The organism is Microbacterium sp. JAI119, assembly GCF_013410135.1.
GTDB lineage: Bacteria > Actinomycetota > Actinomycetes > Actinomycetales > Microbacteriaceae > Microbacterium > Microbacterium oxydans.
Map to the genome: position 1 here is coordinate 1 of NZ_JACCCK010000007.1, position 56,657 is coordinate 56,657.

51 protein-coding genes and 5 tRNA genes are annotated in these 56,657 nt (G+C 68.1%); 21 read left to right on the forward strand and 35 right to left on the reverse strand.

What is annotated here, in order from left to right; genetic code table 11:
- Positions 1-277: 277 nt before the first annotated feature.
- Both HDC31_RS18880 and HDC31_RS18885 read left to right on the forward strand, forming a co-directional pair.
- On the forward strand, positions 278-916 hold the full coding sequence (locus HDC31_RS18880; protein ID WP_113680707.1) for a hypothetical protein: 639 nt from the start codon (positions 278-280) through the stop codon (positions 914-916).
- Positions 917-927: 11 nt separating this feature from the next.
- Positions 928-1,461 (forward strand): RNA polymerase sigma factor, encoded by a 534-nt coding sequence (locus HDC31_RS18885; RefSeq protein WP_113680708.1) that lies wholly within the window; start codon positions 928-930, stop codon positions 1,459-1,461.
- A 398-nt stretch (positions 1,462-1,859) separates the two neighbouring features.
- Here the strand turns inward: HDC31_RS18885 and mobF are convergent, their stop codons facing one another.
- A complete protein-coding gene (mobF, locus tag HDC31_RS18890; RefSeq protein WP_257022362.1) occupies positions 1,860-5,444 on the reverse strand; it encodes a MobF family relaxase in 3,585 nt (1,194 codons plus the stop codon).
- A 675-nt stretch (positions 5,445-6,119) separates the two neighbouring features.
- Here mobF and HDC31_RS18895 point away from each other — a divergent pair.
- Both HDC31_RS18895 and HDC31_RS18900 read left to right on the forward strand, forming a co-directional pair.
- A complete protein-coding gene (locus HDC31_RS18895; RefSeq protein WP_113680709.1) occupies positions 6,120-6,320 on the forward strand; it encodes a helix-turn-helix domain-containing protein in 201 nt (66 codons plus the stop codon).
- Between the two features lie 248 nt (positions 6,321-6,568).
- Entirely contained in the window at positions 6,569-7,441 is an 873-nt protein-coding gene (locus tag HDC31_RS18900; RefSeq protein ID WP_179516416.1) for a tyrosine-type recombinase/integrase, read from the forward strand.
- A 266-nt stretch (positions 7,442-7,707) separates the two neighbouring features.
- On the opposite strand, the gene HDC31_RS18905 is transcribed toward HDC31_RS18900, so the two are convergent.
- Positions 7,708-7,796: transfer RNA gene (locus HDC31_RS18905), tRNA-Ser, on the reverse strand.
- 159 nt (positions 7,797-7,955) lie between these two features.
- Between HDC31_RS18905 and HDC31_RS18910 the strand changes: the two genes are divergently transcribed.
- Both HDC31_RS18910 and HDC31_RS18915 read left to right on the forward strand, forming a co-directional pair.
- Positions 7,956-8,663: a potassium channel family protein gene (locus HDC31_RS18910; RefSeq protein WP_058631517.1), complete on the forward strand. Its 708-nt coding sequence runs from the start codon at positions 7,956-7,958 to the stop codon at positions 8,661-8,663.
- Positions 8,664-8,715: 52 nt separating this feature from the next.
- Positions 8,716-11,322, forward strand: coding sequence for an alpha-L-rhamnosidase (locus HDC31_RS18915; RefSeq protein ID WP_179516417.1), 2,607 nt, complete (start codon positions 8,716-8,718; stop codon positions 11,320-11,322).
- 98 nt (positions 11,323-11,420) lie between these two features.
- On the opposite strand, the gene HDC31_RS18920 is transcribed toward HDC31_RS18915, so the two are convergent.
- A complete protein-coding gene (locus HDC31_RS18920) occupies positions 11,421-13,706 on the reverse strand; it encodes a glycoside hydrolase family 3 C-terminal domain-containing protein (protein WP_113680712.1) in 2,286 nt (761 codons plus the stop codon).
- A gap of 94 nt (positions 13,707-13,800) precedes the next feature.
- Here HDC31_RS18920 and HDC31_RS18925 point away from each other — a divergent pair, with 94 nt between their 5' ends.
- Positions 13,801-14,379, forward strand: coding sequence for a TetR/AcrR family transcriptional regulator (locus HDC31_RS18925; protein ID WP_046746725.1), 579 nt, complete (start codon positions 13,801-13,803; stop codon positions 14,377-14,379).
- A gap of 90 nt (positions 14,380-14,469) precedes the next feature.
- Here HDC31_RS18925 and HDC31_RS18930 read toward each other — a convergent pair whose 3' ends face one another.
- The 9 genes from HDC31_RS18930 to serS all read right to left on the reverse strand — a co-directional run bounded on the left by HDC31_RS18930 (position 14,470) and on the right by serS (position 24,254).
- Complete coding sequence (locus HDC31_RS18930; protein WP_046746726.1) at positions 14,470-15,417, reverse strand: carbohydrate ABC transporter permease; 948 nt, start codon at positions 15,415-15,417, stop codon at positions 14,470-14,472.
- Positions 15,414-16,379, reverse strand: a complete 966-nt coding sequence (locus tag HDC31_RS18935) for a carbohydrate ABC transporter permease (protein ID WP_171010978.1) — start codon at positions 16,377-16,379, stop codon at positions 15,414-15,416. Before HDC31_RS18935 ends, HDC31_RS18930 begins: the two co-directional genes overlap by 4 nt.
- A 6-nt stretch (positions 16,380-16,385) precedes the next feature.
- On the reverse strand, positions 16,386-17,756 hold the full coding sequence (locus HDC31_RS18940) for an ABC transporter substrate-binding protein (protein ID WP_179516418.1): 1,371 nt from the start codon (positions 17,754-17,756) through the stop codon (positions 16,386-16,388).
- 52 nt (positions 17,757-17,808) lie between these two features.
- Positions 17,809-19,440, reverse strand: coding sequence for a glycoside hydrolase family 13 protein (locus HDC31_RS18945; RefSeq protein ID WP_113680721.1), 1,632 nt, complete (start codon positions 19,438-19,440; stop codon positions 17,809-17,811).
- 179 nt (positions 19,441-19,619) lie between these two features.
- Positions 19,620-20,627 carry a LacI family DNA-binding transcriptional regulator gene (locus HDC31_RS18950; RefSeq protein WP_141370503.1) on the reverse strand — a complete coding sequence of 336 codons (1,008 nt, stop codon included), beginning with the start codon at positions 20,625-20,627 and terminating at the stop codon, positions 19,620-19,622.
- Between the two features lie 63 nt (positions 20,628-20,690).
- Positions 20,691-21,941 (reverse strand): LCP family protein, encoded by a 1,251-nt coding sequence (locus HDC31_RS18955; protein ID WP_061018215.1) that lies wholly within the window; start codon positions 21,939-21,941, stop codon positions 20,691-20,693.
- A 51-nt stretch (positions 21,942-21,992) separates the two neighbouring features.
- Positions 21,993-22,077 (reverse strand) — tRNA-Ser (locus HDC31_RS18960).
- A 42-nt stretch (positions 22,078-22,119) separates the two neighbouring features.
- On the reverse strand, positions 22,120-22,941 hold the full coding sequence (locus tag HDC31_RS18965; RefSeq protein ID WP_113680714.1) for an HAD family hydrolase: 822 nt from the start codon (positions 22,939-22,941) through the stop codon (positions 22,120-22,122).
- Positions 22,938-24,254, reverse strand: a complete 1,317-nt coding sequence (serS, locus tag HDC31_RS18970) for a serine--tRNA ligase (RefSeq protein WP_113680715.1) — start codon at positions 24,252-24,254, stop codon at positions 22,938-22,940. The genes HDC31_RS18965 and serS overlap by 4 nt, the downstream gene beginning before the upstream one ends.
- Before the next feature lie 110 nt (positions 24,255-24,364).
- Here serS and HDC31_RS18975 point away from each other — a divergent pair, with 110 nt between their 5' ends.
- Positions 24,365-24,745 carry a nuclear transport factor 2 family protein gene (locus tag HDC31_RS18975; RefSeq protein WP_058631524.1) on the forward strand — a complete coding sequence of 127 codons (381 nt, stop codon included), beginning with the start codon at positions 24,365-24,367 and terminating at the stop codon, positions 24,743-24,745.
- Between the two features lie 34 nt (positions 24,746-24,779).
- On the opposite strand, the gene HDC31_RS18980 is transcribed toward HDC31_RS18975, so the two are convergent.
- A complete protein-coding gene (locus HDC31_RS18980) occupies positions 24,780-25,307 on the reverse strand; it encodes an RNA polymerase sigma factor (RefSeq protein ID WP_113680716.1) in 528 nt (175 codons plus the stop codon).
- Positions 25,308-25,383: 76 nt separating this feature from the next.
- Between HDC31_RS18980 and HDC31_RS18985 the strand changes: the two genes are divergently transcribed.
- Positions 25,384-26,382 (forward strand): diacylglycerol kinase family protein, encoded by a 999-nt coding sequence (locus HDC31_RS18985; RefSeq protein WP_113680717.1) that lies wholly within the window; start codon positions 25,384-25,386, stop codon positions 26,380-26,382.
- Between the two features lie 19 nt (positions 26,383-26,401).
- On the opposite strand, the gene HDC31_RS18990 is transcribed toward HDC31_RS18985, so the two are convergent.
- The 3 genes from HDC31_RS18990 to HDC31_RS19000 form a co-directional block, all read right to left on the reverse strand.
- Positions 26,402-27,130, reverse strand: a complete 729-nt coding sequence (locus tag HDC31_RS18990; RefSeq protein ID WP_113680718.1) for a hypothetical protein — start codon at positions 27,128-27,130, stop codon at positions 26,402-26,404.
- A 45-nt stretch (positions 27,131-27,175) separates the two neighbouring features.
- Positions 27,176-28,636 (reverse strand): cardiolipin synthase, encoded by a 1,461-nt coding sequence (cls, locus tag HDC31_RS18995; RefSeq protein WP_113680719.1) that lies wholly within the window; start codon positions 28,634-28,636, stop codon positions 27,176-27,178.
- 86 nt (positions 28,637-28,722) lie between these two features.
- Positions 28,723-28,896 (reverse strand): hypothetical protein, encoded by a 174-nt coding sequence (locus HDC31_RS19000; RefSeq protein ID WP_164734077.1) that lies wholly within the window; start codon positions 28,894-28,896, stop codon positions 28,723-28,725.
- Between the two features lie 112 nt (positions 28,897-29,008).
- On the opposite strand from HDC31_RS19000, the gene HDC31_RS19005 reads away from it, so the two are divergent.
- Positions 29,009-30,127 (forward strand): DUF4192 family protein, encoded by a 1,119-nt coding sequence (locus HDC31_RS19005; RefSeq protein WP_179516419.1) that lies wholly within the window; start codon positions 29,009-29,011, stop codon positions 30,125-30,127.
- Positions 30,128-30,140: 13 nt separating this feature from the next.
- Here HDC31_RS19005 and lysS read toward each other — a convergent pair whose 3' ends face one another.
- Complete coding sequence (gene lysS, locus HDC31_RS19010; protein ID WP_179516420.1) at positions 30,141-31,673, reverse strand: lysine--tRNA ligase; 1,533 nt, start codon at positions 31,671-31,673, stop codon at positions 30,141-30,143.
- A gap of 80 nt (positions 31,674-31,753) precedes the next feature.
- Between lysS and HDC31_RS19015 the strand changes: the two genes are divergently transcribed.
- The gene (locus HDC31_RS19015) at positions 31,754-33,631 is read left to right on the forward strand and encodes a DUF2207 family protein (protein WP_113680720.1); all 1,878 of its coding nucleotides are present in this window, start codon (positions 31,754-31,756) and stop codon (positions 33,629-33,631) included.
- A 45-nt stretch (positions 33,632-33,676) separates the two neighbouring features.
- Here the strand turns inward: HDC31_RS19015 and HDC31_RS19020 are convergent, their stop codons facing one another.
- From HDC31_RS19020 to hpt, 10 genes are all read right to left on the reverse strand, one after another.
- The gene (locus tag HDC31_RS19020) at positions 33,677-34,369 is read right to left on the reverse strand and encodes a DUF2520 domain-containing protein (protein WP_046746738.1); all 693 of its coding nucleotides are present in this window, start codon (positions 34,367-34,369) and stop codon (positions 33,677-33,679) included.
- A complete protein-coding gene (locus HDC31_RS19025) occupies positions 34,359-36,404 on the reverse strand; it encodes a PH domain-containing protein (protein ID WP_179516421.1) in 2,046 nt (681 codons plus the stop codon). Before HDC31_RS19025 ends, HDC31_RS19020 begins: the two co-directional genes overlap by 11 nt.
- A complete protein-coding gene (locus tag HDC31_RS19030; protein WP_046746740.1) occupies positions 36,401-36,982 on the reverse strand; it encodes a PH domain-containing protein in 582 nt (193 codons plus the stop codon). Before HDC31_RS19030 ends, HDC31_RS19025 begins: the two co-directional genes overlap by 4 nt.
- Positions 36,933-37,415, reverse strand: a complete 483-nt coding sequence (locus tag HDC31_RS19035) for a DUF3180 domain-containing protein (protein WP_046746741.1) — start codon at positions 37,413-37,415, stop codon at positions 36,933-36,935. Before HDC31_RS19035 ends, HDC31_RS19030 begins: the two co-directional genes overlap by 50 nt.
- Complete coding sequence (folK, locus tag HDC31_RS19040; protein WP_046746742.1) at positions 37,412-37,951, reverse strand: 2-amino-4-hydroxy-6-hydroxymethyldihydropteridine diphosphokinase; 540 nt, start codon at positions 37,949-37,951, stop codon at positions 37,412-37,414. Before folK ends, HDC31_RS19035 begins: the two co-directional genes overlap by 4 nt.
- On the reverse strand, positions 37,948-38,343 hold the full coding sequence (gene folB / locus HDC31_RS19045; protein WP_061015364.1) for a dihydroneopterin aldolase: 396 nt from the start codon (positions 38,341-38,343) through the stop codon (positions 37,948-37,950). The genes folK and folB overlap by 4 nt, the downstream gene beginning before the upstream one ends.
- A gap of 34 nt (positions 38,344-38,377) precedes the next feature.
- Positions 38,378-39,187: a dihydropteroate synthase gene (folP, locus tag HDC31_RS19050; protein ID WP_061015363.1), complete on the reverse strand. Its 810-nt coding sequence runs from the start codon at positions 39,185-39,187 to the stop codon at positions 38,378-38,380.
- The gene (folE, locus tag HDC31_RS19055; RefSeq protein ID WP_061015362.1) at positions 39,184-39,789 is read right to left on the reverse strand and encodes a GTP cyclohydrolase I; all 606 of its coding nucleotides are present in this window, start codon (positions 39,787-39,789) and stop codon (positions 39,184-39,186) included. Before folE ends, folP begins: the two co-directional genes overlap by 4 nt.
- Position 39,790: 1 nt before the next feature.
- Positions 39,791-41,791 (reverse strand): ATP-dependent zinc metalloprotease FtsH, encoded by a 2,001-nt coding sequence (gene ftsH / locus HDC31_RS19060; RefSeq protein WP_046746746.1) that lies wholly within the window; start codon positions 41,789-41,791, stop codon positions 39,791-39,793.
- 112 nt (positions 41,792-41,903) lie between these two features.
- On the reverse strand, positions 41,904-42,455 hold the full coding sequence (hpt, locus tag HDC31_RS19065) for a hypoxanthine phosphoribosyltransferase (protein WP_113681720.1): 552 nt from the start codon (positions 42,453-42,455) through the stop codon (positions 41,904-41,906).
- 132 nt (positions 42,456-42,587) lie between these two features.
- Here hpt and HDC31_RS19070 point away from each other — a divergent pair, with 132 nt between their 5' ends.
- Positions 42,588-43,184, forward strand: coding sequence for a DUF937 domain-containing protein (locus tag HDC31_RS19070; RefSeq protein WP_113681721.1), 597 nt, complete (start codon positions 42,588-42,590; stop codon positions 43,182-43,184).
- A 41-nt stretch (positions 43,185-43,225) separates the two neighbouring features.
- On the opposite strand, the gene tilS is transcribed toward HDC31_RS19070, so the two are convergent.
- The gene (tilS, locus tag HDC31_RS19075) at positions 43,226-44,218 is read right to left on the reverse strand and encodes a tRNA lysidine(34) synthetase TilS (RefSeq protein WP_179516422.1); all 993 of its coding nucleotides are present in this window, start codon (positions 44,216-44,218) and stop codon (positions 43,226-43,228) included.
- Between the two features lie 83 nt (positions 44,219-44,301).
- Between tilS and HDC31_RS19080 the strand changes: the two genes are divergently transcribed.
- Together HDC31_RS19080 and HDC31_RS19085 are read left to right on the forward strand one after the other, a co-directional pair.
- Positions 44,302-44,967, forward strand: a complete 666-nt coding sequence (locus HDC31_RS19080) for a TMEM175 family protein (RefSeq protein ID WP_113680978.1) — start codon at positions 44,302-44,304, stop codon at positions 44,965-44,967.
- A gap of 83 nt (positions 44,968-45,050) precedes the next feature.
- A complete protein-coding gene (locus HDC31_RS19085) occupies positions 45,051-45,542 on the forward strand; it encodes an inorganic diphosphatase (protein ID WP_017204665.1) in 492 nt (163 codons plus the stop codon).
- Positions 45,543-45,614: 72 nt separating this feature from the next.
- On the opposite strand, the gene HDC31_RS19090 is transcribed toward HDC31_RS19085, so the two are convergent.
- A complete protein-coding gene (locus tag HDC31_RS19090; RefSeq protein ID WP_179516423.1) occupies positions 45,615-46,991 on the reverse strand; it encodes a M23 family metallopeptidase in 1,377 nt (458 codons plus the stop codon).
- Between the two features lie 209 nt (positions 46,992-47,200).
- Here HDC31_RS19090 and HDC31_RS19095 point away from each other — a divergent pair.
- The 4 genes from HDC31_RS19095 to HDC31_RS19110 all read left to right on the forward strand — a co-directional run bounded on the left by HDC31_RS19095 (position 47,201) and on the right by HDC31_RS19110 (position 48,567).
- Positions 47,201-47,273, forward strand: a tRNA-Glu gene (locus HDC31_RS19095).
- A gap of 27 nt (positions 47,274-47,300) precedes the next feature.
- A tRNA-Asp gene (locus HDC31_RS19100) sits at positions 47,301-47,374 on the forward strand.
- 69 nt (positions 47,375-47,443) lie between these two features.
- Positions 47,444-47,516, forward strand: a tRNA-Phe gene (locus HDC31_RS19105).
- 115 nt (positions 47,517-47,631) lie between these two features.
- Positions 47,632-48,567, forward strand: a complete 936-nt coding sequence (locus tag HDC31_RS19110; protein WP_113680616.1) for an aminoglycoside phosphotransferase family protein — start codon at positions 47,632-47,634, stop codon at positions 48,565-48,567.
- Positions 48,568-48,625: 58 nt separating this feature from the next.
- Here HDC31_RS19110 and HDC31_RS19115 read toward each other — a convergent pair whose 3' ends face one another.
- Together HDC31_RS19115 and HDC31_RS19120 are read right to left on the reverse strand one after the other, a co-directional pair.
- Complete coding sequence (locus HDC31_RS19115; protein ID WP_179516424.1) at positions 48,626-49,468, reverse strand: transposase; 843 nt, start codon at positions 49,466-49,468, stop codon at positions 48,626-48,628.
- Positions 49,469-49,530: 62 nt separating this feature from the next.
- Entirely contained in the window at positions 49,531-49,794 is a 264-nt protein-coding gene (locus HDC31_RS19120; RefSeq protein ID WP_218867944.1) for a hypothetical protein, read from the reverse strand.
- A 133-nt stretch (positions 49,795-49,927) separates the two neighbouring features.
- Here HDC31_RS19120 and HDC31_RS19125 point away from each other — a divergent pair, with 133 nt between their 5' ends.
- The 3 genes from HDC31_RS19125 to HDC31_RS19135 all read left to right on the forward strand — a co-directional run bounded on the left by HDC31_RS19125 (position 49,928) and on the right by HDC31_RS19135 (position 52,412).
- The gene (locus HDC31_RS19125; protein WP_046746757.1) at positions 49,928-50,233 is read left to right on the forward strand and encodes a hypothetical protein; all 306 of its coding nucleotides are present in this window, start codon (positions 49,928-49,930) and stop codon (positions 50,231-50,233) included.
- 49 nt (positions 50,234-50,282) lie between these two features.
- Entirely contained in the window at positions 50,283-50,807 is a 525-nt protein-coding gene (locus HDC31_RS19130; RefSeq protein WP_231728855.1) for a hypothetical protein, read from the forward strand.
- Positions 50,808-51,020: 213 nt separating this feature from the next.
- Positions 51,021-52,412 carry a hypothetical protein gene (locus HDC31_RS19135; protein ID WP_046746759.1) on the forward strand — a complete coding sequence of 464 codons (1,392 nt, stop codon included), beginning with the start codon at positions 51,021-51,023 and terminating at the stop codon, positions 52,410-52,412.
- 84 nt (positions 52,413-52,496) lie between these two features.
- On the opposite strand, the gene HDC31_RS19140 is transcribed toward HDC31_RS19135, so the two are convergent.
- From HDC31_RS19140 to HDC31_RS19155, 4 genes are all read right to left on the reverse strand, one after another.
- Positions 52,497-53,615, reverse strand: a complete 1,119-nt coding sequence (locus HDC31_RS19140; RefSeq protein ID WP_307723518.1) for an acyl-CoA desaturase — start codon at positions 53,613-53,615, stop codon at positions 52,497-52,499.
- Between the two features lie 155 nt (positions 53,616-53,770).
- On the reverse strand, positions 53,771-54,055 hold the full coding sequence (locus HDC31_RS19145) for a hypothetical protein (RefSeq protein ID WP_127011755.1): 285 nt from the start codon (positions 54,053-54,055) through the stop codon (positions 53,771-53,773).
- A gap of 201 nt (positions 54,056-54,256) precedes the next feature.
- Complete coding sequence (locus HDC31_RS19150; protein WP_061018778.1) at positions 54,257-55,210, reverse strand: intradiol ring-cleavage dioxygenase; 954 nt, start codon at positions 55,208-55,210, stop codon at positions 54,257-54,259.
- Between the two features lie 77 nt (positions 55,211-55,287).
- Entirely contained in the window at positions 55,288-56,430 is a 1,143-nt protein-coding gene (locus HDC31_RS19155; protein WP_061018789.1) for a low temperature requirement protein A, read from the reverse strand.
- Positions 56,431-56,657: the final 227 nt, after the last annotated feature.

Sequence of the window (56,657 nt, forward strand, 5' to 3'; positions counted from 1 at the left end):
CACCAGCATCGAGGAAGGCCCGCCTCATGCGGCGGAGCGACCCAGAGTGGGGAATTTCGATGAGCAGAACCGAGGAATTTCAGTGAGCGCCGTCACCGTCAGCCCAATCGTCGTCGAAGTGAGCTACGAGGACTGGTCGGAGACGGAATCTCTCACGCTCGACTAGCTCCAACCCCTTTATCGCCCCGTGTCTCACAGCATCGGTCCACGCGGGGACAGACGTTTCGGGACCTGCTGGACATGTACATGTTGAAGGCTTCTTTGAGGAAGGACTGACATGGACACCACAGATCAGGATGAGCTCGACCAAGTATTGCGGCGGCTCGCGTCTCCGACGACGCAGATCACCCCGGCGGTGGAGGACGAGCTGGCGTCGATGACGATCGCCACGCGGGGGGCAGCGCGTCCGATCGTACGCAAGCGCGCCTGGCGGCTCTCGCTAACCGCAGGGATTCCGGTCGTCGCGGTGTTCGGCATCGGTGCGGCCGCGATGGCAACGGGTCTGTGGGAGCCATGGGCGCAAACACCCGACGGAACGTTCACGTACACGTTGCCCAGCGGTATGACGTGCGAGCAACGCGTCGGCGACCTCCATTCCGAGAACCCCGACATTCAGCGTGCTGTCCAAGAGATCTTCGCCACGACGGACGTCGTCGCTGAGTCGGATGTCGCCGCGCGGTACGAGCGGCTACTCACTGAGGACTCGGCCCTCGAGTACGCCCAGGCCACGGTTGACAATAGTAGCGGTTTGCCCGGATACAGCACGATCGAGGACGTGATCTACGGGATGGCAGTGCGCACAGCCGTGAACAACACCGTGAATGAAGAACTCGTCGATCGAGGATTGCTCCAGTCCGATGAGCAATATTCGATGTCGCTCCGAGGTCAGTCTCTGTGTGGAGAGGACGCACCGTGAGTCGTCGACGCATGAACGAACGTCAGTCCCGCGGTGTCGACAACATCTCGACGAACGCCGCGGATCTCCTCGCATACTTCGAGTACCGGGCTCGCGGCGCCGAGGCGGCCGATCTGCTGTCAGAGACGATGGCAACAGCATGGCGCCGTATCGATGCCATGCCCGACGAGCCCACTGAGGCGAGGATGTGGCTGTTCGGGATCGCACGAAATACCCTCGCGAACGCGGAACGGGCGGCACAGCGACGATGGAAGCTCGCAGACAAGCTCCGTGCCCATCTCACCACCTCCACGCCAGTCGACGATGACCAGCGCACGATCGAGGTACGCGACGCCGTGAGCCGGCTGACGCCGGACCTGCGCGAACTAATCGGCCTCATCCACTGGGACGGATTCAGCATCACCGACGCAGCCGGCATCATCGGCATCCCCGCATCGACCGCACGAACCCGATATCAGACTGCTCGGCACCAGCTCGCGCGATCTCTAGACCCGATTGGCCCCTCAACTGACGCAGGTGTCTCACCTACCTGCGGTGTCTCATAGCCCATGGGATATGAGACGGCTTCCCCGCCACGTGGGATCGGCTGACGCGCACGAGTGTTGAGGACTTCGGACAGAAGTGCCGACGACTTCGGACATCGACATCCCTGGTGTGCAACACGCCGACGTTTGATCCGCCGAAACCCCCTGCCGAAACAAAACCGCGCCGGAACATCGGTATTACCGTTTTCGGCGCGGTGCGAGCGACACCACCGCCGACGCTTTCACGCGCTATGTCCCGACTGCTACATCGAGGGGGCACCGTGGACACGACGGCGACCGATGTTGGCTCGTGCGGGCATGTTCACGATCTCGCCTACGGCTGCGTGAACCAAGGGCGACGTCTCGAACGTGCAGACGATCTAGCCTCCGGATCGGACGGACAAGTCGAAACGAAGCAGCTACAGCGACGGCCCGAACCGCTGCACTTCGTTGCGGCGGGTTCGTTCCTGCTCAGGGTGGTGGGCCTGGGCGAGGTTCTGCGACCGGTGGAGGGCGGCACGAGCGCGAGTCGCGTCGATCTTCTGCGCCTTCGCCTCGGCCGGTGCCCCGAGCGGTGACGATCCGGTGATCCCGTAGCGGTCCCGGTAGGCGGCGATGGTGCGGGCACCGTAGCGCCATGTCTGGGCAGCACGAAGCTGCTTCGGTTGCGTGCCGAGCTTCGTGACCCACTCGAGTTTCTCTGTGAGCGCGGTGTCGAGGAGCGCATCGGCGCGGTTCTCGATGAGTTTGCGCCGCTCGGCCAGCGCCCGCCGCATATCTGCAGTCATCACGCCGTTGGCCTCGGGGATGAGACCAACGATCAGGCGCGACGCCTTGCGAGCACGGCCGACGCCCGCCGGGCGGGAGGTCGCTTTGGCGACGCGGTCGTGCAGGACAGCGGCGATGTCATCGACGTCTCCGAACCCGCGCGCTCTGACCAGGTGTGGCAGCAGGATCTCGATGTCGTGCTGGTTCGCCTCTGCGCGCCGAAGCTCGGCGGTCAGCGCGCCGAAGACGGGTGAGGCGATCGCGTCCTCGGCATCGTTATCGCCGAGCCCGGAGGATCGGATGAGTGCGGCCCAGCGATCGTGTTGTGCGGCGGCTGCCAGGGTCTCGTACTCGGCGGCGAGCTGACCGATCGAAGGCCAGGTGTCCTGCTCGACAGCGATCGCCTCACGCGCGGACCGTTCAGCGCCGACGTGCTGCAACACACCGAGCAACACGCTTCGGGCGGTTGCTTCGGCGTTGTCGCCGGGGTGCGGGCCGTCGTGGGCGAGGTCGGGTTTGTCGACAGCGACGTAGGCGATGTTCTCTTCGCGGCCGCGGGTCATGGCGACGTAGAACGTCTCCCTGGTCATCGACGCATCCGCCAGCACGTGCGAAGAGTCCACGGTGATGCCCTGCGCCCGGTAAGAAGTGACGGCGTAGCCGAGGTCGAGGTGCTCTGCCGCGTACGCGGCCGGGACCACCACCGACCCGCCCCACCTACGTCCGGCGCGGCGCAGGGTGAGGGCACCATGGTGGTGGACCTGGGTGATCATCCACCGGTCGCCGTTGCGGACCCAGGATCGCCCGGCGCGCAGGCAACGGTTGTTGCGGCGGGTGATGACGGTGTCTCCGGCCGTAGCTCTCGTGCCGTCGTGCAGTTCGACCTCGCGCCGGGCGTTGACGGTGCCGTCGAGGATGAGATCGGCACGCGCTCTGTTGTTGAGGGCTTGGACGGATTCGTTGGAGTCGGACACGAGGACACTGGCCCGGCCCGCGAGAGTATCGGAGCGCCATGCGGTGTAGGCGGCATCGATCATCTCCTCGGTCTCCCCGCCGATCACACGGCCGTGTTTGGCGTAGGTGTCAATGGCCTCGGTGCGCCCGTGCCGCAGGCCGAGGGATGCGGTCTTCTCCCATGAGTTGACGAACCTGTGCACGTCGACCAGCTCCGCAACGTCGTCGCGATCATGAACGAGCAGCGAGAACGCGCCGCCCGCGTCGACGGGCTGGAGCTGCGCGTGGTCCCCGACCAGCAGCACCTTCGCCCCGACCTCCGCCGCCAAGATGGTTATGCGGTCGAGGGAGATAGTGCCCGCCAGCGACGCCTCATCAACGATGACGAGCTGCCCCTTGAGGAACGTCTTGCCGGTGCGGTCGTGGGTGTCGAGCCACTTGGCCGTGTTCTCGGTCTGAATGCCGAGGTCATCGGCCAGGACCTGCGCGGCGACCGCGGACGGCGCGAGCCCGACCACGCTGCTGCGCCCGTGTTCGTGCTCCCACGCCCGCCGCAACGCCGACATCGCGGTAGTCTTCCCCGCCCCGGCCGGGCCCACCAGCACATCGACCACCCGGCCCGAGAGCGCGATCTTCGTCAGCGCGGCCGCCTGGTCGTCGCCGAGCATCCGCCCCTTGCTGTCAGGACGCTTCGCGATCCGTTCGAGGGTCGTCAACGGCAGAGTCGGGGCGGTGGTGGTCCGGGCGCGCTCAAGGAGCCGATCTTCGGCCGCCAGGAGTACCTCGGACGTGAACAGCGCGGAGTGCTTCGGACGGAACACCGATGTCCCATCCGGCCGGCGGAACGCGGCCGGGCTGGACGCGAGTTCGGGCGGGGTCAGGCGTAGCGACGCGGCTTCGGCGGCGTCCACGACCAGTCCGAGGACGGCTTCTCGGTCCTCGGTCGATGCGAACCGGTAGCGCATCGTCTGCCGCGCCGCCTCCGCGGTGAGGTTCCAGCGGTGCCAGGTGGAGCGCTTCTCACCGACCGCGATCACCACGTCCTGCCCGAGCGAGGCGATCACATGCAACGGCATGTCGTCGGCGCGCAGCAGGAGCGGTTTCTCGTTCACCGTGACGGTGCGCGCCCACGCGGTTGTATCCGACCCGAGCACCCGCCCGGCGCGCTCCCGCCAGGATGCGGTGAGGTCGGCCAACGACCGCACCTTCTTCTCGGGCCGGGTGGAAAGCGTAGCCTGGGCGCGGAGCTTCATGATCGTCGCCGCTGACGGCCGCCCGCCATGCGCCTCCACGTACCGGCCGATGAGGCGATCGGTCTCGGAGTCGATGTGCCGGGCGCGGGTGGAGAACTCCGTGATCAGCGCTTCCGGCACCGCGGCGATTGCCCATGCCGGGTTCCGGTCGCGGCCCCTGTCTCGCGCCTCCCACGAGACACCGAGCATCCGGGTTAGGTGGTCAGCGAAGACTGCCTCGTGCAGTTCGGAGAGGGCGACCACGGCGGCGTGCATCGGTCGCCCGTCCAACGACCGCCACTTGTTGTCGAGGACGGTCTGCACCTTGTTGCTGATAACGACGTGCGTGTGCAGGTGCGGATCGCCCGCCCGCGAGTCGTAATGATCGAACGCCGTCGCAGTCAGACCGCGGACGTCGACCTGCGCAACCGCACCGTCACGACCGGTTGCACCGGTGCGGGTGGCCGCAACCTCCCGCTCCATGAACGCAACGACCTCCGCAACCGTCGCATGGTGCGCGTCCGCGATCAACGCCTGCGTCCCCGCATCCGCGACCGCCCACAACACGCTCGCGGACTTCGGGATCGAGAACGTGAAGTCGAACCCCGCCACCGCCCGCCGCGTCCCGCGGTCCGCCTCCTCCGCTTCAATCGCGACGACGGCTTCGGCGAGAGACGCCGGCCCGAGAGCGGGATCGAGTGCCGCGGTGCGCGCCTCGACCCGCTCGGCCACGCTCTGGTATTCGGGATACGCACGGCCGAGCGGTTCACCGGTGATGGGGTCGCGGCCCATGCCGACCAGGAGCTGGAGCTGAGCTTCGGAGACCTGATCACCTACGCCGATCCTCCCGCCACCGAGCACGGTCACCCCGGCCCCAAGCCAGCGACCCGGCGGGGTGCCCTCAGCGTTGTAGTAGCGCGTCAACGGGGTTGAGAGCGAGCGGTCGCCGTCGCCGGCCGCGACGGTGCGCAGCAGGTACTTGTACCCGTCGCCCGCGCTCATCACCCGCATCGACACCGTCACCCCGTCCGCCCTTCTCCTCCTGCTCATCAGGTGAGCAACAGCCCGCAGAAACCGGGCTCACCCTCGATCTGCAAGAGGCGTGGCAGCTGTGCGCGGTACCGTGGCAGGTCGCGGATTCAGCAATATCCGCTAGCCAAGATGGGCTGCGTTGTGAAGGACGTGCGCCTGGGTGCCAACTGAGCTCGAGCACGCGTACGATCAGTTCCTCGGCAACCGTGCTCCGACAACGAATCAGGGCGTGGAAGTGCTTCATATGACGAGCTGATCGTCCGAGACCAGGTTGCCCGTATCCAAGAGGCTCTTTCTACGCGTTCTTACTGCGGTCACTGGAGTACGAAGCTCGCGTGATCGTCTAGGACCTCACCGCAGGGGTGGCTGAGGTCGCGGGCCTCGCTGGGGCGCTCGAAGAGGCCGATGTATACCAGTAGCGGCTTGCGAACGATCGTGTACGAGCGATGACGGTGCCGCAAAATTTGCGGCACCGTCATCATTGCGTGAAGGCCAGCGGCCTTTTCCCTTTAAGGTACGCCGCCGTCCCCGGGAGTCAAGGGCGGCATCGGGCACGCGGTCTCGTCAGATTCAGCCGTTGGACGCGTGGGAGCTATGTGTACACCTATCCGTCGCAGAGCTATAGTCACGCCTCGCCACCGCGGGAGTCGCAGTGTCGTCACTAACGGGCGTGGTACGAGATAGGAGAAAGCGATGAGCGCGGATCACGGCACGGACTCGCCTCGGTTGTTCCTGTCCGAGGAAGAGGCGGCAGCACAGCTCGGCATCCACCGGACGACGCTACGCGCGCTGGCCCTAGATGGCCGCTCCCCCATCGAGCCCGTCAATTTAACCGCGCACAAGCGGATCTACCGTCTCCGCGATCTCGAACGGTTGGGCGGGGTAGCGGAGTGAGCATTGAGTTGCGCCGGACTACAGCCGGAAGGCCCTACTATTTCGTTCGCGTCAAATCTGGTCGCCGGTTGGTGGCATCCAAGGCGTTCGACATCAAGCGAGACGCCGAAGTATGGGAACGGACCCAGAAGCATCTCGTAGAGACAGGCCGCCCGTTACCTCCTCCCCGGACCTTAACGCTCGGGAGACTCGTGACCCAATTCAAGATGGCACGCGCGGGCGGTAACCCGCACAGTGTTGACACTGACGTGAACAACCTGAATGCGCTGCCAGCGCACCTGCTCGAACGCCCACTCGCATCCATCAACGCGAGCGACATCCGCGCCCATCTGCTCGACCAACTGCGCGCCGGAAAGAAGCCATCCACCGTCGCCCGGGCAAAGACCACGCTGAGCGCGCTCTTCACCTTCGCCGCTGCCGAAGGCCTTCTGCATCAGCCGCATCCCGTGCGGTCGATGGCGCGGATCCCCGAGCTTGCAGCACCCGCGCTCCGCCCCGTCAGCCCCCATTCCATCCCTACGTCGCGGATCGTTGCATCGGCTCTCACCGAACTCCGAGGGCGCCGCTCGGATATCGCTGACGTCTTCGAGTTCCTCTCGCTCACGGGACTGCGTTGGGGTGAGCTTCGCGCTCTCCGCACGAATGCCCTGTCGGACGTTCCACTCCCGCAGTTGATCGTCGAGCGCTCACACTCCGACGGCTACGAAGAGAAGGAGCCGAAGTCTTGGCGCGGCACGCGTCTGATCCCGCTCTCCCCTCGAGCGGTGGCCATCTTCCGCGACCATGCTCACGGAAAGCCGCCCGAGGCCTACCTGTTCGCCAACCGCCGCGGCGAGCAGCTGAGCGTGGGCGTTGTCCGCAAGTTCCCTCTCGGCTTCCGCCGGCACGCCCTGCGCCACTACGCCGCATCTACCTGGTTACGGCTGGGAACACCCGTAAACGAGGTCGCCGAGTACCTCGGCGACGATCCGCGCACAGTACTTGCGGTATACGCCCACGTACTGGGAGAGGACCAGCGGCGCGCGCACCTGCGACGCCTCACGGCTTCCGAGGAGCATCCCTTCGAACAGCGTCACGCCCGACGCTCCCCCAACGATCGCCTTCCGGGGCTCGGCAGCTGACACTCCCCCGCGCTGCAACCGCTCGCGGAGCTGATGCATCGACCCGCCGCTATCTGTGAGCGGGACGGCCTCAATGGCTCTAGTCGCAGGGACGCTTGCGACGCATGGAGGGAGCGAACGGCGGCGGCTCCGGGCAGTCCGCAGAATCCGTCACCCGATCGGGGGACACCTGGGGGACACCTGGCGGCCGAAACGCGGCAACAACGCCCTATTGACCCGAGACCTTCAGAACGAAGAAAACCCCGCCTGAGCGGGGATTTTCACTGCGGAGACGAGGGGATTTGAACCCCTGGTCCCCGTGAGGGGACTCCACCTTAGCAGGGTGGTGCACTCGGCCGGACTATGCGACGTCTCCAGGCATCCGGCCGGAAAGCGCGGATGCACCTAGCCATCATAACGGGTCCGGCGAGCGGACACGAACCGCGCCCGGCCGGTCGTCCCTCCTCGTCGTCACCCGCCTGGGATACTGACCGCAGATCACGGACATCGCCAGCCGCTGATCCGGAGGGACGCCATGACCGAGAAGCTGACCGCGCACGGGACCGACTCCTCGCCTTCCAGCGGCCTGTGGACCCGACGCGCAGCCGGGTACGGGGTCGTGCTCGTGCTCCTCGTCGTCTCGTATGGACTGTGCGCGACGCAGCCGAGCACCGACCCGAGCCCGTGGGCCTTCCTGCCGATGCTGGCGACCGTCGCCGTGGTCTTCTACGTCACCGGAGCGACGCGGCTGGCGCAACGTGTGTCGTGGGTGGTGCTCTCCGCTGCCGGTCTCGCCGCGGTCATCGCCGGCGCCCTCGGGCTCGACGGCCCGCTCTTGGCCATCCCGCTCTCCGCCGCCTCGATGCTCGCGCTCCTCGTGGCGCCGTGGGTCATCATCGCCCACCAGGTCACCCGTCGCGGGCTCGACTTCGAAGCGCTCCTGGCTGCGGTCACGGCGTACATCCTCGTCGGGATGTTCTTCGCGTTCGTGTACAACCTGATGTCGCAGCTGTCTCCCACTCCGCTGTTCGGCGACGCGACCGCCGACTCCCTCGGAAACCAGCTGTTCTTCTCCTTCACAGCCCTGACGACGACGGGCTACGGCAACATCGTCCCGGTCGGAACCGGCGGGCAGGCGGTCGCGATCGCCGAGGGGATCACGGGACAGCTGTTCCTCATCACGGCTGTCGCCCGGATCATGCGGGGCGCCAGCGCCAAGCGCACCCCGGCGCCGTCCGAGTGAACCCGCGACAGAGCATCGACACCCGACGAGCCGCAGGGGCAGGAAGAAGCACATGACCACCGTCTCCGCGCCACGCATCGAACACCACCGGGAGCCGCTCGGCATCGGCGAGAGCCGCCCGCGTCTGAGCTGGACCATCGCAGACGCCCCCGCTGACTGGCGACAGCAGTCCTATGCCGTCACGGTGGTGCGCGGCAGCAGCCAGGACCGGGACGAGGAGCGCATCGAGGTGACGTCCGAAAGACAGGTCCTGGTGCCCTGGCCCTTCGGCGCCCTCGACTCGCGCGAGCGCGTCGGCGTGCGCGTGGCAGTGCGGGGCGGCGACGGCAGCTGGTCCGCCGACAGCCCGGAGACCTGGCTCGAGGCCGGCCTTCTCCTGGCAGACGACTGGTCGGCGCGACCGGTGGGGGTCGACCTCGACGAGGATCCGGAGAGCGATGCCCGCCGCGCGACCCTGGTTCGACGCGGCTTCCGCGTCGAGGGCGAGATCGCCAGCGCCCGGCTCTACGCCACGGCGCACGGCTTGTACGAGGCGGAGATCAACGGGGTCCGCGTCGGCTCCGACACGCTCTCACCCGGATGGACGACCTACCGCGAACGCCTGCGGTACTGCACCTACGACGTGACCGCACTGCTCCTCGACGGCGAGAACGCGCTCGGCGCCTGGCTCGGCGACGGCTGGTACCGCGGTCGTCTGGGCTGGCGCGGCGGTCATCGCAACGTCTTCGGCAGCGACCTGTCCTTCCTCGGCCAGTTGGAGCTCGTCTACGTGGACGGACGGCGCGAGACGATCGCGACCGACGAATCCTGGAGGGCATCACTCTCCCCCATCCTCCGTTCCGGCATCTACGACGGCGAGGACTACGACGCACGGCACGAGCACACCGGGTGGACGACCGCGCCGTTCGACGACACCGGCTGGTTCCCTGTCGCCGTGCGCGAACGCGACCCGCGAACCCTGGTCGCCCCGACCGGCCCGCCCGTGCGGGTGACGGAGGAGGTCGCCCCGATCGCCGTGCTCACCTCACCGAGCGGCGCACGCATCCTCGATTTCGGGCAGAACCTCGTCGGCAGGGTCCGCATCCGCGTCGCGGGTTCCCGCGGTGCCACCGTGACGCTGCGCACCGCGGAGGTTCTACAGGAGGGCGAGATCTACACGCGTCCGCTGCGCAGCGCCCGTTCGAGCGACGCCTACACGCTGGCCGGACATCAGGGCGGCGAAGAATGGGAGCCTCGGTTCACCTTCCACGGCTTCCGCTACGTAGACGTCTCGGGGTGGCCGGGCGACCTCGACGCGGATGCCGCGGCCGGCGCGCTCGTCGCCCGTGTGCTCCACACCGACCTCGAGCGCACCGGATGGTTCACGTGCTCCGACCCGCTGGTCGAGCAGCTGCACCGCAACGTGGTCTGGGGCATGCGGGGGAACTTCGTCGACATCCCCACCGACTGTCCGCAGCGCGACGAACGCGTGGGCTGGACGGGCGACGTGCAGGTGTTCGGCCCGACCGCGTCGACACTCTTCGACGTCTCGGGGATGCTGTCCGGCTGGCTCAGAGACGTCGAGGCCGATCAGCTGCCCGACGGCACTGTGCCCTGGTTCGTGCCGGTGATCCCGTCGCACAAGGTCTGGTCTCCGGCCAGGGCTGGTGCCGCCTGGGGAGACGTCGCCACGCTGCTGCCCTGGACCCTGTACGAGCGCTTCGGCGACACCGGCGTGCTGGCGACGCAGTTCGAGAGCGCACGCCGCTGGGTCGACAAGGTCGATTCGCTGGCCGGACCCGACCGACTGTGGGACGAGGGGTTCCAGCTCGGCGACTGGCTCGATCCCGCCGCTCCCCCGCAGGATCCCGGAGCCGGCCGCACGGATCGGTACCTCGTGGCCACGGCCTACTTCGCCAGATCGGCCAGGGCGCTCGCGGAAATGGCCGGGGTGCTCGGGCTCCCCGCAGAGGCTGCGCGCTATGCGACTCTCGCCACCGAGGTCGCCGCCGCCTTCCGCGCGGCCTACGTGCGAGCCGACGGCACGATGACCTCGGACGCTCAGACCGCGTACGCCCTCGCCATCGTGTTCGCGTTGCTCGACGACGACACGCAGCGCGCAGCGGCAGGGGCGCGTCTCGCCGAGCTGGTGCGAGAGGCAGGCAATCGCATCGCGACGGGCTTCGTCGGCACACCGCTGGTCTGCGACGCGCTGACCATGACCGGCCATGCGGACACCGCGTACGACCTGCTGCTCGAGCAGGGCTGCCCGTCGTGGCTGTATCAGGTCGCGCAGGGAGCGACCACGGTCTGGGAGCGCTGGGATGCGATGCTCCCCGACGGCACGGTGAACCCCGGCACCATGACATCGTTCAACCACTACGCGCTGGGCGCCGTCGCCGATTGGCTGCACCGCAGCGTCGCAGGGCTCGCCGCCGCGGAACCGGGCTACCGCCGCATCCGTTTCGCCCCGCGCCCTGGCGGTGGGCTCACGCATGCCTCATCGACGCAGCGCACTCCCTACGGAGTCGCGTCGATCTCGTGGCACGTCGACGGCGACCGACTGCACGTCGACGTCGTGGTCCCGGTCGGCGCGACCGCGGAACTCGACCTGCCAGGAACATCCGTCGAGGAACTCGGGCACGGCTCCCACACGCGGACGGTGCGCATGCGGTCGTGACGGCCTGGCCGAATGCAGACTCCGGTCGCACTCTCCGTCGTTCCCGCTCGGCGGGAGCGATGGAAAGTGCGACCGGAATGTCGCTTGGCACCGACGGGTCAGCGGGCGGCTGAGTCCCCCGCGTTCGCTGCGGCGATGAGCTGCTCGATCTGCTCGAAGTCGACGGGAAGGCCCGGGAAACCGGCCAGGCGACCGATCGGGAACGACGCCATCATCTTCTGCATCGCCTCGTCGTTCGGCATCATCGACGCCGCTGCCGCATCGCCGCCGGACCCGCCCAGAAGACCACCGAGAGCCTGCTGCACGATCGGGCCCGCGACGGGGTGCGACATCAGGTCGCCGACCGAGGAGTTCATGGTCAGCTCCTGGCGCACCGTGTCTCCGGCGATGTCGACGGTCGCGGTGGAGCGGATGTCGCGGCTGGAGGCGGCGACGTCGACGATGTACTCGCCGCCCTCCACCACCCAGCGGTCGACGCGGACATCCCAGTAGGCGAGGTCCTCGCGCCGCACGACCAGCTCGACCGTGCGGGTCTCCCCTGCGGCGAGCGCGACGGAGGAGAAGGCCTTGAGCTCGCGGGGTGCGCGCTGCACGATCGATGTCGCCGGAGCCACGTACACCTGCACCACCTCGCGGCCGTCGCGGTCTCCGGAGTTCGTGACGTCGACGCGCACGACGATGTCGCCGTCCGCTCCGACCTCGGCCGTCGCAGGTGCGTACTCGAACGTCGTGTAGGAGAGACCGTGGCCGAAGGGGAAGGTCACGTCGAGACCCTTCGCGTCGTACCAGCGGTAGCCCACCAGCAGGCCCTCGCCGTAGCGGACATGTCCGAACTCTCCGGGGAAGTTGCCGAACGAGGGGTTGTCCTCGAGCCGCACCGGCACGGTCTCGGTGAGCTTGCCCGAGGGGTTCACCGTCCCGTAGAGCACGTCAGCCACAGCGCTGCCGCCCGCCTGACCGAGCAGCCAGCTCTCGACGATCGCGGGTACACGGTCGGCGAAGGGGAGCGCGACCACGCCGCCGTTCGACAGCACCACCACGACACGAGGGTTCACCGCGAGCACGGCATCGAGCACCGCAAGCTGCTCGGCGGGCAGATCGATGTGGTCGCGGTCGAAGCCCTCCGACTCCTCCGCGGCCGGGAGCCCGAGGAAGAGCACGGCCACGTCAGCCGCCGTCGCGATGTCGACGGCTTCCGCCCGCAGGTCGTCTGCAGAGCGTCCGGACGCGGCGATGGCACCACCTTCGACCGCGAAGCCCGCGGCGTAGGTGACGTGGTCGCCGCCGACGGCGCGCAGTCCGTCGAGGGCCTCGTCGATGCGCGTGGGGTTGATCAGCGAAGAGCCCGCTCCCTGGAACCGCGGCTCGGTCGCGAACGCGCCGATCACGGCGACCTTCTGGTCGTCGGCGAGCGGCAGCAGCGCACCGTCGTTCTTCAGCAGCACGATGGACCGACCAGCGGCCTCCCTGGCCAGCGCGTGGTGCGCGTCGACGTCGAGCGGGCCGGACACGGCAGGACGCCGGGCGGCCTTGCGCACGAGGTCGATCGCGCGACCGGCTGCGGTGTCGAGCACGCTCTCGGCGAGTTCGCCGGCGCGCACGGCTGCGACGAGCTGCGCATCCGTCCTCCCACCGGACGAGGGCATCTCCAGGTCGAGTCCTGCGGCGACGCCGGCGACGCGGTCGTTCACGGCTCCCCAGTCCGAGACGACGAGGCCGTCGAAGCCCCAGTCGTCGCGGAGCACGCTGGTGAGCAGCCAGGGGTCCTCTGAGGTCCAGACGCCGTTGAGCTTGTTGTACGAGCACATGACCGTCCACGGCGCAGCGTCCTTCACGACACGCTCGAATCCGCGCAGGTAGATCTCCCGCAGCGGACGCGGATCCACGTCGGAGCTCGCGCGCATGCGGTCGAACTCCTGGTTGTTCGCAGCGAAGTGCTTGAGCGAGGTGCCGACGCCCTTCGACTGGATGCCGCGGACGGACGCGGCTCCGAGCACGCCCGACACGATCGGGTCTTCCGAGAAGTACTCGAAGTTGCGGCCGCACAGCGGTGAGCGCTTGATGTTGATGCCGGGTCCGAGCACGACCGCGACGTCCTCGATCGCGGCCTCGATGCCGATCGCGGCGCCCACCCGCTCGATGATCTCGGGATCCCACGATGAGCCGATACCGACGGCGGGCGGGAAGCACGTGGCCGGGACGCTGCTCGCGAGGCCGAGGTGATCGGTGCTGCCCGACTGCTTGCGCAGACCGTGCGGTCCGTCGGTCATCATCACCGACGGGATGCCCACGCGGTCGATCGCCTTCGTCGTCCAGAAGTCCGCACCGCTGGTGAGCGAAGCCTTCTCCTCGAGGGTCAGGTCGGAAGCCGAGTTCTCGGTCATTGTGTTCCTTTCGCGGGCGACGGCGATGTCCTTGCGAAAACCTTATGCCTTTCAGTATTAGATTTCAAACGTCATTCAGGATTAGGGTCGAGTCATGGCACGACGAGGTTCGTACGCGAAGGGTGTCGCGAGGCGCGAGGAGATCCTCGAGAGCGCCCTCGACGTGATCGGACGCAAGGGGTATCAGAACGCCTCGCTCAAGGAGATCGCCGAGGTCGTCGGTGTCACACCCGCCGCCCTCCTGCACTACTTCGGATCGAAGGAGGAGCTCTTCACCGAGGTGCTCCGCACCCGCGATGCGCATGACGGTCTCGACCCGACAGGACTCGGGGCCGACGATGCCCGCACCGCCTTCCTCGACGTGATCCGCCACAACACCGAGGTTCCCGGCATCGTCGCGTTGTTCTCGCGGCTCTCGGTGGATGCCGCCGACCCGGAGCATCCGGCCCACCAGTACTTCCTTGACCGCAGCGAGCGGCTGAGGGAGTCGATCGCCGACGGCTTCGGAGCCGACGGTCGCCGCTCCCCCCTGGATCCGGACGCCCTCGCCCGCGTGATCCAGGCCGCGTCCGACGGACTTCAGCTGCAGTGGATGATCGACCCGACCGTCGACATGCCCGGCATCATGGGCGCCCTCATCGACGCACTGCTTCCTCCGACTCCACCCACCTGAGTCGTCGAGACCCATCACCATCGCCGAGACCCATCGCAGGATGCGTCGCCGGCGATGGGTCTCGACGCGGAACGTGGGTCTCGACGCGTCTCACCCCTTCACGGCACCGCCGAGACCTGCCGAGCGCAGGAACACCGACTGGAAGACGAGGAACATCGCGATCGGGATCAGGGTCGCGATCGCGAGCGCGGCCAGGAACACGTCCAGTTCGGTCTGCGACTGCACGGCGGGGAGCCGCACCGACAGCGGCTGCACCGCGGGATCGGGCAGCACCAGCATGGGCCAGAGATAGTCCTTCCACGCGGCGATGATCGCGAAGACCGAGACCACCCCGAGGATCGGCTTCGACATCGGCAGCACGATCGACCAGAACAGCCGGAAGGGTCCGGCGCCATCCGTGCGCGCGGCCTCGAACACCTCGCGCGGAAGGCTGTCGAAGAACCGCTTCACCAGCAGGATGTTGAAGGCGTTCGCACCCATCGGCAGCCACACCGCGAGGTAGTTGTTGAGCAGGCTCACATCGCCCAGCAGCGGTGGACGCACGATCGTCAGGTACAGCGGCACCAGCAGCACGATCCCGGGGATGAACAGCGTCGCCAGCACCAGCGCGTTGAGGATGGGCGCGTAGGTCGGGCGCAGCACCGAGAGCGCATAGCCCGCCGTCGTCGCGATGAACAGCTGCACGAACCAGGCCCCGAGCGCGATGATCACCGTGTTGAGGAAGTACTGGTCGATGTGGATGTCGTTCCACGCGGTCGAGAGGTTCTCCCAGTCCATGCCGTTCGGCCACAGCGCGAACGGCTGCTGCAGGGTGTCCTGCGTCGGCGTGATCGCCGACTTCGCGAGCCACAGGATGGGACCGAGTCCGGCGACGACCAGCCCGACGGCGAGGAACACGTGCGTGAGCGTCATCCCGATGCGGATGCCGGGGCGCCGACGTTCGGAGTCGGAGATGACGGTGCGATCGCCCGCACTGTCAGCGGCCTTCTCCGCGGCCCTCTCTGCGGCGCGGGTCGAGAGGCGGGTGGTGAGGCTCACGTCGTGCTCCAACGGTCGGTCAGCTTGAAGTACAGCCAGGAGAGGAGGGCGAGGATGATCGCCAGCAGCACTGAGACAGCCGTGGCCTCGCCGTAGTCGCCGCCCAGGCTGTTCCGGAAGGCCTTGTCGTAGATGTACAACAGCACGGTCTTGGTCGCTCCCGCGGGGCCACCGCCGGTGAACAGGAACGGCTCGAGGAAGACCTGAGCGGTCGCGATCACCTGCAGGATCAGCATGATGAAGAGGATGCCGCGCAGTTGCGGCAGCGTGACGTGCCAGACCTTCTTCCAGACGCCGGCACCGTCGACCTCGGCCGCGTCGTAGAGCTCCGGTGGCACACCCAGGAGCGCCGCGAGGTAGATGATGATCGATCCGCCGGCTCCGGCCCAGGTGGCTTCCAGCACGAGCGAGGGCATGGCCTGCACCGCGTCCTGGATCCACGGCTGCGGCGGAATGCCCACGAACCCGAGCACGGTGTTGAACACACCGGACGGATCGGCGCTGTAGAAGAACTTCCACAGCAGCACGGCCACGACCGGCGGGATGACGACCGGGAGATAGGCGAGCGCGGAATAGATGCCCTTGCCGCGGCGCACCTCGCTCATGAGTACGGCCATCAGCAGGGGCAGCGGGAACCCGAAGAGCAGAGCGAGCACGGCGAACCACAGCGTGTTGACCACAGCGCGGCCGAGTTCGGGGTCACCGATCACCGCGAGGTAGTTGTCGAACCCGACCCACTCGGAGACGATCAGGTTGGTCTTCTGCAGGCTCATGACCACCGACTGCACGATCGGCGACCACGAGAAGAACACGAACACGAACAGCATCGGGAGCACGAACAGGAGGTTCGCGAGCCCGCCGCCGCGGAACCAGGTGAGGGGTGAGCGGCGGCGGGAGCGGCGCACAGCGGGCGGCGGAGAATCCTCCACCGCCGCCCGCTGCTCGGGGAGCGTCATCGTCATGAAGGGTTACTCGTCGAGCTTCGCCTGCGCATCGCTCTGCGCCTGGGCAAGGAGAGCGTCGATGTCGGCGTTCTGGTCGGTCAGGACCTTCTGCACCACGGTGTCGAGCAGGGCGTAGACCTCCTGCGTCTTGACCTTCGGCTCCCCCACCGGCGTCTGATCCCAGATGCGGTCGCTGAACGGCGCCATCTGGTCTACCGGCACGTTGATGTAGTCGGCGATCCACTCCTGCGACTCGTCGTACAGCTCGCGGCTGAGCACCGGCAGCAGCGGAGTGCCGACGGCCTGGCCCGACTCGTTCAGGGTCTTCGCGTCGAGCACCGCGGCGTCCTTGTCCATGAGCTTCTGCATGTAGTACCAGTCGATCCAGGTCACTGCGGCTTCCTTGGTCGCGTCGTCGACCGTGGGGCTGATCACCGCGATGTCACCGCCGCCGAGCGTGCCGGGGTCGTCGCCTTCCATGGGCACGACGGTCATGCCGTAGATGTCCGAGTCCATGCCGAAGTCGCGCACGAGAGCGGTGTAGATGTCGGAGCCGGAGGTGTACATGCCGATGTTGCCCGCGGCGAACTCCTGGTTGATGGTCCCCCAGTCGAGGTCGACCTTCGAGCCGAAGGCGTTGTCCTCCCACTTCACGTCGTGCAGGAACTGGAGGGAGGCCTTGGTCGCGTCGTTGTCGATCATCGACTCGGCGGTGCCGTCCCCGTTGTCGGTCTGCGTGCGACCACCGCGGGCCACGGTCTGCGACGTGAGCTGCCATCCACCGGTGTTGTTGATGGCCATCTGCGCATAGCCGGCCTTGCCGGTGGCGTCCGTGATCTTCTTGGCGGCCTCGCGGATCTCGTCCCACGTCTCCGGAGGGCTGTCGGGGTCGAGCCCCGCCTGCTCGAACAGGTCGCGGTTGTAGTGCAGTGCTGCGGCGTACGCCTGCCGCGGGAAGCCGTAGATCTTGCCGTCGGCGCCGGTGACCCCGTCGAGGATGATGGGGTTGAACTTGTCCGTGTAGCCGAGCTCTTCGATCGCGTCGGTCACATCCATCAGCTGCCCGTTCTCGAGCAGGGTCTTGGAGTCGGTGAACGGCACGGTGAAGACGTCGGGCAGGCTTCCCCCGGCGAGCTGCACGGCGAACGTGGGGCCTTCCCATTCGTACTCGACACCGATGATGTCGATATCGGGGTGTTCCTTCTCGAACTGCTTCTCCTGCGCGGCGAACGCATCGTACGCGGCCGCATCCGCCCCGGGCGGGAACGTCGCGACGCGCAGCTCGAGGCGTCCGTCGGCGCCGTCCCCGTCGCCGGCGGACGTGCATCCGGCAAGGGCGCCGACCGTCGCGAGCACGGCGATGCCGGCGACCATGGCCTTCGTTGGTGACTTCATTGTCTGTCCTTCCATGTGGTGCTGAACGGGTGGTGCAGGATCACGACGGCGCTCACTGCGAGCGCGTGGGGGTGGCGCGCAGAGCGAGCCAGGCTGTGGAGTCGGGTGGGAGCACGCCGTCGAGCGGCGCACTGGAGAGGAGGACCTCATGGTGTGCAGGCAGCGGCACGGCGACCGCCCCGAGGTTGGTGACGCTGAGCGTGCCGTCACCACGGCGGAATGAAAGGACGTCGGCGCCCAGTTCGAGCCACTCCAGGTGGTCGCCGGCGAAGTCGTCGATGCGCCGTCGCAGAGCGATCGCCGTGCGATACAGGTTGAGCGTCGAAGAGGGGTCCGCATCCTGCGCCTCGACGGTGAGCGCCGCCCAGTCCTCGGGTTGCGGCAGCCAGGGAGCGCCACCGAAGCCGTAGGGGCTCGTCGCCCCCGTCCAGGGCAGCGGCACTCGGCAGCCGTCGCGTCCCGGGTCGACCCCGCCGGAGCGGAAGTGCATGGGGTCTTCGATCGCGTCGAGCGGCAGCTCGACCTCAGGAAGGCCGAGTTCGTCCCCCTGGTAGATGTAGAGACTGCCCGGCAGCGCGGCGACGAGCAGCGCGGCGGCGCGGGCCCTTCGCGCACCGCGAGCCGGGTCGGTCGGGGTGCCGAAGCGCTTGCGCTCGAAGGCGAAAGAGGAATCCGCCTGCCCGTACCGCGTGACCGGACGCGTGACGTCGTGGTTCGAGAGCACCCACGTGGCCGGGGCACCGACCGGCGCATGCTCCGCGAGGGTGCGGGTGATGGAATCGCGCATGGCACGCGCACTCCACGGCTGCGTCATGAAGCCGAAGTTGAAGGCGGTGTGCATCTCCCCCGGGCGCAGGTACCGGGCGAATCGCTCTGCATCCTCGAGCCACACCTCGCCCACGAGCACCCGCTCCCCGTCGTACTCGTCGGCGACCGCACGCCACTCGCGATAGATGTCGTGCAGCTCGTCGCGGTCGATGTGCGGATGGTCCACCGTGGGCGCCGAACCTGCGGGGAGGTCGGGAAGCGCGGGGTCCTTGACGGGAAGAGCCGCCGAGTCGATCCGGACACCCGCGACCCCGCGGTCGAACCAGAACCGCAGGACGTCTTGGTGCTCACGTCGCACATCGGGGTGGTTCCAGTTCAGGTCCGGCTGCTCGGGGGTGAACAGATGCAGGTACCACTCGCCGTCGGTGCCGTCGGGGTTCCGCGTGCGCGACCAGGTCTCGCCCTGGAAGCTCGACACCCAGTTCGTCGGGATGACGTCGCCGTGCTCCCCGCGGCCGTGGTGGAACCAGAACCGTTCCCGCTCCGGACTGCCTGGACCCGCCGCCAGCGCCCGCTGGAACCACTCGTGCTGATCCGAGATGTGATTGGGCACGATGTCGACGATCGTGCGGATGCCCAGAGCGAGCGCCTCCGCGATCAGCTGCTCCGCTTCCTCCAGGGAGCCGAAACGGGGATCGATGCGGCGGTAGTCCTGCACGTCGTACCCGCCGTCGGCGAGGGGGCTCAGGTACCACGGGGTGAACCAGAGCGCGTCCACCCCGAGGCTCTTCAAGTACGGGAGCCTCGAGCGGACACCCGCGAGATCGCCGATGCCGTCGCCGTTTCCGTCCGCGAAGCTGCGCACGTACACCTGGTAGATCACGGCCGTCCGCCACCAGCCGTCTCCAGCAGGCATGGTCAGGGTGCCGGCGGGTGCCGTCGTGCGCAGAACGTCAGTGTCCACGGAACTCCTCGTCGTCGGTGGCGATGAGTCGAATGTAGCTTTCTCAATCACTTAACGCAAGAACTAAACGAGTTGTCGCAAATTTGCGATGATTTGCGGGCACAGCAATCAGCGCACCGTCGGGGCCTGGGTCAGAGGGGCAGGGGCCCCGTCGAGGCGCGCAGCACCAGTTCGGGCTCGAACAGGAGCTCGTCGCTCGGCTGAGCCGTGCCGGCGATCTGCGCGAGCAGGAGGGCGATCACAGCTCGCCCCATCGACTCGATCGGCTGCCGAACCGTGGTCAGCGGCGGCTCGGTGCAGCTCATCAGCGCGGAGTCGTCGAATCCGACGATGCTCACGTCACCCGGCACCGACAGCCCGGCACGCCGCGCCGCGCGCACCGCCCCGAGCGCCATCGGGTCGCTCGCGCACACGATCGCCGTCGCACCGGCGGCGAACAGTCGTGAAGCCCCCGCCTGGCCGGACTCGAGCGAGTACATGCCGCGCACGACGAGTTCGTCCGCCAGCGGTGCGCCGAGCGATTCGAGCAGACGTCGCGCCGATTCGAGCTTGCGGCGGGACGGGATGTGATCCTCCGGCCCCAGCAGCAGGCCGATCTTCCGATGCCCGAGCTGGTGCACGTGCAGCACCGCCTGTTCCGCGGCGGCGGCGTCGTCGGTCGACACCGTGGCGAACGAGAGCTCCGGCACGCGGGCGTTGACGAGCACGGTCGGGAGGTTCACTTGACGCAGGCGCTCGTAGTGCTGATGCGCGGCATCGGCCTGCGTGTAGTTCCCCCCGAGGAAGATGACGCCGGACACCTGCTGCGCGAGGAGCAGGTCGACGTAGTCCGACTCCGTCACACCTCCGGCATTCTGCGTGCAGAGCAGCGGCGTGTACCCGTTCTGGGTGAGCGCACCGCCGACGATCTCGGCGAATGCGGGGAAGATCGGATTCTGCAGCTCGGGCAGCACCAGGCCCACGAGGCGGGCGCGTTCTCCGCGCAGCTTCGTCGGCCGCTCGTAGCCCAGGACGTCGAGGGCGGTGAGGACCGCCTGGCGCGTGGCGTCCGAGACCCCCGGCTTCTCGTTGAGCACGCGACTGACCGTCGCCTCACTCACTCCGACCTTGCGGGCCACCTCGGCGAGTCGCTTCGACATGCAGCCAGTGTACGCAAGTCCTTGCAAGAAGGCGCAAGCGGTTTGCGCTCCCTCGCGGAGTCGTCAGCGGACGTTGCCGTTGGAGCAGGTCTGCTGCGCGGCGGAGTTGCCCTTGATCGAATCGGGAAGCGCCACGACGTTGTCGGGGGTCGCTGCCGGGTCCGGAGTCGCCGCCGTGTCGGTCGGCTGTTCGCCGGCTGTGGTCGGCTCCTGCACGATCACACCGTCGTTGCGGTTGTTCTCGTGCGTGATCTGCAGCTGCGCGTTCTCGGCGAGCGCATCCCAGAGCGCAGCAGCTGCGGTGTAGTTGGGGACGACCTTGTTGGGGTTCGCCGAGTCCGCGCCGTTGGGGTACTGCACGAAGACGATGTCCTCGAACGGCACGGACTTGACCGCGAGCGCGATCTGCACGAGCGTCATCGGATTCGTGAGCGACTCGCTCGGTTCGAGGTTCTGGATCGCGGTGTTCGCGAGCTTGAGCATCACCGGGACGTTGCCGAGCACCTCGCCGCTGATCATCTTGCGGGCCAGGCTCGACATGTACTGCTGCTGATTGCCGATGCGGCCGAGGTCGCTGCCGTCACCGACCCCGTGGCGGGTGCGCAGGAACTGGAGCGCCTGCAGCCCCTCCACCGTGTGCGTGCCCGCAGCCATGTCGAGTCCGGTGTAGCGGTCCTTGATCGGGTTGGCGAGGCAGACGTCCACGCCTCCGATGGCGTTCGTGATCTCGATCACGCCGCCGAAGGTGACGCCGGCCGCGAACTGGATCTCCTGATCGGTCAGCTCGGAGATGGTCTTCACGACGCAGTTCAGGCCGCCGTCCGTGTACGCCGTGTTCAGCGGCTGCTTGCTCATCGCAGAGGTGGCGTTGCCGTTCTTGTCCGTGCAGGACGGGATCGGGACCATCAGGTCTCGGGGGAAGCTGACCACCGTGATGCGGCGCGGCTCCTGCGAGACGTGGACGAGCAGGTTCACGTCATTGAGCGTTCCCTCGGCGTCAGCTCCCGTGCACCGCTCGCCGAACAGGTCCTTGTACTTCTCCTCGCAGGTGTCCACCCCGGTGAGCACCATGTTGAAGCCGCCCTCGTACTCGCCGATGTCCGGCGGGATGGGGTCCTGGCCCTCGATCTCGACAGCATTCGCCGAGACCGTGCTCGTGAGGTCGTAGAAGACGTAGGCGCCGACGCCGAGGCCGCTCACCAGGACCACGGCGAGGCCGATGGCGATGAACTTCAGGAGTTGGCCGACGGTACCGGGAGTACCCAGCTGACCATGGCGCGCGATCGTGTGCCGGCGTCGGGGGTTCTGGCTCACTCGGGACCTTTCGGATTCAGCGCCGGTGCGGGGGACACCGTGCTCACAATGCGGAGGGTGTGGGATTCGAACCCACGAGACATCTCTGCCCACTGGTTTTCAAGACCAGCTCCATCGGCCGCTCGGACAACCCTCCCGGCAGGCACTTCTGCCGACCAGGCGTGAGTCTAGCCGAGTTCTATTCTCCGGCGCTGACCTGGGCGGGGGCTGGAAGCGTGTCGAGCGCTCGCGCCAGGCCACCGTCGACGACATCTGCGGTGACCTCGCCCGCTGCCTCCTTCACCACGTCCGGAGCCTGGCCCATCGCCACCGCCCGACCACCGAGCGCGCGCGCCCAGCCGAACATCCCGATGTCGTTGCGCCCGTCCCCGGCGACGAGGATGCGCCCCTCGCCGAGCCCGAGCTCGGTACGCACCTGCTCCAGCGCCGTGCCCTTGTCCACACCCTGCGGTGCGATGTCCAGCCACGCCGTCCAGCCGATCGCGTACGACACCTCGTTCAGACCGGCGTCAGCGACCAGACGGTGGAAGTCCTCTTCGTCGTGACCGGGAGAGACGACGACGATGCGCGAGACGGGAAGGGCTCCGAGCTCGTCGAAGTCGACCTGTCGACCGCCGTCGAGCGTCCAGTCGTCGAGCTGCTCCGTGAACAGCCGCTGCCCCGAAGCCAGTTCCACCATGTACCTGGCGTCGGGCAGCCGCTCTCGCAGCAGACCGAGAACCGGGGTGGGGTCGAACGTCTCCACGTTCCAACGCTCCCAGTCATCGCCCGAGCGCCGCATCGTCACGGCCCCGTTGGAGCAGACGACGAAGTCAGCGGTCAGTCCGAGTTCCTCGACGTAGCGCCGCGTCGCCATCCAGCTTCGTCCGGTCGCGATCGTGACGACATGTCCGCCGTCGCGCAGGCGGGCGATCGCCTCCGGAACACCGGGGCTCATCGTCTCGTCCTGCAGCAGGATGGTCCCGTCGACGTCGAGGCCGACCAGCCAGGCGTCCGTCATCGTGCGGCCCGCCCCTCAGCGGGCGGCTCGATCACCTCGAGGCCGCCGAGATACGGGCGCAGCACCTCGGGGACGCGCACGGATCCATCCGCCTGCTGATGGGTCTCGAGCAGCGCCACGATCCAGCGCGTCGTGGCGAGCGTGCCGTTCAGCGTGGCGACGTGCTGCGTCTTCGCCGCGCCCTGCGCCGCACCATCCGCGGTCTCCACCACCGGCCGGTACCGCACATCGAGACGTCGGGCCTGGAACGTCGTGCAGTTCGAGGTCGACGTCAGCTCGCGGAAGGCACCCTGCGTGGGGACCCAGGCCTCGATGTCGTACTTGCGGGCGGCGCTCGAACCGAGATCTCCCGCTGCGACGTCGATCACGCGGTAGGCGAGGCCGAGGGAGGTCAGCATCTCCTCCTGCAGCGCGACGAGGCGCAGGTGCTCGGCCTCCGCGTCCTCGGCCGTCGTGTAGACGAACATCTCGAGCTTGTTGAACTGGTGCACACGGATGATGCCTCGGGTGTCCTTGCCGTGCGAGCCCGCCTCACGCCGGTAGCACGTCGACCAGCCGGCGTACCGGAGGGCACCGTCCGTCAAGTCGACGATCTCGTCCTTGTGGTACCCGGCGAGCGCGACCTCGCTGGTGCCGACGAGGTACAGATCGTCGTCCTTGTCGAGGTGATAGACCTCGTCGGCGTGCTCGCCGAGGAAGCCCGTCCCCTGCATGATCTCGGGGCGCACGAGCGTCGGGGTGATCAGGGGCACGAAGCCGTTCTGCAGCGCCTTGTCGAGCGCGAGGTTCATCAGCGCGATCTCGAGACGTGCTCCGATGCCGCGCAGGAAGTAGAAGCGGGCGCCGGAGACCTTGGCACCGCGTTCCATGTCGATCGCACCGAGGAGCTCGCCCAGCTCGAGGTGGTCCTTCGGCTCGAAGTCGAAAGCGGGCACGTCTCCCACACGCCGCAGCTCGACGAAGTCGGCTTCGCCACCGGCCGGTACACCGTCGATGACGACGTTCTCGATCCGGGCGAGGGCCGCGGCCGCGGCCTCAGCCGCCTCGTTCGCGGCGTGCTGGGCCTGCTTCACTCGCTCGGCGAGGTCCTTGGCCTGCGCGACCAGGGCGGCCTTCTCCTCCTTCGGGGCTTTCGCGACCAGCTTCCCGAAGGCGTTCTGCTCTGCTCGCAGCTCCTCGAATGCGGAGAGCGCCGACCGGCGCGATCGATCGGCCTCGAGTGCGACGTCGACGGTGCTCTGGTCGTTTCCACGAGCAGTCTGCGAGCGGCGGACGATCTCCGGATTGTCGCGGAGGAGTGCGAGGTCGATCATCCACCAAGTCTACGGTGATCGTCACACCCTCTCGGATGTCACACTCTCGGCGCAGCAGCGTCTTCCTCTGCAACGGCCGGCATTCCGCCGACCCTCGGAAAGGAACACCCATGAGCACTCGCGTCACCGCCCTCGATCAGCTGAACCTGGCGTTCGCCGACCGCTTCAACGCCCGTGACCTCGACGGATTGATGGCATTGAACACCCCGGAGGTGGTCTTCGTCCCCGCGCCGGGGACACCGGTCACCGGCACGGAAGCCGTGAGGGGCGCGCTCGAGCAGTTCCTCGGCCTGAACCTGCCGATCTCGATGACGGTCCGTCACGTCTTCGAGAGCGCGGGCACCGGCCTCGCGGTCGCCGACTGGACGATCTCGGGCGTCGCACCCGACGGGTCGGAGGTCTCCCTCGCCGGGACGACCGCCGACGTCGCGGTGTACGACGATGCGCACGGCTGGCGCTACGCGATCGACAACCCGTTCGGGACCGCCTGAGATGACGTGAGGGAGACCTGCAGGAGAGTCTCCCTCACGCCACCCCCATGCCTGTGCCGCGGCAGGCCTTCAGCGCCTTGCGTGCCCGCGAGATGCGCTGCCGGGCGGCGGCGGGTTCGATTCCGAGTCGCGTCGCCACCTCCTCCGCCGAGAGCCCGTCGGCTACCGTCAACAGCAGTGGTTCCCGAAGCGTGGGTGGGAGCGCATGCACAGCCGCCATTGCTCCGTCGAGCAGGACTCGCGCCTCGACGACGGACTCGACGCTGACGTGCTCGTCCGCCGCCTCTTCCAGCGTCGCGGCGGGGCGACGGGAGCGCTGTCTGGCGAGGTCGACGGCGACGTTCCTGGCGATCACGTCGAGCCAGGCGCACATGCGCCCTGGCTGCGGGGTGTCGAGGTGAGAGATCGACCTCCAGGCGCGCAGCAGCGCGTTCTGCGCCGCGTCGTCGGCGTCGTCGACGGGAACCCCGAGCGAGATGCTCCGTCGCCGCAGACGATCCGGGTCGCCTTCGATCATCGCGGAGAGCAACGTGCGAGCGGTGTCGTCGGAGTCATCGCGCATGTCTCCATTCTCCTCGCGCAGGGAAGGCCCGGCGCCGGATGGGCGACCCGAGTGGATCGCGGTTTAGAGTAGCGCCATGACCACGAGCGAACCCGTCCGGCGACAGGCGGCGCTCATCTACAACCCGATCAAGGTCGACGGCAAGCACCTCCGGGCTCGAGTGCGCGATCTCTCCCGGGAGGCCGGTTGGGAGCATCCCGCGTTCTACCCCACGACCGTCGAGGACGCCGGCCAGCTCGCCACGGCGCAGGCGCTGGAGCGCGGGGTGGACGTCGTGCTGGTCGCGGGAGGCGACGGCACGGTGCGCGCCGTGTCGGAGGCGATCGCGAACAGCGGGGTGCCGTTGGCGATCCTACCCAGCGGCACAGGGAATCTGCTCGCGCGCAATCTCGGGCTCCCGCTGGGCGACCCGACCGAGATGATCCAGGCGGCGCTCGGCGACTTCCGACACCCGATCGACATCGGCTGGGCGCGGCTGACTCGACAGGACGGTGAGGAGGCGCAGCATGCGTTCGTCGTCCTCGCCGGAATGGGTCTCGACGCCGACATGATCGCGAACACCCGCTCCGATCTGAAGAAATCCGTCGGGTGGATCGCGTACGTCGACGGCGCCGCCCGCTCCCTGCCTCGCGCGAAGCCGTTCCGCGCGGTCTACCAGATCGACGACGGGCGCCTGCATACCCATCGCGCCTACAGCCTGCTGTTCGCGAACTGCGGCACGCTCCCTGCCGGGATATCCCTGATCCCCGAGGCATCGATCACCGACGCCGCCCTCGACGTGGCGGTCATCCAGCCGACCGGCATGCTCGGCTGGTTCGCCGTCTGGCGGAAGATCTGGTGGGACAACTCCGTGCTGCGACGCTTCCGCGCGGGACGCCGAGTCCTCGAACGGCGCGGGAAGAACGCCTCCGTCCACTACTTCCACGGGGCCGCGGCCGAGGCTGCAGCGCCCGACCCGATCCCGATCGAGCTCGACGGCGACGAGTTCGGGGAAGCCGTGCGCATCACCTGCTGGGCAGACCCGGGGGCGCTTCTGCTGGCGCTGCCGACGGGCCACCCCGTGCACATCCTCTGAAGGACCGCGGGCTTCGGATTCAGCGCACCTCGACCGTGCCTTCGAGGCCTCCGCCGACGAGGGTCAGGGTGAAGGGCGCGTCGTCATCGACCGCGTCGTCCCCGAAGGAGAGCAGCGTGGCGCGCGGAGCCATGTCCATCGTGCAGGCCTTGGTCTCATCCGTCACGAACGTCGCCGTGCCGCTGTTCCCCGACCCCTCGAGGGATTCGATCTCCGGCGGGCAGGACGACGATCCCCAGGTGAGCAGCACCAGAGCGCCGTCGCCGAACCAGCCGGCAGACGGCAGGTACTCGGTCGACGTGCCGGGCGTGCCCGTCGCGGCGGGGTCGCCGTCGAGGTCGACGTCGTCGGTGATGTCGCCGTAGGTGACCTCGAGGGTGATGTCGGCTGTCGGGTCCACGCCCTGCGGAAGCGCGCCGATGCTGGCCCGCGGAGCGAGGTCCTTCGTACACGGCCGTGGCGACTCGCCCTCGGCGTCGACGAGAGTGACCGTGACGGTCTGTCCTTCGGCGCTCACCTGGTCCACCTGGGGGACGCACGTGGAGGAGCCCACCGTGACGACGGCGAACATGCGTCCGTCGTCGAGCAGCGCACCCTCGATGTCGTTCCGGTCGTCGACGCCGCCCGCGCTCGGCGCAGGGGAACTCGTCGGCGTCTCCGAACCGGGGCTCGCGGTGCAGCCGGCGACGAGGAGCGCCGCGGCGACGAGACCGACGACAGGGGCGAGAGGACGCAGCGCGGAGGTCATGCTCACAGGGTAGCCCTCGCGGACTCGCGACGGATAGCGCGACGACTACTGCAGCGCGGAGGTGAGGCGGGCGAGGTTGTCGAGCACGGTCGAGCGCAGCGGCTGCTGCATCCACTCCTCCAGCGTCAGCTCACGGCTGAGGGAGCGGTACTTGTCCTCGACCTCCCGCATCTCGGCGACGAACTCCTCGCCACGCACCAGCATCGAGACCTCGAGATTCAGACCGAAGGAGCGCATGTCCATGTTGCTCGACCCGACCACCGCGACCTCCTCGTCGATCGTGAGCGTCTTGGTGTGCAGGATGTAGGGCTTGCGATACATCCAGATGCGCACTCCCGCCTTGAGCAGAACCTCGTAGTAGCTGCGCTGGGCGTGATAGACCATCGCCTGGTCGCCCTCTTCCGAGACGAACAGCTCGACGTGCACGCCACGGTCGACGGCGGCCGTGACCGCGAGGAGCAGGGCTTCGTCGGGGACGAAGTAAGGGCTGACGATCATGATCTTCTTCTTCGCCGCGTAGAGCAGTGCGAGGAAGAGACGGAGGTTGTTCTCGACTTCGAACCCCGGGCCGGAGGGCACGACCTGGCAGTCGAGATCCCCGGAGCCGATGTTCGCGTGGGCGATGTCGATGCCCTCGAGCACCGTGTCGGTCTCGCTGTACCAGTCGGCGACGAAGATCGCGTTCACGCTCAACACCACGGGACCATCGAGACGGACCATCAGGTCGACCCAGTGCAGTCCTCGCTTGATGTTCTTCTTCAGGTTGTAGGTCGAATCGGTGATGTTCTGCGACCCGAGGAATGCGATGTTGCCGTCGACGACGAGGAGCTTCCGGTGGTTGCGCAGATCGGGGCGCTGCATCTTGCCCTTGAGCGGCTGCACCGGGAGCATCAGGTGCCAGTCCGCCCCCATCGCGTTGAGTCGCGCGATGGTCTGCTTGTAGCGGGGCTTTCCGCGGTTCGCCCAGTGATCGAGCAGCACGCGGACCTCCACCCCTCGCGCGCAGACCTCTTCGAGGGCGCGGAAGAAGTTGTCGGTCGAGTCGTCCGACTGCAGGATGTAGAACTCGACGTGCACGTACTCCTGCGCGGTGCGGATGGCCTCGGCCATCTCATCGAGCGACTCCTGGTAGTCGGAGATGAGGTGGGCGCCGTTGTCGCCGGAGAGCGGGAGGGCGCCGAGCTTCTGGTTCATCTGCACGATCGGGCCGAACCACGCAGGGGCGTTCGGACGCAGGGTCCCGAAGTGCAGGTGCTCGCTGGTCTCCGCGATGTACTCGTTGATCTGATCCTGCTTGCGTCGACGCGCCCGCGGGAGGCGCGGGTTGCCGATCATGAGGAAGAGGAAGACGCCGACGAACGGGATGAAGAAGACCGCCAGCAGCCACGCCATCGCGGCGGTGGGGCGACGGTTGCGGGGGATGACGATGATCGCCGTGACACGGATGGTGATGTCGAGCACCAGAAGGAAGGTGGCGATCCACCACCCCCAGGTGTCCGGAGTCATCGTGCCCCCTCGCCACCGCAGTGACCGTCACAGCTCATGCGCATCTGAGCAGATGCGCTGGCTTCACAGTAGCCGATGGGTGGGACTCAGCCGCGCGGCGGGAGACCCCGTGCCGCGCGTTCCTCGGCTTCGATCTGTGCGTGCACCTTGCGCTCGGTGCGGTCGAACCGGAGGATTCCCCGGACCACGAGGAAGAACACGACGCTCACGCCGACGGTCGGCAGAAGCGACCATGCCGCAGCGAGCCAGAAGTTGTCCATCCCTCCATGGTACGCGAGCCACTGTTCGTGCACACTCCGGCACTCACAGGATCTGCGTCCACAAGCCCCCTTTTCCCCTCCCATCCGCCCCGCCGACGTGCACACTCTCGACATGACCACAGTTCTCCGCGCCACCGATTCCGCCGCATTCCTCGGCATCGTCCCCTCTCTCGCCGGCTTCACGCCCCGTCGGAGCATCGTCCTCCTCCCGTTCCGCGGCTCGCGCACCGACGGTGCCATGCGTCTGGACCTCCCCGAGGAGAGCACCGATGTCGGTCGCTATGCCGACAACGCGGTCGGGCTCGTGGCACGGGTCTCCGGCACGGATGCGGTGGCCGTCGTCGTCTACACCGATCAGGATGCGCACCCGACGCGCGACGGCCTGGTGCTCCCGCACGCGGTGGTGATCGACGAGGTGCTCGGCTGCGCGGAGGATGCGGGTCTGCGAGTCGTCGACGCTCTGTGCGTGACGCCGTCCGGCTGGTCGAGCTACCTTGAGGAGGAACCGGAGCTCGGGTCTCTCGCGCAGATCCGCCTTCCGTCCGACCTGCCGCCGATGGAAGACGTGTCCGGAGATCAGAACGTCGGCACGGAGCTGCCGACCGTCGATCTGGCGGAGAAGAAGCGGGTCGGGCGAGCATCCGCCGACCTCGACGCGCTCCTCGATCGGCGCGGGCGCGCTCCGCGAAGCGCCAGGGAGAATCCTCAGCTCATCGCCGCACTCGTCCTGCTCGACGACGTGCCCGCGTTCCTCGAGTCGGTGCTGGCTGCACCCGACGGTCTTCCACCCTTCGCGACAGCCGCGCTGCTGTGGTGTCTGGAGAAGCCGCTGCTGCGCGACGTGGCGATCGCGCAATGGGCGACCGACCTCGCGGGAGGCATCCGCACGCTCGACGCCCAGACCGCCTTCGCCGAGTCCGGCGTCATGGTTCCCGACGAAGTGGGCGACGTGTTCCTCGGACGCGGACCGACGCCCGACACCGAACGCCTGCGGTGCGCCCTCTCGGTCGCGCGCGAGGCAGCCGCCCGTGCACCCCGGCACTCGCGACCCGCCCCGCTCACCGTGGCCGCGTGGCTGTCCTGGGCGCTGGGGCGCGCCAGTCACGCGGGCCGCTACCTCGAGATGGTGCGCGAGATCGACCCTCGGTACTCGCTCGCCGCACTGTTGGAGACCATGATCGGCGGGGCCATGCTGCCGGAATGGGCGTTCCGGCGAGGCCCGATGGGATGAACGACTCCGTGGACTACTTCACCAGAGGGAAGAGGATGGTCTCCCGGATGCCCAGACCCGTGATGGCCATCAGCAGTCGGTCGATCCCCATGCCCATCCCGCCGGACGGCGGCATGCCGTGCTCGAGGGCGCGAAGGAACTCTTCATCCACGGGCATGGCCTCGACATCGCCGCGTGCTGCGAGCTTGGCCTGCTCGACGAAGCGCTCCCGCTGGATCACGGGATCGACGAGCTCGGAGTATCCCGTCGCCAGTTCGAAGCCGCGGATGTACAGGTCCCACTTCTCCACGACGCCCGCGATCGAACGATGCTCGCGCACGAGGGGCGACGTGTCGACGGGGAAGTCCATCACGAACGTGGGGCGGACGAGGTCGCCCTTCACGAAGTGCTCCCACAACTCCTCGACGAGCTTGCCGTGGGTGGCCTGCGGTGGCAGATCCACATCGTTGGCCTCCGCGAAGGCGATGAGGTCCTCGACGGAGTCCTGCGGGGTGATGACACGACCCGAAGCGGCCGAGAGCGACTCGTACATCGAGATGCGGTCCCACTCACCGCCGAGCTCGTACTCGGTGCCGTCGGCCCAGGTCACCGTGGTGGAGCCGGCGACCGCGATCGCCGCGTTCTGCACGAGCTCCTGCGTGAGCGCGGCCATCTGGTTGTAGTCGCCGTACGCCTGATAGGCCTCGAGCATCGCGAACTCGGGGCTGTGCGTCGAGTCAGCACCCTCGTTGCGGAAGTTGCGGTTGATCTCGTAGACGCGCTCGATGCCGCCGACGACCGCGCGCTTGAGGTACAGCTCCGGCGCGATGCGCAGGTACAGCTCGGTGTCGAACGCGTTCGAGTGCGTGATGAACGGGCGGGCAGAGGCTCCTCCATGCTGCACCTGCAGCATGGGCGTCTCCACCTCGAGGTAGTCGTGGCTCGTGAACGTCGAACGCAGGCTCGCGTTCACGGCGGCCCGAGCACGGACGGTGTTGCGCGCCTGCTCCCGCACGATCAGGTCGAGGTAGCGGCTGCGCACCCGGCCCTCTTCGCTGAGCTCGGAGTACGCGTTGGGCAGCGGGAGGATCGCCTTCGCAGCGATCGTCCAGTCGTCGGCCATGATCGACAGCTCGCCGCGACGGCTCGAGATGACTTCACCGTGCACGAAGACGTGGTCACCGAGGTCGACGTACTCCTTCCAGTCCGCGAGGGATTCCTCGCCGACGTTCGCGAGCGAGATCATGGCCTGGATGCGCGACCCGTCGCCGGCCTGCAGGGTGGCGAAGCAGAGCTTGCCGGTGTTGCGGCTGAACACCACTCGGCCGGCGACCCCGACGACGACGCCGGTCTCGGCACCCGCTTCGAGGTCGCCGTACTCGGCGCGCAGTGCGGGGACCGTGTGAGTGACGGGCACTCCGACGGGGAATGCCCCTCCCCCCGCGTTCGACCGCTTCTCGATCAGACGCTCGCGCTTGGCGAGCCGCACGGCCTTCTGCTCGTGGACGTCCTCGTCGGTGGAGGGGTCGGTCGATGCCGATTCGGGCGCGGGCGACGCGTCAGTCATGTGGGGGGCTCCTTGGAAGTCCCTCCCAGTTTACCGAGGCGGCGTGACGCCATCGGTCGCGTGCTGGGTAGCCTCGGAGAATGGCCCACACACGGATCCTCCGCGCGTTCGCTGCACTCCCCCTCGCCCTCGTGGCGGCCTTCACCCCGGCTGCGGCGTTCGCGACGTCAGCCGAGCACGCCGCTCACGCCGCAGCCGGTCCGATCCGCGCCGCCACGACCGATGTCGACGACTTCTCCTACAGTTCCTGGGACGCGGCGTACGAGGTCGGGCTCGATGACGACGGCCGCGCGCGGATGCGTGTGACGGAGACGCTCGTGGCGAGTTTCCCCGACGCCGACCAGAATCACGGCATCGTCCGGGGGCTCGCGACCTCGTACGAAGGGGCCAGCACGGAGACGACGGTACTGTCCGTGACCGACGGGAACGGCGCGGAGGTGCCCTACGAGACGGACGAGGAGGACGGTCTCCTCTACGTGCTCACGGGCAACGACGACGACTTCGTCCGGGGTCTCACCACGTACGTGATCGAGTGGGAGATGCGCGATGTGATCCTGGCGACGAAGCCCTCTGCGGGATCGTCGGCTCCTCCCGCGGACGAGTTCTACTGGGACCTGCTGCCGCTCGACAGCACGCAGTCCATCGATCGCTTCCGTGCTGACGTCACGCTCGACTCCTCCTTGAGCGCTGCGCTCAACGGGGCCACGCGCTGCTACACCGGTCCCTCCGGCTCGAAGGACGAGTGCGAGCTGGACGGTCCGATCGCGGACGGGCGCGATGTGACGTTCCGCGTCGAATCGGGAGCCCGTCCTGCCGGCGACGGGGTGACCGTCGCCATCGGCTTCGACGCCGGTACGGTCACCCAGCCTCTCGCCCGCACCCCCGACCCCGTGGCGGACGTCACCCCGATCGTCGCCGCCGTCGGCGCGCTCGGGCTCTCGGTCGGCAGCTGGGTGGCCGTCTCGGCCTTCACCCGGAGACGCCGAAGGGCGACCGGAATCGTGGTCGCCCAGTACGACGTGCCGGATTCACTGCCTCCCCTGCTGGCCGCCGCCGTGGTGCCCGGCGCCAAGGACGTGATCCCCTCGGAGATCGTGCACCTGGCCGTCCGCGGCACGCTGCGCATCGAGGAGGGGGCGGAGGAGGAGGAGCCCCGGTTGCGTCGGCTCCCCGGAACGCGACTTCCCGACCAGCTCGACGTCGAGGCCCTGGATGCCCTCTTCACCGACGCGGACGGCGAGGGTGTGGTCGACCTGCCCACCGCCGATGAGACGTTCGCCGCGCGGATGACCGCCCTGGAGCAACGCGGGACGATCGAGGCGCAGAAGCGCGGGCTCACCGAGAAGGCGCGCAGTCGGGCGGCCGTGATCCTGCAGTGGTGTGCGATCGGCATCGCGGTCATCGGTCTGGCGTTCGGGATCTGGAGCGCGGCCAGCGGGCGGCTCTCCGCGATCCCGGCGCTCGTGGTGATCTCCTTCGGCGCTTTCCTGGTGCTGCTCTCCAGCATCTACGGCTTCTCGAAGCACACGGTGCTCACGGCCGAAGGCGCCCGCACCTACGAGTACCTGCGCGGCGTCGAGGAGTTCATCCGCGTCGCGGACGCCGACCGCCTGCGCATGCTGCAGTCCTACAGCGGGGCCGAACGTCGAGCAGACGGCACCGCCGACGTCATCCACATCTACGAGCGCCTCCTCCCCTACGCCATCCTCTTCGGCATGGAGGACGAATGGGGCGAGGTGCTTGAGAAGGCGTACACGCGTGCACAGCACGGCGCCACCTGGATCGGCGACCCGACCTCGTTCGTGCTGCGCGCGCAGCTCGCCTCGTTCGTGGCCTCGTCGCACTCGGCGGCGACCTACTCGGCGCCGTCGACGGGGTCCTCGTCCAGCGCGGGCGGGTCCTTCGGCGGCGGATTCTCCGGTGGCGGGGGCGGCGGGGGCTTCTCGGGCGGACGATGACACGGCGGCTTCCCGCACCCTGCGCTGAGACGCGGCGGGAACCGCTCAGATCAACGGCGGAACGTCGGAGGCTTCGCGCAATGCTCTCTCGACGGTCGACTGCACGAGCGCCGAGAGATAGCCTCCGGGGTTCTCCACACCGATCTGCCGCAGTCGCTCGGTCGACTGACCGATGATCGACCGCGAGAACTCCGTGGCCGTCGCGATGGCATCCGCATAGGCGGGACGATCCGCTTCCGCGATCACCACGGGCTCGCATCCCATCTCCACGGCGAGCGCCTGGGCGATCGGCAGCACGGCGGCCGGCGCTGTCACCGCGGCGAACCCGGCCTGGAGCTGGCGGAGGTCGATCGACGTCCCGGTGAAGGTGATCGCCGGATGCACGGCGAGAGGGATCGCACCGCGCTCGGCCGCAGGACGCAGCACCTCGATGCCGTAGGCGGGGTCGGTGTGCAGCACGAGCTGACCGATCTGCCAGCCGCCCACCTCCGCGATGCCGGCGACCAGAGAGGGCAGTTGCTCCGAGGGGACCGCGATGATCACGAGCTCGGCTCGACGCACGACCTCCAGCGCTTCGAGCACCGGCACATCCGGGAGCACGGCGGAGGCTCGCTCGTCGTCGGAGCCGCCCGTGATGCCGATCACGGCGTGGCCTGCACCACCGAGGGCTGCGCCCACGACCGGGCCCACACGGCCGGCACCGATGATGCCGACACCGAGGCGCCCGTCACGTGCCATCGTCGCTCCGTCTCCGCCGTCGCAGCGGGGGTTCGGAGGGAGCCTCGGGCGCGGCGGGAGGCACGGCCGGAGGAACCGGGGGCGGGGTCGTGGCGTTCACCGAGGGCGAAGACGAAACCGCCGGAGGCAGGGGCGGAGCGACCGGCGCTGTCGCCTGTGGCCCGACTGGAGGCGCGAGCGGCGCTACCGGAGGTGCGGGCGGAGCTGCCGGAGGTGTGGGCGGCACGAGCGGAGGCGCGGGCGGAGCCGTGTGCTCCGGAGCCGGGAAGACCGGCGCCGCCCCCGTGTACGCCGGAGGTGCGGCGACGGGCGGCGGTCCCGTGTACGCAGGAGGTGCGGGAGGTGCGGCGACCGGCTGCGGCGCCGCATGCTCGCTCCACCGGTGAGTGGTGTCGCGGGACGCGGCCTCCGCCGCTGCGGCCGTGACCTCGTCGATCAGCGCCAGCGCATCGGCACGCTCGAGACCGGACAGGTAGCCGGTGATGGGACCGGGAACGGTGTGCACCTGCGCACCGGACACACGCTGCGCGCGGTCGATCGGCCCCTGGCTCAGCGAGACGCCCTGCAGCCGTGCGAGCGGGAACACGGCGAGCTTGCGCCACACGTTCCCGCGGCGGAGCAGCAGCCCGAAGTCGGCGACCAGGTAGCCGTGACGCTTCCAGGAGAACGGACGTCGCCACCGCGCTCGGCGGGGCATGGTCCGATAGGTGTCGTCACCCTCAGGGCCGACGATGCCCTGCTCCCACAGCGAGGGGATGCTCTCGGCGGGCACGTCGGGAAGGACGAGCGCGAGCACCCGCTCGACATCGGCACGCTTGCCGACCGGCAGCACCACGTTGAACTGCTGGCCGCTGCCCGATGACTGCTGCGCCGCGCTCTTGCCGCTCATCCGGTTGATCTTGATCGTCCACCAGCCGAAGGGACGCCACAGCAGCGACTGCGACACCTCCACGGCGAAGATGCGACCGGGCGGGAGCGTCTCGGTGACGGTCGTGAGGAGACCGTACGTGATCCGCACGCCGTCCGGTGTCGGCGCGATCGAGTAGCGCAGCGATTTGGAGATCTGCGCCCAGGTGATACCGACCACGGCGACGATCATGGGAACGCCCATGCCGAGTCCCAGCCCGAGGAGGATGAACCCCCCGTCCGAGTTGCCGTCGGCCAGCATCCCGATCAGGGCGCTGCCGATCGCGATCGCGAAGATCGCACCGAAGAAGACGAACCACAGCAGTCCGGAGATGAGCTGCGATCCGACCAGCCGACCGGTCGGGATCTTCACGACGCTCTCGGGGACCACGTCGGCGAGATCGACTCCGGCGATCAGACCGTTGACTCCCGCGTTCATCGATCCGACGAGCTGCGCTCGCGCGGATGCCGGTGCGGCCGCCGCCGCTGCGGCTGCTGCCGGGTTGAGCGCGGCGTCGCGCGCCGCGCGCGCACCGGACGCCAGACGGAGGATGTCGGCGCGCACGGATTCGGCACGCGGAGTAGCCAGATACTCCAGCTCGACGTTCGCGTCATTGCCGGCACCGACGACCTCGAGCTTCGCGAGGCCGATGATGCGCGCGGGGAACGGACGCGTCAGGTTGACGCCCTGCACGCGGTCGAGCGGCGCGCGTCGGTGCGAACGGAAGATGATGCCCTTGCGGACCTCGACGTGGTCACCGGTGATGCGGAACTGCTGGAAGCGCCAGATGAACCAGAAGATCAGGATCAGCACGATCACGAGGCCCAGCACGCTCAGCAACGCGACCAGGATCAGGTTGTTCGAGAGAACCCAGTCGACGGGATCGGCGCCGGCGTAGTCGCCGTAATGCGCCTCTTCCGGCGCGAAGAGCGCGACGGCCCAGGAGATCAGGCGGTCGCGCATGTTCGCGATGACGATGCCGCCGATGATGATGAGCGCCAGGCCGCCCTTGAAGAGCGGCGTGAGCGGGTGCATCCGGTGCCACTCGCCGTTCGCGAGGGTCGTCGGGGCCTCCCCCGCCGATGCCTGCGGGCTGTGCGTCGCGAGCGGAGGCTGCTGCTCGCTCACAGGCCGGTCCGTCGGGTCTCGGCCACATGGATGAGCGTGTCGCGCAGTGCCTCGGCCGCTTCCTGCGTGAGACCGGGGATCTGCACACCGGTCGTCGCCGCAGCCGTGACCATCTTGAGCTGGGCGATCCCGAAGGCACGGTCGAGCGGCCCCTGCGTGATGTCGACAAGCTGCATGCGGCCGTAGGGCACGGCGATCATGCGCTGCCAGAGGATCCCCTTGCGGAAGACGATGTCGTCGGCGCGCAGCATGTAGCCGATCGCCCTCGCCTGACGCGGGAGGATGATCAGGGTGACCACCGTGATCAGCAGGATCACACCGGCCGGGATCCACACCCAGTCCTGTTCCAGCACGATGTTCAGCACGATCGCGGCGGCGGCGACGATCACGAGGAAGATCACGTTCTGGACGATCTGCGAGACGACGTAGCGCGGCGAGATCTGGTGCCAGGTGCCGTCGAGTTCCAGGCGGGCCTCGTTGCGCGCCGTGCGCAGCTGCGTGTAGGTGCCACGGTCGAGGGCGTCGAGGTCAGTGCCCTCCGCCGGGTTCAGGGGCGCGGTCTCTGGGTTCTGAGTCATCAGGATCCTTCGGCAGGGTGCAGAACTGTTCGGCGACGAGAGCAGCGATCACGAGGACGATCGCACTTCCGATCAGGGCCAGCATGGCCACAGTCGACCCTACCGGCGGAACGACGGGGCGCGACAGGAGGAAGACCAGCAGCCCCGCTCCGAACCCCGCCATGATCGCGCCGAGAAGGCTGGATGCACGGGCGAGCGTCGCCGCTCTCAGCGCACGGAACGGGTCGATGCGGATGCCCGAACGCACACTGCGTCGCACCGGCCAGGCGACGCCGAGAGATGCCGCGGCGATCAGCAGCAGGAGTACCGGCAGCAGGAGCGACGGCGTGAAAGTCGCGCGCCCCGAGGCCGTCAGCAGATGGTCGAGCAGGAAGCCGACGCCGCCGCCCAGCAGTGCGAGGAGGACGAGCACGCCGGCGGAGGTGCGTCTCATCCCTCGCCTCCGGCACGAAGGGCGGCCGCGAGGTCGGCGACCCTCCCCCGACCGAGCAGCACCGCGTCCTGATCGACGTCGAGCCAGGGGTCGAGCACGAAGAGGCGTTCGGCGGCACGCGGGTGCGGCAGCTGCAGATGCGGTTCCTCGGAGATGACGTCGCCGTACGCGATGAGGTCGAGGTCGAGGGTGCGGTCGCCCCAGCGCTCACGGCGCTCCCGACCGTTCTCGTCCTCGATGGCGTGCAGCATTCCGAGCAGGATCTCGGGGGCCAGACGCGTGGTGACCAGTGCCACCGCGTTGACGTAGCCGGGGGCGTCGGGATCGGGACCGTCGGGCCGGAGGGCGACCGTCTCGAACAGCTTCGACAACCGCACCTCGCTGACCAGCGGCAGTCGTGCGATCCGCTCGGCGGCAGCGGTGATCGTGTCATGGCGATCGCCGAGGTTCGCGCCGAGGGCGACGACGGCCGTCACCTCCGGCCGCCCGGGGCGAGGCGCCGGCATTGCGGGTGGGTTCGCGAGGTTGCGGCTCATGCGGTTGTGTCCTCCGGCGCATCAGGGGTTCGGTGGCGATGCAGGGTGACCGCCACATCGGCGAAGTCGAGGGGAATCGGGGCGTGGGGCTTGTGCACCGTCACGGTGATGTCCTGCACCCGTGGGTCGTCGAGACCGACCGCGGCGATGCGTTCGGCGAGCGTCTCGATCAGGTTCACGGGCTCCCCCGACACGACCGCGGCGACCTTCTCGGCCAGCTCGCCGTAGTGCACCGTGTCCACGACATCGTCGGAGGCAGCGGCACGCGCGAGGGAGAGCCGCAGTCGCAGGTCGATCGTGAACTCCTGGCCGTCCTGACGCTCGTGCTCGAAGACGCCGTGACGACCGAACACCGTCAGACCGGTGAGGACGATCTCGTCGAGGGGCTCCATACGTCTAGCGTACGGGGATCGCCCCGAGACGCCCTCAGCCTTCCCAGGCGTGCGCGATCGCCAGGGCGTCGCGCGTGGATGCCACGTCGTGCACACGCACGGCCCACACTCCGGCTCTGACCGCGAGCGCACTGGTGACGGCGGTGGCGAGGTCGCGACGGGATTCGGAGACCTCCTCGTCGGGACCTGTCTCCTGACGGAGTACCTCTGCGAGGAACCGTTTGCGCGACGTGCCGATCAGCACCCGAGGGCCCAGTGCGACGATCTCGTCGAGCCCGCGCAGCATGTCCCAGTTCTGCGCTCCCGACTTCGCGAACCCGATGCCGGGATCGATGATGAGGCGAGACGGCGCGATCCCCGATGAGGCCGCCTCACCGATGCGCTCCTGCAGTTCGCCGGCGACCTCGCGCGCGACGCGGTGGTACTCGGCATTGGCATACATGTCCGAAGAGAACCCGCGCCAGTGCCCGATCGCGAAGTCGGCGCCGGATTCCGCGACGGCAGCGCGCATCTCCGGATCGGCGAGCCCCCCGGAGACGTCGTTGACGATCCTGGCCCCCGCCCGCACGGCGGCGGCTGCTGTGGCGGCGCTGAGCGTATCGACGCTGACCGGCACGCCAGCGGCAGCGAGCTGTTCGATCACCGGGATCACTCGCTGCTGCTCGACGTCGGTGCCGACCCGGTCGGCGCCGGGCCTGGTCGATTCACCACCCACATCGAGCACAGCTGCTCCCTCGGCGCGGAGCCGCAGCCCGTGGGCCACCGCGCGATCTACGTCGAGGTAGCGGCCCCCGTCGCTGAACGAGTCCGGAGTGACGTTGACGATGCCCCAGATGCCCGTCATCCGTGCGCTGCTCCGAAGCCGGCCGAGCCGATCAGAGTGATGAGCTCGGCCCTGGAGACGGGATCGTTGTACTCACCGCGCGCCGCGATGGTGAGTGTCGAGGCCTCGGTCTGGCGTCCGCCGCGCATGGTGACGCAGCCGTGCGCCGCGTCGAGCACGACCAGCACACCGCGGGTGTCGAGGTGCTCCGCGATCGTGTCGGCGATCTGCTCGCCAAGCCGTTCCTGCACCTGCGGACGCGCGGCGAGGATCTCGACGACCCGCACGAGCGCTCCCAACCCGACGACCTGTTCGCCGGGGAGATAGGCGATGTGCGCGTGCCCGGCGAAGGGCAGCAGGTGGTGCTCGCAGACGGAGCGGAAGCGGATGTCGCGCAGCAGCACGGCACCGGAGGGCAGCGTGTCGGGCGCGGGGCCTCGGGAGACACTGATGGTGCGCGCGAGCGGTTCAGCCGGGTCTTCGCCCACTCCGGAGAAGAACTCCGTGTACAGCTCGGCCATGCGCGTCGGGGTCTGCTTCAATCCCGGTCGGTCCGGGTCTTCGCCGATCGCCGCGAGAAGCTCTCGCGTGAGCCGCTCGACGCGCTCTCTGTCGACCGTCACGTCACGCCGTCGCAGGCCGCGGGTTCCCTGCTCCCGCCGAGCCCTGCTGCGTGCGCGGTGCGCCGGCCGGAGCCTCGACGGATGCCGCCAGCGAGACGTCCTTCTTCGGCACCTCGATCGGAGGACGCTCCGAGACCGGACGCCCTTCGCTCGAGAGCCACAGCGGGCGCTCCGGCAGCTTCTTGATCTCGGTGAAGATCTCCGCGATCTGGTTGTGGTCGAGGGTCTCCTCCTCGAGCAGGGCCAGGGCGAGCTTGTCGAGGATGTCGCGGTTCTCGCTGATGACCTCGTAGGCCTCGTTGTGCGCCTGCTCGATGAGCGCGCGTACCTCGGCGTCGACGCGCTCGGCGACCTTCTCGGAGTATTCGCGGCCACGGCCCATGTCGCGTGCGACGAACATGTCGCCGCCCTCGGTGCCGAGCTTGACCGGACCGACCTGCGTCGTCATGCCGTACTCGATGACCATCTTGCGAGCGATCGAGGTCGCCTTCTCGATGTCGTTCGAGGCACCGGTGGTGGGGTCGTGGAAGACGATCTCCTCCGCGACGCGGCCGCCCATGGCGTAGGTGAGCTGGTCCTGCAGTTCGTTGCGGGTGACCGAGTACTTGTCGTCGAGCGGCAGCACCATCGTGTAGCCGAGCGCCTTGCCACGAGGCAGGATCGTGATCTTGGTCACCGGGTCGGTGTAGTTCATCGCCGCCGCCGCGAGCGCGTGTCCGCCCTCGTGGTACGCCGTGATGAGCTTCTCCTTGTCCTTCATCACGCGGGTGCGGCGCTGCGGACCGGCGATCACACGGTCGATGGCCTCGTCGAGGGCGCGGTTGTCGATGAGCTGGGCGTTCGAGCGGGCTGTGAGCAACGCGGCCTCGTTCAGCACGTTCGCCAGGTCGGCACCGGTGAAGCCGGGGGTCTTGCGGGCGACGACCTCGAGATCGACGTTCTTCGACAGCGGCTTGCCCTTGCTGTGCACCTCGAGGATCTTCTGGCGACCCTTGAGGTCGGGGGCGTCGACGCCGATCTGACGGTCGAAGCGGCCGGGGCGCAGCAGTGCGGGGTCGAGGATGTCCGGACGGTTGGTGGCCGCGATCACGATGACGTTCGCGTTCGGGTCGAAGCCGTCCATCTCGACGAGCATCTGGTTCAGCGTCTGCTCGCGCTCGTCGTTTCCGCCGCCCATGCCGGCGCCGCGGTGACGACCGACGGCGTCGATCTCGTCGATGAAGATGATGGCCGGAGCGTTCTCCTTGGCCTGGCTGAAGAGGTCGCGCACGCGAGAGGCACCGACGCCGACGAACATCTCGACGAAGTCGGAACCGGAGATCGAGTAGAACGGGGCGCCGGCCTCACCGGCGACGGCGCGGGCGAGGAGGGTCTTTCCGGTTCCGGGAGGGCCGTACAGCAGCACGCCCTTCGGGATGCGGGCGCCGATCGCCTGGAACTTCGCGGGGTCCTGCAGGAACTCCTTGATCTCGTGGAGCTCCTCGATGGCCTCGTCGGCACCGGCCACATCGGCGAAGGTGACGGTCGGGGTCTCCTTGCTGACGAGCTTGGCCTTGGACTTGCCGAACTGCATGACCTTGCCGCCGCCGCCCTGCATGGAGGACAGGAGCCACCAGAACAGCAGACCGAGCAGCACCAGGGGAAGAAGAAGGGAGAGGAAGCCGTCGAACCAGGTCGCACGCGGGACGGCGTCGTTGAAGCCGTCCTTCGGCGCTGCATCGTTGACGGCCTTGACGACCTCGTCGGCGCGCGCATCGACGTAGTAGAACTGGACGTTCTCGGAGCCCTGGAACGGCTTGGAGAGCGTCATGTCGACGCGCTGATCGCCATCGGTGTTCACGACCTCGGTGACCGTAGTGCCGGAGAGGAGCTTCAGCCCCTCCTGCGTCGTGATCTGCTTGGGCGCACCCAGATTCGAGATCAGCAGGAAACCGCCGAACAGGAGCACGCCGATCAGCGCGACGTAGATCAGCGGATTCCGGGTGAGCTTCTTCACATCCATGATCGGATCAGCGTATCGCGCGCGCCCTAGGGGGTCGCTGTGCGTTCACCCACGGCGTAGCGTTCGACGGCGAGGTCGGAGTCGCCGCGTCACCGCGGCCGGGTCTGCGACCTCAGGAATAGACGTGCGGGGCGAGCACGGCGACGTCGCGCAGGTTGCGGTAGCGCTCTGCGTAGTCGAGGCCGTAACCGACGACGAACTCCACCGGGATGTCGAAGCCGACGTACTTGCAGTCGATCTCGACCTTCGCCGCCTCGGGCTTGCGCAGGAGCGCCAGCACCTCGATCGACTCGGCGCCGCGCGATCCGAAGTTCTCCAGCAGCCAGCTCAGCGTGAGGCCGGAATCGATGATGTCCTCGACGATGAGCACGTGCTTGCCGTTGAGGTCCGTGTCGAGGTCTTTCCGGATCTGCACCACGCCGCTCGACTTCGTGCTGGCACCGTAGCTCGACACCGCCATCCAGTCCATCGGAGCGTGGAACGGCAGCGCCCGCGCGAAGTCGGCCATCACCATGACCGCGCCCTTCAGCACGCCGACGAGGAGAAGGTCCTTGCCCGCGTAGTCCTCGGCGACCTGCGCTGCGAGCTCGTCGAGCTTGGCGTGGATCTCCTCCTCGGTGACGAGGATCTGTGCAAGTTCGTCCTGGATCTCCGCGGCGCGCATGGATCGATTTTAGGCGACGCGATCGGATGCTCGGTCCCAGGTCTGTTCATCGGGACGGCATCTGCCCCTCGCCGGGCATCCGCACTACTGTGAGCGGTGATGCGGGCGGACGCCCCGACGGAAGGATTCACCATGGCTCTTGACGACATCCTCAACCAGGTGCCGATCGACGACATCGCCGAGAAGCTGGGCGTCTCGCGGGACGAAGCCAAGGTCGCGGTCGAGCAGGGCGGCGCGGTGCTGCTCGGCGGCCTCGCCAAGAACGCCGAGACGGATGAGGGCTCCGCGGCGATCCGGAACGCGCTGAAGAAGCATGAGGGCGCTTCCGGCGCGTCGAAAGTCGACGACATCGATCAGGCCGACGGCGGCAAGATCGTCTCCCACATCCTCGGTTCGAAGGAGAAAGAGGTGACGAAGGAGCTCACGGAGTCGAAGGCGACCCCCGGCATCGACTTCGGCAAGCTCCTTCCGATCCTCGCCCCGATCGTGATGGGCCTGATCGCGAACGCGACCAAGGACAAGTCGGCGAAGGCCGACGCGGGCGCGGAGGGCTCCGGCGGTATCGGCGATGTGATCGGCGGATTGCTGGGCGGCGGCAACAGCGGCGGCTCGTCCGGCGGCATCGGCGATGTCATCGGCGGACTCCTCGGCGGCGGCAACAGCAGCGGTTCCGGCGGCGGCGTCGACCTCGGCGGAATTCTCGGCGGCCTGTTCGGCGGCAAGAAGTAAGACCACATGCACGCATCCGGTCGCGCAGCGGTGGTCCCCGCTCAGCGACCGGATGCGGCGAAGACGATGCGCCCCCCGTGGCGCACGGCCGAGCACTCCGGCAGGTCGATCGGCCCCTGACCATTCCAGTCGGTGACCAGCCGCGCGACCTCGATCGTCTGCGACCTGGTCAGGCTCACCCCGAACTCGCTGTCGACGACGAGCCGGATGATCCGGTTGCGCAGTGCGGCGGGATTCGCGGCGAGCGCCGCCACGCTGACGGAGATCCCGGCTTCCGCATGCTCGACGATGTCCTCGATCGTCTCGTGGATCATCTCGTCGAACGCCTCGGCGTCCTCCCGGAGCTGCTCCGCCGTGCGGGCGAGGGCCTCGGCGATGCCGGGACCGAGCTCGTCTTCGAGAACCGGGAGCACGCGCTCGCGCACCCGGACCCTGGCGTAGCGGTCGTCGCGGTTGTGCGGATCGTCCCACGGCGTGAGGTCGGAGGCGACGCAGAAAGCGCGCGTCGTCTCGCGGCGCACGCCCAGGAGCGGACGCACCCATCGCACACCGTCCTCATCCTCACGGACCGGAGCCATCCCCTGCAGGCTGGCCGCCCCGGAGCCACGAGCCAGGCCGAGCAGAACGGTCTCCGCCTGGTCGTCGAGCGTGTGCCCGAGAAGCACGGCGGCGGCTCCGACGTCGGCAGCCGCGTCTCGCAGCACCCGGTATCGCGCCTCTCGGGCGGCGGCCTCAGGACCGCCCTCCCCTGCGACGTCCACGCGCACGATCAACGGGTCGAGGCCGAGGTCGGCGGCTGCACGAGCCGCCGCGGATGCGACGTCTGCCGAGTCGTGCTGCAGGCCGTGATCGACGGTCAGGGACGCGACACGAAGTCCGAGCTTGGGCGCTTCGAACGCGACGGCCGCGGCGAGCGCGAGCGAATCCGCACCCCCGGACAGGGCGACGATGACGGCCGCACCCTCGGGAAGGTCGGCGAGCGCGGTGCGCACGGCGAGGCGGATCTCGGCGATGGCGGGAGCGAGTGACGGCACGCCTCCACGCTAGGGCACCGCAGGGAACGGCGCGCCCTGTCCCGATCGCCGGCGACGGCCGCGGGCGGGGCTATCCTGACGCCGTGACCGATGAGACGAGCACACGACCGTTCCGCACCGAGAGGTTCAAGGCCTTCGTCGATGCCGTCGTCGCGATCGCCATGACACTGCTCATCCTCCCGCTGATGGAGTCCGTCTCCGAAGCGGCTTCCGGTCAGCTGACCACCGCCGAATTCCTGAACGAGCACGCGGGTCAGCTGCTCAGCTTCGGGTTGAGCTTCCTCCTCATCGCGACGTTCTGGATGGGCCACCATCGCCAGTACCGCGACGTGGAGTGGGTCACCGTCCCCCTCCTGTGGATCAACGTCGCGTGGATGGCGACGATCGTCTGGCTGCCCGTTCCCACGGCGATGATCGGGCAGATGGACACCGACGCCCTCCAGGCGGTGGTCTACATCGGCACGCTGATCATGACGCAGGTGACGACTCTCGCCGGCTGGCTCTATCTCGCGCGTCACCGCGAACTCACCACGGCGTCGACCGAGACGATCCGGCTGGGGGCGATCGGAGACCTCGCGGCGATCATCCTGTTCGCCGCAGCCCTCGCCATCGCCGTCCTCGCTGCGCCGAACGGGTACGCCGGGCTCTTCCTGCTGCTGCTCAGCGACCCGACGAGCAGGCTGTTGAATCGGCTGCTGCGCAGGCGCGGAACCGAAGAGCCTCGGCCGGAGACCGACGCCGGATCCTGAGCATTCACTGCCCACGGGGGTGCGAGCGCCGCAGGTAGGCTAGTCGGCGGTATCCAACCGAACTTTTCCTGAGGAGCACACGCATGGGCGCACACGACGCCGTCATCGAGATCCCGCGCGGCAGCCGCGTGAAGTACGAGGTCGACCACGAGACCGGGCGAGTGCACCTCGACCGCGTGCTCTACACGACCTTCGGCTACCCGGCCGACTACGGCTACTTCGACAACACGCTCGGCGAGGACGGCGACCCGCTCGACGTGCTCGTGCTGCTCGACCACGCCATCTACCCGGGAGTCGTCGTGGAGGTCCGCCCCGTCGCCGTGCTCAAGATGAGCGACGAGGCCGGCGGAGACGACAAGCTCGTCGCCGTGCTCTCCAAGGACCCGCGCTGGGCCCACATCCAGGACATCGACGACATCGCCGAGTACACGAAGAAGGAGATCGCGCACTTCTTCGAGCACTACAAGGACCTCGAGCCCAACAAGTGGGTCAAGGTCGACGAGTGGGGGAACGCCGCCGAGGCGCAGCGCATCCTCGACGAGGCGATCGTCCGTTTCGGCGAGCAGGGCCACTGACCCTCACGCACGCAGAAGACCCCCGGTTCCGCTCAGCGGCCGGGGGTCTTCTTCATGTCAGGAGGGAGCGGCTCAGGCCGACACTCCGCGATCGCCGAGGAACGCGACGGGGTTCACGGGGCGCCCGTTGACGTAGACCTCGAAGTGGAGGTGGCAGCCGAACGAGCGGCCGGTGTTGCCCGCATATGCGATGACCTGGCCGGAGTTCACGCGCTGACCCGAACGGACGAGGATGCCGCCGTCGCGGATGTGGGCGTAGCCCGTGCCGATGCCGCCGCCGTGCTGGATGCGGATGTAGTTGCCGTAACCGGAGTTGGGGCCCGCATAGTCGACGGTCCCGGAGTTCGCGGCGTAGATCGGAGAGCCACAGCCGTTGGCGAAGTCGGTTCCGTAGTGGAAGGACGAGGAGCAGCCCTGGGAGCCGCACTGCACGGAGCGAGGGCCGTAGCCCGAGCTCTTTCCGCCGCCGTGCGGACGGCACCAGCCGCCGGAGCCCTGGCTTCCGCCACCGCCTCCGCCGCCACCACCGCCACCGGCCGCGGCTGCCGCCGCTGCGGCAGCGCGCTCGGCGGCTTCGCGTTCGCGACGGGCCTTCGCCTCGGCTTCGACACCGGCCTGGTAGCCGGCCACCGTCTGAGTGGTCACGTCCTTGAGGGCCGCGAGCTGAGCCTGCATGGTGGCGAGGTTCGCGGACTGCTCGTCCAGGGCGGCTTGAGCGGCTTCCGCCGCCTGCTGCGCGACGACCATCTTCTCTTCGGCGACCTTCTGCAGCCGGTCGCGCTCGTTGCGGGCGACGACGGCCTGGTCGCTGAGCGACTGCGCCGAGTTGCGAGCGGCGACAGCCTTGTCGTAGACCGACTGGTTGTACTCGAGCAGCTTGTCCATCGTGCCGAGGCGCGCGAGCAGCTCATCGGCGTTGTTCGCCGACCCGGCGAAGAACAGCTCCATGGAGGTGTCGTCGCCGCCGTTGCGGTAGAGCTGCGCAGCCACCTGTCCCGCCTTGCGGGCGGAGCTGTCGGCGACCGCAGCCTGCTCGTCGGCCTTCGCCTGCAGGGTGTCGGCTTCGGTCGCTGCGGCGAAGTACGCCTGCTGCGCGTCGTAGAACTCCTGGGATGCGACCTTCGCCGCGGCCTGCGTCTCGGCGACCTTCTGCGTGAGGGACTGGATCAGCCCTTCGATACGCGAGACCTCGGCAGCCTTGGCCGCCTCGTTGTTCTTCGCCCGCTGCACGTCATCCCAGCTCGGGTACGTGGCGGCATACGCGGCACTCACACCGTTGGTGATGCCGAAGGCGCTGAGCGCCACGACGCCGAGCGCGCCGATGCCGAGGGCTCCTCGACGACTGATGCCTGTCGCACCGAAGGCGCGGCGTTCTGTGGGAGTGGGCGCGCAGCCGCAGTCCTCGGACGCTGCTGCGACCGCAGCATCCAGCGTGATCTTGTCGTTCACACGGCCCCTTCCGCCGGTTTCACAGTTGCCACAGTAACAACAACTTTCACATCCGCACCAGGGGCACGGCCGCTCCTCCGTCTTCCACCGACCCCTCGATCGTGCCCCGGAAACACGCCCGGGTTGCGGCGCCGCGCCCTCGATTCGCGATTTGCCTGAAACATCCCTTATGCTTGAGCGTCGGCAAGGAAGTCCCCCGGGACTGACTCGGCCCCATCGTTTAGCGGCCTAGGACGCCGCCCTTTCACGGCGGTAGCACGGGTTCGAATCCCGTTGGGGTCACACCTTCCGATATAATTAAACAAGTATGGCCCTGTAGCGCAGTTGGTTAGCGTGCCGCCCTGTCACGGCGGAGGTCGCGGGTTCAAGTCCCGTCAGGGTCGCTCCGTGCGACGAGCTCTTTCTTCGGAGAGGGCTCTTCGTCTAGGACGCGACAGGTTCGCCGGTCGCGCGGCTCTGTAGCTCAGTTGGTAGAGCGTTCGACTGAAAATCGAAAGGTCACCGGATCGATGCCGGTCGGAGCCACACGAGTGATCGTTACAATCACTCCAGAAACCCTCGCCTAGCTTCTACATGGCGGGGGTTTTGCTTTGCCCGCGGCGAGACCTTTCCACCGACGCCCTGTGATCAACTGGTCCGTATGCGTCCCGAGCAGTCGTCCGTCATCCCGGTCGAAGTCGTCCGAGGCTTCCGGTCCCGGGACGATACGACGCGCGAATGGGCGGCCCAGGTGTCAGCCGTCGCGCTGGACCTGCAGCAGCGGTGGGAGCTCCGCCCTGAAGGCACGGTCCGATCGGGAGAGGCCGGGGTCTTCATTCCGGTGCGCCGTGCCGATGGAACACCCGCGGCGTTGAAGCTGCAGGTCCCCCGCGCCGAGACCACGGCTGCGATCATCGGCCTCACCCGTTGGCAGGGAGCCGGCATCGTCCGCCTGCTGGACAGTGATGCCGACCGCGGAGGGATGCTGCTCGAACGCCTCCAGGGAGACCGCGCTCTGGAGACCGTCGAAGACGACGATGCTGCCGTCCGCGTGGTCGGTGGCCTCCTCGCACGCCTGCACGCTGTGGCCGCCCCGGACGGGCTCCCCCGGCTCGCGACGATCACCGCCGAGATGATCGCCGATGCTGCCGCGGCAGCGCGCGTGCTCGATGACGATGATCGGTCCCGGCTGGACCGATGGGTCGACACGGTGTCGGCGGTGGCCGATGACACCGGCGACCGTCTCCTGCACTGGGACCTGCACTACGGCAACGTGCTCGCAGCCGACCGCGAACCCTGGCTGGCGATCGACCCGGAGCCGCTCGTCGGCGATCCCGGATTCGACCTCTGGCCCGCGCTCGACAGCGGGTGGAGCGACGATCCCGCCCCCACCGATGCACCCCGGCTCGTACGGCGACGCTTCGACATCCTCACCGAGATGCTCGACCTCGACCGCCACCGCGCTGCCGCCTGGACCCGTGCCCGCCTGCTGCAGAACACCCTGTGGGACATCGAAGACGGTCAGCCCGCCATCAGCGCGGCAGCGAAGCTGGTCGACGATGCGCTCCTCGCCGCCCACAGCTCCGAGATGCGGTGAACGCACCGAAACGGGTTCGCGTCGAGCGCTCTTCGCGAGGTGGAAGGCCCCGTCGTCGTCACAGCGATTCCGCAGCCTCCCGCGCTTGCTCCAGATCGTGCGCCGCCACTTCCGTGCGCTGAGCCGCAGCAGCTCGCTCCGCCTCCGCGCGCGACACCTCGGCCTCGGCGCGCTCGGCATCGGCGCGGGCGCGGGCGAGCTCGGCCTCGAGTTCGGCGGTCCTGTCCGAGAGTTCAGAGATGTGCGCTCGCACCCTCTGCAGCGCCGCATCCCTCCGTGCGAGCTCTCGCTCCGCGACCGTGTGCTCCTTCTCCGCCGCCGCGATCGCCCGCTCGGCGTCCCGGCGCGCCCGTCGCGCCTGCAGTTCATCCGTCGGAGGTCGCGGCGTCGGCTCGCGGTCGGGCACGTCGCCCGCCACCGCCTCACGGATATCGCTCGCCGTGGCCGAGGGATCGAGAGCCCGCAGCAGTCGGCCGGAAGCGACGGCTGCGGCCGCCGCCGGATCGAAGAACGCCGCCGAGATGGTCTGCTCGACCGCCTCGAGCGTCGACGGCGTCACGCGCTCCCCGCGCGCTGCGGCCAGCTCTCCTGCGGCCTGAGCGAGCCGCCGTGTGAGGGCACGGCGTTCCCGTCCCAGCTTCGCCAGCGCCGGCGCGTCCAGGTCGTCCTGGGCTTCGCGAAGCTCTCGCGCGAGCTCCAGCGCCTCCCCGAGCTGCGCCGCCCGCTCGCGCGCGAACACGTTCACCACCCAGGCCGCGATCGACGGCTTCCTGAGAGCGAGGATCCGGGAAGCGAGCTCCGGATCAGCCTCCCCCGCCCGGGCCTTGCGCGACGCCACGAACGATTCCGGGGCGTCGGAGTACAGCACGGCTGCGATCTCCTCGAACGTGGGACCGACCATGCCGCCACCCTACGCCGATACCGGTCGCCCGCCCGGGCTCCGCCCTGTGATCCCGACCGCGATCACAGCAGGTCGTACTCCCCGCCGTACGGCACCGCACTGTCGCCGGTGTCCCGCGCGTCGAATTCCACCGTCTCGACTGAGATCACGACGTGTGTGACCGAGGAGATCAACACGCTGACCGAGCGATTGCCCACCACCGAGAATTCGACGAACCCGCCTCCGGTCTGGATCGCCTCCTCTATCCGACCTCTCAGCTCGACGGCATCCTCCCCCTGCGCCAGGAAGAACTCTGATTCATTGAGCGCAATCCGCGTGCGCGCCATCGTCTGCACCTTGTCCTCCGCTCGTTGTCATTCCGTTGTCGTCATGCTGAGACGGTAACGAGTACATCCGGGCTCGCAGAGGGGGTTGCGCATGGGCCGCAGAAGAGGCAGTGCGCCGGTGTACCGTGATCACATGGGCAGACTCCGCTACGACGGGACCTCGGATCCGATCCTCATCGAAGACGCGACTCTGGCGCACCTCAAGATCGTCATCTCGACCAAGCTCCGCCGCCAGGAGAGCTTCATGATGACCTGGCTCCCGGTCAACGGCGGGGTCGACAAGCGCGCCACCGTGTGGATCCATCCGGCGATCCCGCTGCAGTTCGGGTACGACGCCGCCGAGCCTCCGGCGATCGATCCGCGACTGATCGCCGACATGATGCAGGCGCTCAACGCGTCAGGCGAACTCGTGCTCGATCATCTGATCTCCCCCGCCTGACCCCGAGTACCTCCGCAGGACCCGCCGCGGATCCGGCTACGCTGTGCCCGTGGATGCCGCCCCCTATCTCCTGCTCGGTCTGCCGATCCTCGCGCTGATCATCGGCGGCCCGATCCTCAGGAGTCGTATGGGTCGCCGTGCCTCTGCAACCGGAGCCAAGGCAGGAAAGAAGTTCGCGGACGAGAAGCTCGAGACGGCGCTCGGCGAACTCGGCACCACTCTGGTGATCCACGCACCAGAGCCGCGCGCGAGAGAGATCATCGCCTCCGCGATGGCGGGGAAGGAACGGGAGTACGTGATCCGCAGCGACGGCGGTTACGGCATCCGCTTCGTCGAACCCGATGACACGCTCGTCCGACTCGTTCCCGTCACCGAGGGCACCCGGATGCAGATCGAGACCTTCCGCGACTACTTCGGTTTTCCCCAGACCGTTCAGTTCTGGACGGAGCTGCGTGCACGCGTCGCCGCCGCGGCGGAAGCCCACGAGGTCACGGTCGCAGAGGGAAAGCCCATCCGCTACGTCCGCGGCGAGACGATCGACGACCGGAACGCCCGCTGGGTGCAGGCCCCCTGACCTGGGTCACGCGCCTTCAGCCGATGCAGGCGAAACACGGACGCACAACAAACCGCAGACGCAACTAGGCTGGAGGGCGCGCCCCGCCCGCCGGGCCTCCGCCGGGTCACGGTGGTGGCGTGCGCCCTGACGACCTCCTCCGGTCCACACGGTCCCGACTGACGGGACGGAGCCGCCGCTCCCGGTGTGGCCACGCCAGAAAGGCAAATACCCATGAGCGAATCCCCCGGAACCGCAGACCGTGACGGCGAGCGCTCGCCGGACTTCTTCGACCAGCTGATCGAGACCTCGCCCCGCGACCAGCAGGGCGCGTTCACCATCGGCTTCCGCGGATACGACAAGGGCGAGGTCGACGCCGCACTCTCCGCGCTTCGCAACCAGCTCAAGCAGGCCGCCGCAGACGTGGCCGAGGCTCAGGCGCGCGAAGAAGAAGCCGTCGAAGCGGTGCGGGAAGAGGAGCGCAAGGCTCGCGAGGCGCTCGAGAGCGAGCTCACGGCCGCGAACGCCAAGGCCTCCGACGCCGAGCAGCAGGTCGCCACACTCACCTCCGAGCTCGTCGACGCCCCGCAGCCCGACGGCGAGGAGGCCCCGTCGCGCCAGCAGTTCGAAGCGATCCTCCGTGTCGCGGAAGAGCAGGCGAACGTCCTCATCCAGAACGCCGCGGTGCAGGCCGATCGCCTGATGACCTCCGCTCGCGAGGAGGTGGCCGCGCAGCGCGCCGAGGCCGAGGCCGACGCGGAGCGGATCACCGACCAGGCGCAGCGCGACGCCGACCAGGTGCGCCTGAAGATGGACACCGAGTACACGGCTCACGAGGCGCGCATCGAGCGCGAGGCCGCGCACGCCGCGGAGAAGGTGAACCAGGCCGCTCAGGAGGCCACGGCGATCCGCACCGAGGCCGAGAAGGGCGCGGCAGCACTGCGCTCCCTCGTCACCCGTGAGACGACCCAGCTGCGCGCCGATGCCGAGCGCGATGTGCGCGACATGAACGCCCGCGTGCTCGAGTTCGAGGAGACCCTCACCCGCCGTCAGGACGACGCGCAGCAGGAGTTCCTGGTGCTGCACAACCAGGCGGTGGCGCACGCGGAGCGGATCACCAACGACGCCAACGAGCAGGTCACGGCCTCGCTCGAGCACGCCCAGCGCATCTCTGCACGCGCCGAGGACTACGAGCGCCTGACCCGCTCGCAGGCGCAGGCGATCGAGGCCGAGGCTCAGGTCCGCGCACGTGAGACCCTGGAGCGCGCACGCGCCAAGGCCCAGAAGATCGTCGATTCGGTCACCGGCCACACCACTGCCGTGCTGCACGACGCGGAGGACCGCACCCGCCAGCTGCGGTGGCAGCAGCAGCAGCTGTCGAGCTTCATGGCGGAGGTGCGCGAACTCATCCGCCCCGACGGCATCTTCTCCGACGAGTCCCTGCCGACGGAGATCACCGGAGCGGACGCGCCTGCCGCCCCGGCTCCCGAAGCTGCGGTCGCCGACGAGGCGCCGGAGGAGACCTTCCTCGGCGACGAGGTGCTCGAGGACGAACTCGACGATGACCGTCCGCTCGAGAAGATCACGATCGACGTGGTGGAGACCAAGAAGAAGTCCTCAAAGTAACGCACGAACGACAGAGGCGCGAGCAGGGATTCCTGCTCGCGCCTCTGTCGTTCCCGGACTGATCAGGCCCGGTGATGTCTGGGGCTACCCCCGGCCGAACTGCGCCACTGCCGGGCAGTCGAAGGGATCGGCTCCGGCGGAGAGACCGACCCGGTTCAGGTACTCGATGACGATCATGTAGGACCGACCGAGGCTGGTCTCCGTGTAGGGCACGTCGTTCGCCGCGCAGTAGTCGCGAACGATCTCCCGCGCCTTCGCGAGGTGCGGTCGCGGCATGCTCGGGAAGAGGTGGTGCTCCACCTGGTAGTTGAGGCCGCCCATGAGCCAGGTCGTCCACCATCCTCCGCTGATGTTGCGGGAGGTGCGCACCTGCTTGGTGAAGAAGTCGAGACGGGCGCCGGGCTCGATGATCGGCATCCCCTTGTGGTTAGGCGCGAACGCGGCCCCCATGTAGACGCCGAAGACCGCGAACTGCACCCCCATGAAGGCGAAAGCCATACCGAGGGGGAGCATCATGAACACGGGCACCAGGATGAGGGCAAACCGAAGCGCAATGATGCTCAGCTCGGTCCAGCGTCCCTTGACGTTCTTCGTCGTCATGAGGTACTTCAGGCCGAGGAAGTGGAGGTTCAGCCCCTCGAGGGTGAGGAGCGGGAAGAAGAGCCAGCCCTGCTTGCGGGTGATCAGCTTGATCAGGCCCTTGGACTTGGCGGCATCCTCCTCGAGGAACGAGATCGTGTCGACTTCGATATCGGGGTCCTTGCCGACCTGGTTCGGGTTCCCGTGGTGCTTGGTGTGCTTCGAGTCCCACCACGAGTAGCTCATGCCGATGCTGGCGATCACGATGCGGGCGAGCTTGAAGTTCGCCGGCCCGGTGGAGAGGATCTGGCGGTGCGCGGCCTCATGCCCGAGGAACGCGATCTGCGTCAGGACGATGCCGAGCCCTGCGGCGATGAGCAGCTGGAACCAGCTGTCGCCGAGCAGGATGAAGCCGGTGATGAGACCGCCGAGCGCGACAGCGATGCCGGTGGCCACGAAGATGTAGAACCACTGGGTCCGCTGCAGCAGCCCGGTCTCCTTGACCACCTGCGAAACCTGCTTGTACGCCTTCGCCATGGGAGGGAAGTCTGCGTTGCCGGAATACGTCTGACGAATCGGACCCAGCGTTGCCGCGGTCGGTTCGATCTGTGTGAGGGAGATGATCTTCTCCTGACGATCGGAGCCCTTGAGCTGTGAAAGCCCAAGGCAGCTGCCCAACGCTTACCTCACAGTAGCCCTAGCTCTATACGCGTCAGGGAATACATCGGAACCTCTCGCCGACCCTTCAGCCGAGCCCGGCTGCGGATGTCCGAGGGGGCTCAGGCCCGCGCGCGTCGGGTCCGGCGTCGCCACGCTCGCGGAAGGATCGAGGGGAAGTCGGGGGTCGACCGAGAGGGTCGGTTCGCGTCTTCGAGGGCGCGGAAGGCGGCATCGAGCGAATCGAAGACTCCGAGTTCGGTGCCGTGATTGTCGCGCACGAGGTGCGCGCTGCCGTCGAACTCGACGAAGCCTGCGAACTCGCCGCCGCGCGTCGCGACGTGCACATCGACGTCGGCCTGTTTCCAGGTCAACGGGTCGGAAGGGGGAAGTGTGGTGCTGCTCATGGTCATACTCATTGCTGTGTGGCGGACACGCGTGGCGCTCCGCAAGATGTGAGACCGAGGGCGGATTCCGCACGCATCGATGTGCGCGGTCCGTGATGGCCCTGATCAGTGGCGACGTGGCGGCCGAGAGGGGCGATGCACACACGTTGCTCGACAAGCATAGCAGATCTCCCCTCTCGACCTCAGGAGCCCCGATGTGGCTCAGCTCGACGGCCGGCCGCCGCCTGGCCCGCCCTGACTTCCGCCCGCGGCGGGAGCTGTCTCGGTATCGATGCCGACCACGAGCGTCGCCGTATACCCGCCCTGCACGCCGCCCGTGACCGTGGCCAGTTGCAGCGCTCCGGAATCGTCGCCGAAGACGTTGTCGCTCGCCAGCGTGATCTGCGACAGATTCCTCGCGGATCCGTCGTAGGCCGACTCGGCGTAGACGTCCGCGCATGCCGCTTCCGGAAGTGCCAGCTGCGAGGTGGCGATGGCCGCCGTCGAGTCGGTGATCGAGCCGACATCCGGATACACCTCGAAGTGGATGTGCGGCCAGCGGCCCGAGTAGCACCCGGGGAACACCGAGGTGAACGAGACCCTGCCGTCGGCGTCCGCCACCTGCACACCCCTCAGGTAGGTGACGTCCTCCAGCCCCGAGGAGTACATCGAGTACTCTCCCTGGGCGGTGCAGTGCCACGCGTAGACGGCGACACCGGCGAAAGGCAGGCCTCCGTTCGCCAGATCGATGACCCGCAGCTCGAAGGTGAGGGGCACTCCCTCCGCCGTCGCTCCGCCGTCGATCGAGGACCGGATGTCCTGACGCACGATGCCGGCGTCCTCGAGCACATCGGGCCCGTTCGAGCCGTCTCCCGGATACGGCCCCGCCGTCTCGTCGGGGATCTCATCGACGCTCACGGACTCGCCATCCGATGTCGTCGTCGTGCTGGGCGTCGGTGTCGACGTCGCAGCTCCGACCGAGTCGGACGGCGTGCAGGCCGCGAGGACCACGGCTCCGATACCGAGCCCCGCGAGGCCGAGCACACCGCGCCGGCTCAGCAGGGTGCGGATGTCGAAGGCCGCGCCCTGGTCGACGACCTCCTCGTCGGCACGATCGAGCAGCCTCCCCTCGTACGCCGGACCATCGGGGGTCTGGGTGGGTTCCGGAATGCTCATGATGCTCTCCTCCTCGACGAACTGTTGGTGATGACCACCAGCGTCGCGGAGCTTCCGATCAGGCGCTCCTGCGCCCGCTATGCCTTTTCTATGTGCGGGGAATCGACCGGCGGACGCAGCACCAGCACCACCACGACTCCGACGAGGATGAGGGCGGTGAGCGTCACCGGAACCGGCAGCACGGGGTCGAGCAGCACCAGCACCGCCGCGACCGGGACGACCGTGTTCACGACACGATCCGCGTTCTCACGGATGGCGATCCACCAGATGCCCACCAGGAAGATCGCGATCGGGATGGTGACCGTGAACGATGCGGCGATGTTCGACAGATGGCTCTTCCCGGTCAGGACGTCGAGCTCCACCTCGATGCCCGCCGAGAAGGCGGCCGCCGCCGCGAAGACGAAGTAGTGCGTGTATCCGTAGCGCAGCGACCGCGCGAAGCTCGAGATGGCACGGTGATGCGGTGGCCAGAAATAGATCCACCAGAGAGACGCCGTCACGACGAGCGTCAACACCGAGATCGCGATCAGCGGCCCGAGACTCTCGACCTTGTCGAGCGCATCGATGATCGCGTTCGCCGAGGCCAGCAGGCTCTCGCCGAGCACGATGAGCGTGAAGAGTCCGTAGCGCTCGGTGATGTGATGCGGATGCCACGGATTCTGCTTGCGGAACTCGGCGAACACCGGGACGCTGATCTCGATCAGGGCGAACAGCACGAACGCGGCGATCTGCAGGGGGCCGGTGGGTATGAGGAGGAACAGGATCCACAGCACCTGGACGGCAGCGATGCCGAACGCGTACCGTCGCGTCACCGACCGCAGCTGACCGGCCGACCGCGACGCCCGCAGCCACTGCGCCACCATCGCCACGCGCATCACGACGTACCCGAGCACCGGAACGGTGAAGTCCCCCTCGTTGAACGCTCGGGGGATGCCGGCGGCGAAGACGAGGACGCCGCCCATCTGCACGAAGGTCGTGACGCGGTAGAGCCAGTCGTCCGTGTCGAACGATGTGGCGAACCAGGTGAAGTTCATCCAGGCCCACCAGATCGCGAAGAACAGCATCGCATAGGACGTGATGCCGTGCAGGAACTCTCCTTCGCTGAGGGCGTGGTGCAGCTGAGCGGAGGCGATGCTCACCGCCACCACGAAGACGAGGTCGAAGAAGAGCTCGAGCGGACTCGCGGTGCGATGCGGCTGCGCCGGGTCGCGCGGCAGCATGGTTCGCAGCTGGAAGCGTGGATTGTCGATGTTCGCGGTCACCGCGACAGGATAGCCCGCCGGCGGCCGCCTCCCGCAGCCGCCGTTCATCCAATCAACAGAATTACCTTCCGGTGCAGCCGGTGTTCCGCTACACTGAGTCGAGTCTGCAGTGCCTGCTGTCAGCGATCACCGTGTGGGACGGTGAGAACGCACTCCGTGATGTGGGAATCATGGGGAGTTTCAGC

Coding starts and splice junctions, on each gene's coding strand:
- HDC31_RS18880 (WP_113680707.1), top strand. CDS start 278: ATGGACACCACAGATCAGGATGAGCTCGACCAAGTATTGCGGCGGCTC.
- HDC31_RS18885 (WP_113680708.1), top strand. CDS start 928: ATGAACGAACGTCAGTCCCGCGGTGTCGACAACATCTCGACGAACGCC.
- mobF (WP_257022362.1), bottom strand. CDS start 5,444: ATGAGCAGGAGGAGAAGGGCGGACGGGGTGACGGTGTCGATGCGGGTG.
- HDC31_RS18895 (WP_113680709.1), top strand. CDS start 6,120: ATGAGCGCGGATCACGGCACGGACTCGCCTCGGTTGTTCCTGTCCGAG.
- HDC31_RS18910 (WP_058631517.1), top strand. CDS start 7,956: ATGACCGAGAAGCTGACCGCGCACGGGACCGACTCCTCGCCTTCCAGC.
- HDC31_RS18915 (WP_179516417.1), top strand. CDS start 8,716: ATGACCACCGTCTCCGCGCCACGCATCGAACACCACCGGGAGCCGCTC.
- HDC31_RS18920 (WP_113680712.1), bottom strand. CDS start 13,706: ATGACCGAGAACTCGGCTTCCGACCTGACCCTCGAGGAGAAGGCTTCG.
- HDC31_RS18925 (WP_046746725.1), top strand. CDS start 13,801: ATGGCACGACGAGGTTCGTACGCGAAGGGTGTCGCGAGGCGCGAGGAG.
- HDC31_RS18935 (WP_171010978.1), bottom strand. CDS start 16,379: ATGACGATGACGCTCCCCGAGCAGCGGGCGGCGGTGGAGGATTCTCCG.
- HDC31_RS18940 (WP_179516418.1), bottom strand. CDS start 17,756: ATGAAGTCACCAACGAAGGCCATGGTCGCCGGCATCGCCGTGCTCGCG.
- HDC31_RS18945 (WP_113680721.1), bottom strand. CDS start 19,440: ATGCCTGCTGGAGACGGCTGGTGGCGGACGGCCGTGATCTACCAGGTG.
- HDC31_RS18950 (WP_141370503.1), bottom strand. CDS start 20,627: ATGTCGAAGCGACTCGCCGAGGTGGCCCGCAAGGTCGGAGTGAGTGAG.
- HDC31_RS18965 (WP_113680714.1), bottom strand. CDS start 22,941: ATGACGGACGCCTGGCTGGTCGGCCTCGACGTCGACGGGACCATCCTG.
- serS (WP_113680715.1), bottom strand. CDS start 24,254: ATGATCGACCTCGCACTCCTCCGCGACAATCCGGAGATCGTCCGCCGC.
- HDC31_RS18975 (WP_058631524.1), top strand. CDS start 24,365: ATGAGCACTCGCGTCACCGCCCTCGATCAGCTGAACCTGGCGTTCGCC.
- HDC31_RS18980 (WP_113680716.1), bottom strand. CDS start 25,307: ATGCGCGATGACTCCGACGACACCGCTCGCACGTTGCTCTCCGCGATG.
- HDC31_RS18985 (WP_113680717.1), top strand. CDS start 25,384: ATGACCACGAGCGAACCCGTCCGGCGACAGGCGGCGCTCATCTACAAC.
- HDC31_RS18990 (WP_113680718.1), bottom strand. CDS start 27,130: ATGACCTCCGCGCTGCGTCCTCTCGCCCCTGTCGTCGGTCTCGTCGCC.
- cls (WP_113680719.1), bottom strand. CDS start 28,636: ATGACTCCGGACACCTGGGGGTGGTGGATCGCCACCTTCCTTCTGGTG.
- HDC31_RS19000 (WP_164734077.1), bottom strand. CDS start 28,896: ATGGACAACTTCTGGCTCGCTGCGGCATGGTCGCTTCTGCCGACCGTC.
- HDC31_RS19005 (WP_179516419.1), top strand. CDS start 29,009: ATGACCACAGTTCTCCGCGCCACCGATTCCGCCGCATTCCTCGGCATC.
- lysS (WP_179516420.1), bottom strand. CDS start 31,673: ATGACTGACGCGTCGCCCGCGCCCGAATCGGCATCGACCGACCCCTCC.
- HDC31_RS19015 (WP_113680720.1), top strand. CDS start 31,754: ATGGCCCACACACGGATCCTCCGCGCGTTCGCTGCACTCCCCCTCGCC.
- HDC31_RS19020 (WP_046746738.1), bottom strand. CDS start 34,369: ATGGCACGTGACGGGCGCCTCGGTGTCGGCATCATCGGTGCCGGCCGT.
- HDC31_RS19030 (WP_046746740.1), bottom strand. CDS start 36,982: ATGACTCAGAACCCAGAGACCGCGCCCCTGAACCCGGCGGAGGGCACT.
- HDC31_RS19035 (WP_046746741.1), bottom strand. CDS start 37,415: ATGAGACGCACCTCCGCCGGCGTGCTCGTCCTCCTCGCACTGCTGGGC.
- folK (WP_046746742.1), bottom strand. CDS start 37,951: ATGAGCCGCAACCTCGCGAACCCACCCGCAATGCCGGCGCCTCGCCCC.
- folB (WP_061015364.1), bottom strand. CDS start 38,343: ATGGAGCCCCTCGACGAGATCGTCCTCACCGGTCTGACGGTGTTCGGT.
- folP (WP_061015363.1), bottom strand. CDS start 39,187: ATGACGGGCATCTGGGGCATCGTCAACGTCACTCCGGACTCGTTCAGC.
- ftsH (WP_046746746.1), bottom strand. CDS start 41,791: ATGGATGTGAAGAAGCTCACCCGGAATCCGCTGATCTACGTCGCGCTG.
- hpt (WP_113681720.1), bottom strand. CDS start 42,455: ATGCGCGCCGCGGAGATCCAGGACGAACTTGCACAGATCCTCGTCACC.
- HDC31_RS19070 (WP_113681721.1), top strand. CDS start 42,588: ATGGCTCTTGACGACATCCTCAACCAGGTGCCGATCGACGACATCGCC.
- HDC31_RS19085 (WP_017204665.1), top strand. CDS start 45,051: ATGGGCGCACACGACGCCGTCATCGAGATCCCGCGCGGCAGCCGCGTG.
- HDC31_RS19110 (WP_113680616.1), top strand. CDS start 47,632: ATGCGTCCCGAGCAGTCGTCCGTCATCCCGGTCGAAGTCGTCCGAGGC.
- HDC31_RS19115 (WP_179516424.1), bottom strand. CDS start 49,468: ATGGTCGGTCCCACGTTCGAGGAGATCGCAGCCGTGCTGTACTCCGAC.
- HDC31_RS19120 (WP_218867944.1), bottom strand. CDS start 49,794: ATGGCGCGCACGCGGATTGCGCTCAATGAATCAGAGTTCTTCCTGGCG.
- HDC31_RS19125 (WP_046746757.1), top strand. CDS start 49,928: ATGGGCAGACTCCGCTACGACGGGACCTCGGATCCGATCCTCATCGAA.
- HDC31_RS19135 (WP_046746759.1), top strand. CDS start 51,021: ATGAGCGAATCCCCCGGAACCGCAGACCGTGACGGCGAGCGCTCGCCG.
- HDC31_RS19145 (WP_127011755.1), bottom strand. CDS start 54,055: ATGAGCAGCACCACACTTCCCCCTTCCGACCCGTTGACCTGGAAACAG.
- HDC31_RS19150 (WP_061018778.1), bottom strand. CDS start 55,210: ATGAGCATTCCGGAACCCACCCAGACCCCCGATGGTCCGGCGTACGAG.
- HDC31_RS19155 (WP_061018789.1), bottom strand. CDS start 56,430: ATGCTGCCGCGCGACCCGGCGCAGCCGCATCGCACCGCGAGTCCGCTC.